This window comes from Bacteroides cutis, assembly GCF_900241005.1.
Taxonomy (GTDB): Bacteria; Bacteroidota; Bacteroidia; order Bacteroidales; family Bacteroidaceae; genus Bacteroides; species Bacteroides cutis.
In genome coordinates this window covers 576,714-634,384 of record NZ_OEST01000002.1, presented here as the reverse complement: position 1 = coordinate 634,384, position 57,671 = coordinate 576,714, and the positions used below count along the sequence as shown (strand labels likewise).

Annotated in this window: 59 protein-coding genes, 1 tRNA gene and 1 riboswitch (2 of these 61 cut by a window edge); of the genes, 27 read left to right on the top strand and 33 right to left on the bottom strand. The window is 39.9% G+C overall.

What is annotated here, in order from left to right; all coding sequences use genetic code 11:
- Positions 1-159, bottom strand: the start of a protein-coding gene (locus C1A09_RS06820) for an MATE family efflux transporter (protein WP_101542901.1). Its footprint begins 1,194 nt before the window's first position; 159 of the gene's 1,353 nt are visible here — the first part of the coding sequence; its start codon is at positions 157-159; the stop codon falls past the left edge of the window.
- Positions 160-276: 117 nt separating this feature from the next.
- Between C1A09_RS06820 and C1A09_RS06815 the strand changes: the two genes are divergently transcribed.
- From C1A09_RS06815 to C1A09_RS06805, 3 genes are all read left to right on the top strand, one after another.
- Positions 277-924 carry an HAD family hydrolase gene (locus tag C1A09_RS06815; protein WP_101543004.1) on the top strand — a complete coding sequence of 216 codons (648 nt, stop codon included), beginning with the start codon at positions 277-279 and terminating at the stop codon, positions 922-924.
- 82 nt (positions 925-1,006) lie between these two features.
- Positions 1,007-1,828 carry a 3-methyl-2-oxobutanoate hydroxymethyltransferase gene (gene panB, locus C1A09_RS06810; RefSeq protein WP_101542900.1) on the top strand — a complete coding sequence of 274 codons (822 nt, stop codon included), beginning with the start codon at positions 1,007-1,009 and terminating at the stop codon, positions 1,826-1,828.
- Positions 1,809-2,786 (top strand): MFS transporter, encoded by a 978-nt coding sequence (locus C1A09_RS06805; RefSeq protein WP_101542899.1) that lies wholly within the window; start codon positions 1,809-1,811, stop codon positions 2,784-2,786. Before panB ends, C1A09_RS06805 begins: the two co-directional genes overlap by 20 nt.
- Before the next feature lie 2 nt (positions 2,787-2,788).
- Here the strand turns inward: C1A09_RS06805 and C1A09_RS06800 are convergent, their stop codons facing one another.
- Together C1A09_RS06800 and C1A09_RS06795 are read right to left on the bottom strand one after the other, a co-directional pair.
- The gene (locus C1A09_RS06800; RefSeq protein WP_101542898.1) at positions 2,789-3,154 is read right to left on the bottom strand and encodes a diacylglycerol kinase family protein; all 366 of its coding nucleotides are present in this window, start codon (positions 3,152-3,154) and stop codon (positions 2,789-2,791) included.
- A 36-nt stretch (positions 3,155-3,190) separates the two neighbouring features.
- Entirely contained in the window at positions 3,191-5,410 is a 2,220-nt protein-coding gene (locus C1A09_RS06795) for a RelA/SpoT family protein (protein WP_101542897.1), read from the bottom strand.
- A gap of 105 nt (positions 5,411-5,515) precedes the next feature.
- On the opposite strand from C1A09_RS06795, the gene C1A09_RS06790 reads away from it, so the two are divergent.
- Both C1A09_RS06790 and purT read left to right on the top strand, forming a co-directional pair.
- The gene (locus C1A09_RS06790; protein WP_101542896.1) at positions 5,516-7,033 is read left to right on the top strand and encodes a DUF4301 family protein; all 1,518 of its coding nucleotides are present in this window, start codon (positions 5,516-5,518) and stop codon (positions 7,031-7,033) included.
- A 180-nt stretch (positions 7,034-7,213) separates the two neighbouring features.
- The gene (gene purT, locus C1A09_RS06785) at positions 7,214-8,380 is read left to right on the top strand and encodes a formate-dependent phosphoribosylglycinamide formyltransferase (protein ID WP_101542895.1); all 1,167 of its coding nucleotides are present in this window, start codon (positions 7,214-7,216) and stop codon (positions 8,378-8,380) included.
- 94 nt (positions 8,381-8,474) lie between these two features.
- Here purT and C1A09_RS06780 read toward each other — a convergent pair whose 3' ends face one another.
- On the bottom strand, positions 8,475-8,960 hold the full coding sequence (locus C1A09_RS06780; protein WP_101542894.1) for a PepSY-like domain-containing protein: 486 nt from the start codon (positions 8,958-8,960) through the stop codon (positions 8,475-8,477).
- Positions 8,961-9,031: 71 nt separating this feature from the next.
- Positions 9,032-9,862, bottom strand: a complete 831-nt coding sequence (gene ispE / locus C1A09_RS06775) for a 4-(cytidine 5'-diphospho)-2-C-methyl-D-erythritol kinase (RefSeq protein WP_101542893.1) — start codon at positions 9,860-9,862, stop codon at positions 9,032-9,034.
- A gap of 206 nt (positions 9,863-10,068) precedes the next feature.
- On the opposite strand from ispE, the gene dnaB reads away from it, so the two are divergent.
- On the top strand, positions 10,069-11,643 hold the full coding sequence (gene dnaB, locus C1A09_RS06770) for a replicative DNA helicase (protein ID WP_101542892.1): 1,575 nt from the start codon (positions 10,069-10,071) through the stop codon (positions 11,641-11,643).
- 102 nt (positions 11,644-11,745) lie between these two features.
- Here the strand turns inward: dnaB and C1A09_RS06765 are convergent.
- Positions 11,746-11,819: transfer RNA gene (locus tag C1A09_RS06765), tRNA-Arg, on the bottom strand.
- A 329-nt stretch (positions 11,820-12,148) separates the two neighbouring features.
- Between C1A09_RS06765 and C1A09_RS06760 the strand changes: the two genes are divergently transcribed.
- Complete coding sequence (locus C1A09_RS06760; RefSeq protein WP_101542891.1) at positions 12,149-12,862, top strand: tetratricopeptide repeat protein; 714 nt, start codon at positions 12,149-12,151, stop codon at positions 12,860-12,862.
- Between the two features lie 71 nt (positions 12,863-12,933).
- Here the strand turns inward: C1A09_RS06760 and C1A09_RS06755 are convergent, their stop codons facing one another.
- From C1A09_RS06755 to C1A09_RS06745, 3 genes are read right to left on the bottom strand one after another with little or no spacing between them, the layout of a single operon-like run.
- Positions 12,934-14,943 carry an alpha amylase C-terminal domain-containing protein gene (locus C1A09_RS06755; protein WP_180949188.1) on the bottom strand — a complete coding sequence of 670 codons (2,010 nt, stop codon included), beginning with the start codon at positions 14,941-14,943 and terminating at the stop codon, positions 12,934-12,936.
- A 30-nt stretch (positions 14,944-14,973) separates the two neighbouring features.
- Positions 14,974-15,420 (bottom strand): NanQ anomerase/TabA/YiaL family protein, encoded by a 447-nt coding sequence (locus C1A09_RS06750; RefSeq protein ID WP_101542889.1) that lies wholly within the window; start codon positions 15,418-15,420, stop codon positions 14,974-14,976.
- A 35-nt stretch (positions 15,421-15,455) separates the two neighbouring features.
- Positions 15,456-16,121, bottom strand: a complete 666-nt coding sequence (locus C1A09_RS06745; RefSeq protein ID WP_101542888.1) for a DUF2461 domain-containing protein — start codon at positions 16,119-16,121, stop codon at positions 15,456-15,458.
- A 297-nt stretch (positions 16,122-16,418) separates the two neighbouring features.
- Here C1A09_RS06745 and C1A09_RS06740 point away from each other — a divergent pair, with 297 nt between their 5' ends.
- The gene (locus tag C1A09_RS06740) at positions 16,419-16,655 is read left to right on the top strand and encodes a DUF6965 family protein (protein ID WP_101542887.1); all 237 of its coding nucleotides are present in this window, start codon (positions 16,419-16,421) and stop codon (positions 16,653-16,655) included.
- 93 nt (positions 16,656-16,748) lie between these two features.
- On the opposite strand, the gene C1A09_RS06735 is transcribed toward C1A09_RS06740, so the two are convergent.
- The 17 genes from C1A09_RS06735 to fabD all read right to left on the bottom strand — a co-directional run bounded on the left by C1A09_RS06735 (position 16,749) and on the right by fabD (position 32,824).
- A complete protein-coding gene (locus tag C1A09_RS06735; RefSeq protein ID WP_101542886.1) occupies positions 16,749-18,446 on the bottom strand; it encodes an alpha-amylase family protein in 1,698 nt (565 codons plus the stop codon).
- A gap of 30 nt (positions 18,447-18,476) precedes the next feature.
- The gene (locus C1A09_RS06730) at positions 18,477-19,286 is read right to left on the bottom strand and encodes a patatin-like phospholipase family protein (protein WP_101543003.1); all 810 of its coding nucleotides are present in this window, start codon (positions 19,284-19,286) and stop codon (positions 18,477-18,479) included.
- Positions 19,287-19,460: 174 nt separating this feature from the next.
- Positions 19,461-20,993, bottom strand: a complete 1,533-nt coding sequence (locus C1A09_RS06725) for a 4Fe-4S dicluster domain-containing protein (RefSeq protein ID WP_101542885.1) — start codon at positions 20,991-20,993, stop codon at positions 19,461-19,463.
- Positions 20,994-21,026: 33 nt separating this feature from the next.
- Entirely contained in the window at positions 21,027-22,040 is a 1,014-nt protein-coding gene (locus C1A09_RS06720) for a DUF362 domain-containing protein (RefSeq protein WP_281258223.1), read from the bottom strand.
- Positions 21,994-22,389, bottom strand: coding sequence for a phosphoribosyltransferase (locus C1A09_RS06715; protein WP_101542883.1), 396 nt, complete (start codon positions 22,387-22,389; stop codon positions 21,994-21,996). The genes C1A09_RS06720 and C1A09_RS06715 overlap by 47 nt, the downstream gene beginning before the upstream one ends.
- Before the next feature lie 24 nt (positions 22,390-22,413).
- Entirely contained in the window at positions 22,414-22,923 is a 510-nt protein-coding gene (locus C1A09_RS06710; RefSeq protein WP_101542882.1) for an ECF transporter S component, read from the bottom strand.
- A 150-nt stretch (positions 22,924-23,073) separates the two neighbouring features.
- Entirely contained in the window at positions 23,074-24,195 is a 1,122-nt protein-coding gene (locus tag C1A09_RS06705; protein ID WP_101542881.1) for a DUF362 domain-containing protein, read from the bottom strand.
- A gap of 111 nt (positions 24,196-24,306) precedes the next feature.
- A complete protein-coding gene (thiD, locus tag C1A09_RS06700; protein ID WP_101542880.1) occupies positions 24,307-25,104 on the bottom strand; it encodes a bifunctional hydroxymethylpyrimidine kinase/phosphomethylpyrimidine kinase in 798 nt (265 codons plus the stop codon).
- 31 nt (positions 25,105-25,135) lie between these two features.
- Complete coding sequence (locus C1A09_RS06695; RefSeq protein ID WP_101542879.1) at positions 25,136-25,729, bottom strand: thiamine phosphate synthase; 594 nt, start codon at positions 25,727-25,729, stop codon at positions 25,136-25,138.
- A gap of 39 nt (positions 25,730-25,768) precedes the next feature.
- Positions 25,769-26,464 carry a HesA/MoeB/ThiF family protein gene (locus C1A09_RS06690; RefSeq protein ID WP_101543002.1) on the bottom strand — a complete coding sequence of 232 codons (696 nt, stop codon included), beginning with the start codon at positions 26,462-26,464 and terminating at the stop codon, positions 25,769-25,771.
- Between the two features lie 7 nt (positions 26,465-26,471).
- Positions 26,472-27,608 carry a 2-iminoacetate synthase ThiH gene (gene thiH, locus C1A09_RS06685; RefSeq protein WP_101542878.1) on the bottom strand — a complete coding sequence of 379 codons (1,137 nt, stop codon included), beginning with the start codon at positions 27,606-27,608 and terminating at the stop codon, positions 26,472-26,474.
- A 72-nt stretch (positions 27,609-27,680) separates the two neighbouring features.
- On the bottom strand, positions 27,681-29,372 hold the full coding sequence (gene thiC, locus C1A09_RS06680; protein WP_101542877.1) for a phosphomethylpyrimidine synthase ThiC: 1,692 nt from the start codon (positions 29,370-29,372) through the stop codon (positions 27,681-27,683).
- 42 nt (positions 29,373-29,414) lie between these two features.
- Complete coding sequence (locus C1A09_RS06675; RefSeq protein WP_101542876.1) at positions 29,415-30,191, bottom strand: thiazole synthase; 777 nt, start codon at positions 30,189-30,191, stop codon at positions 29,415-29,417.
- Between the two features lie 15 nt (positions 30,192-30,206).
- A complete protein-coding gene (locus C1A09_RS06670) occupies positions 30,207-30,848 on the bottom strand; it encodes a thiamine phosphate synthase (RefSeq protein ID WP_101543000.1) in 642 nt (213 codons plus the stop codon).
- Positions 30,849-30,874: 26 nt separating this feature from the next.
- Positions 30,875-31,072 carry a sulfur carrier protein ThiS gene (gene thiS / locus C1A09_RS06665; RefSeq protein ID WP_101543001.1) on the bottom strand — a complete coding sequence of 66 codons (198 nt, stop codon included), beginning with the start codon at positions 31,070-31,072 and terminating at the stop codon, positions 30,875-30,877.
- Between the two features lie 68 nt (positions 31,073-31,140).
- Positions 31,141-31,232, bottom strand: a riboswitch (TPP riboswitch).
- A gap of 88 nt (positions 31,233-31,320) precedes the next feature.
- The gene (locus C1A09_RS06660) at positions 31,321-31,848 is read right to left on the bottom strand and encodes a HEAT-like fold family protein (protein WP_101542875.1); all 528 of its coding nucleotides are present in this window, start codon (positions 31,846-31,848) and stop codon (positions 31,321-31,323) included.
- 88 nt (positions 31,849-31,936) lie between these two features.
- The gene (gene fabD / locus C1A09_RS06655) at positions 31,937-32,824 is read right to left on the bottom strand and encodes an ACP S-malonyltransferase (RefSeq protein ID WP_101542874.1); all 888 of its coding nucleotides are present in this window, start codon (positions 32,822-32,824) and stop codon (positions 31,937-31,939) included.
- Positions 32,825-33,215: 391 nt separating this feature from the next.
- On the opposite strand from fabD, the gene C1A09_RS06650 reads away from it, so the two are divergent.
- The 10 genes from C1A09_RS06650 (at position 33,216) to C1A09_RS06605 (ending at position 46,228) form a co-directional block, all read left to right on the top strand.
- Positions 33,216-33,947, top strand: a complete 732-nt coding sequence (locus tag C1A09_RS06650) for an NUDIX hydrolase (RefSeq protein ID WP_101542873.1) — start codon at positions 33,216-33,218, stop codon at positions 33,945-33,947.
- A gap of 31 nt (positions 33,948-33,978) precedes the next feature.
- Positions 33,979-35,466, top strand: a complete 1,488-nt coding sequence (locus C1A09_RS06645; protein WP_101542872.1) for a xylulokinase — start codon at positions 33,979-33,981, stop codon at positions 35,464-35,466.
- Positions 35,467-35,492: 26 nt separating this feature from the next.
- Positions 35,493-36,809 (top strand): xylose isomerase, encoded by a 1,317-nt coding sequence (gene xylA, locus C1A09_RS06640; RefSeq protein WP_101542871.1) that lies wholly within the window; start codon positions 35,493-35,495, stop codon positions 36,807-36,809.
- Positions 36,810-36,924: 115 nt separating this feature from the next.
- A complete protein-coding gene (gene xylE / locus C1A09_RS06635; protein WP_101542870.1) occupies positions 36,925-38,400 on the top strand; it encodes a D-xylose transporter XylE in 1,476 nt (491 codons plus the stop codon).
- A gap of 153 nt (positions 38,401-38,553) precedes the next feature.
- A complete protein-coding gene (locus C1A09_RS06630; protein WP_101542869.1) occupies positions 38,554-40,086 on the top strand; it encodes a carbon-nitrogen hydrolase family protein in 1,533 nt (510 codons plus the stop codon).
- Between the two features lie 396 nt (positions 40,087-40,482).
- Positions 40,483-43,971: an isoleucine--tRNA ligase gene (gene ileS, locus C1A09_RS06625; RefSeq protein ID WP_101542868.1), complete on the top strand. Its 3,489-nt coding sequence runs from the start codon at positions 40,483-40,485 to the stop codon at positions 43,969-43,971.
- A 19-nt stretch (positions 43,972-43,990) separates the two neighbouring features.
- Positions 43,991-44,371: a TraR/DksA family transcriptional regulator gene (locus C1A09_RS06620; protein WP_004290962.1), complete on the top strand. Its 381-nt coding sequence runs from the start codon at positions 43,991-43,993 to the stop codon at positions 44,369-44,371.
- Between the two features lie 2 nt (positions 44,372-44,373).
- Positions 44,374-45,048, top strand: a complete 675-nt coding sequence (locus C1A09_RS06615; protein ID WP_101542867.1) for a lipoprotein signal peptidase — start codon at positions 44,374-44,376, stop codon at positions 45,046-45,048.
- Entirely contained in the window at positions 45,045-45,977 is a 933-nt protein-coding gene (locus C1A09_RS06610) for a DUF4296 domain-containing protein (RefSeq protein ID WP_101542866.1), read from the top strand. The genes C1A09_RS06615 and C1A09_RS06610 overlap by 4 nt, the downstream gene beginning before the upstream one ends.
- Positions 45,977-46,228 (top strand): hypothetical protein, encoded by a 252-nt coding sequence (locus tag C1A09_RS06605; RefSeq protein ID WP_101542865.1) that lies wholly within the window; start codon positions 45,977-45,979, stop codon positions 46,226-46,228. Before C1A09_RS06610 ends, C1A09_RS06605 begins: the two co-directional genes overlap by 1 nt.
- Here the strand turns inward: C1A09_RS06605 and C1A09_RS06600 are convergent.
- Positions 46,179-46,940, bottom strand: a complete 762-nt coding sequence (locus tag C1A09_RS06600) for an RNA methyltransferase (protein ID WP_101542864.1) — start codon at positions 46,938-46,940, stop codon at positions 46,179-46,181. The genes C1A09_RS06605 and C1A09_RS06600 overlap by 50 nt on opposite strands.
- A gap of 143 nt (positions 46,941-47,083) precedes the next feature.
- Between C1A09_RS06600 and tamL the strand changes: the two genes are divergently transcribed.
- Positions 47,084-49,396, top strand: coding sequence for a translocation and assembly module lipoprotein TamL (tamL, locus tag C1A09_RS06595; protein WP_101542863.1), 2,313 nt, complete (start codon positions 47,084-47,086; stop codon positions 49,394-49,396).
- A 90-nt stretch (positions 49,397-49,486) separates the two neighbouring features.
- Here tamL and C1A09_RS06590 read toward each other — a convergent pair whose 3' ends face one another.
- The 4 genes from C1A09_RS06590 to C1A09_RS16305 form a co-directional block, all read right to left on the bottom strand.
- Positions 49,487-50,041 (bottom strand): DUF3332 domain-containing protein, encoded by a 555-nt coding sequence (locus tag C1A09_RS06590; protein WP_101542862.1) that lies wholly within the window; start codon positions 50,039-50,041, stop codon positions 49,487-49,489.
- Between the two features lie 138 nt (positions 50,042-50,179).
- On the bottom strand, positions 50,180-50,617 hold the full coding sequence (locus tag C1A09_RS06585) for a DoxX family protein (RefSeq protein WP_101542999.1): 438 nt from the start codon (positions 50,615-50,617) through the stop codon (positions 50,180-50,182).
- 55 nt (positions 50,618-50,672) lie between these two features.
- Positions 50,673-51,959 (bottom strand): NAD(P)/FAD-dependent oxidoreductase, encoded by a 1,287-nt coding sequence (locus tag C1A09_RS06580; protein WP_101542998.1) that lies wholly within the window; start codon positions 51,957-51,959, stop codon positions 50,673-50,675.
- Positions 51,960-52,445: 486 nt separating this feature from the next.
- Entirely contained in the window at positions 52,446-52,607 is a 162-nt protein-coding gene (locus C1A09_RS16305) for a hypothetical protein (protein WP_180949186.1), read from the bottom strand.
- A 450-nt stretch (positions 52,608-53,057) separates the two neighbouring features.
- On the opposite strand from C1A09_RS16305, the gene C1A09_RS06565 reads away from it, so the two are divergent.
- The 8 genes from C1A09_RS06565 to C1A09_RS06530 are packed head-to-tail and all read left to right on the top strand — an operon-like array spanning position 53,058 to position 56,482.
- On the top strand, positions 53,058-53,393 hold the full coding sequence (locus C1A09_RS06565; protein ID WP_005809162.1) for a hypothetical protein: 336 nt from the start codon (positions 53,058-53,060) through the stop codon (positions 53,391-53,393).
- Positions 53,394-53,400: 7 nt separating this feature from the next.
- Positions 53,401-53,616, top strand: coding sequence for a hypothetical protein (locus C1A09_RS06560; protein ID WP_005809164.1), 216 nt, complete (start codon positions 53,401-53,403; stop codon positions 53,614-53,616).
- A gap of 16 nt (positions 53,617-53,632) precedes the next feature.
- Positions 53,633-54,061: a PcfK-like family protein gene (locus C1A09_RS06555; protein ID WP_005809166.1), complete on the top strand. Its 429-nt coding sequence runs from the start codon at positions 53,633-53,635 to the stop codon at positions 54,059-54,061.
- Positions 54,058-55,341: a PcfJ domain-containing protein gene (locus tag C1A09_RS06550; RefSeq protein ID WP_036872219.1), complete on the top strand. Its 1,284-nt coding sequence runs from the start codon at positions 54,058-54,060 to the stop codon at positions 55,339-55,341. The genes C1A09_RS06555 and C1A09_RS06550 overlap by 4 nt, the downstream gene beginning before the upstream one ends.
- Before the next feature lie 24 nt (positions 55,342-55,365).
- Positions 55,366-55,623, top strand: coding sequence for a DUF8466 domain-containing protein (locus C1A09_RS06545; RefSeq protein WP_005809172.1), 258 nt, complete (start codon positions 55,366-55,368; stop codon positions 55,621-55,623).
- Between the two features lie 21 nt (positions 55,624-55,644).
- Positions 55,645-55,875 carry a DUF3873 domain-containing protein gene (locus tag C1A09_RS06540; RefSeq protein ID WP_005809176.1) on the top strand — a complete coding sequence of 77 codons (231 nt, stop codon included), beginning with the start codon at positions 55,645-55,647 and terminating at the stop codon, positions 55,873-55,875.
- Complete coding sequence (locus tag C1A09_RS06535) at positions 55,815-56,120, top strand: DUF6956 domain-containing protein (RefSeq protein WP_080594362.1); 306 nt, start codon at positions 55,815-55,817, stop codon at positions 56,118-56,120. Before C1A09_RS06540 ends, C1A09_RS06535 begins: the two co-directional genes overlap by 61 nt.
- A 53-nt stretch (positions 56,121-56,173) precedes the next feature.
- Positions 56,174-56,482: a hypothetical protein gene (locus tag C1A09_RS06530; RefSeq protein ID WP_008645427.1), complete on the top strand. Its 309-nt coding sequence runs from the start codon at positions 56,174-56,176 to the stop codon at positions 56,480-56,482.
- A gap of 102 nt (positions 56,483-56,584) precedes the next feature.
- Here the strand turns inward: C1A09_RS06530 and metK are convergent, their stop codons facing one another.
- Together metK and C1A09_RS06520 are read right to left on the bottom strand one after the other, a co-directional pair.
- Positions 56,585-57,643 (bottom strand): methionine adenosyltransferase, encoded by a 1,059-nt coding sequence (gene metK, locus C1A09_RS06525; RefSeq protein ID WP_005809183.1) that lies wholly within the window; start codon positions 57,641-57,643, stop codon positions 56,585-56,587.
- Positions 57,630-57,671 carry the 3' end of a hypothetical protein gene (locus C1A09_RS06520; protein WP_005809185.1) on the bottom strand. 750 nt of this gene lie beyond the right edge of the window, so the window shows 42 of its 792 coding nt (coding positions 751-792); its start codon lies beyond the right edge, outside the window; its stop codon occupies positions 57,630-57,632. Before C1A09_RS06520 ends, metK begins: the two co-directional genes overlap by 14 nt.

Sequence of the window (57,671 nt, the reverse complement as noted above, 5' to 3'; positions counted from 1 at the left end):
AAGTCCGGCAATACCCATGGCACCTACGCCATGACCAATGAAAATACTATCGATAATATTATACAAAGAAGTTATAGTCATACCTATAATAGCAGGTATGGAGTACTGCAAAAGTAATTTACCAATACGCTCGGTTCCTAAAATATGCGGGTTATTCATTGATATGAGTCAATTAGAGACTACAAAGATATGAAAAATTTGTTTGGTTCGAGGATAATTCAGACCTTTGTCCCCGGTATAGTAATGATATTAACAGATTTAGGTAAAAGAATGTTTATGGAGACAATGGAAACAATATCTGTCTTATTTGATTTTGACGGAGTAGTAGTGGATACAGAGACGCAATACAGTATCTTCTGGCACAAGATAGGGGTCAATTATTTAGGTATGGAAGAATTGGAAAACCGTGTGAAAGGGCAGACTTTGACGTATATCTACGATACTTTTTTTTCCGGCATGACGAAGGAGCAGGCTGAAATCACCGGACTTCTGAATAGTTTTGAGGAAAAAATGACATTTGATTTTATTCCCGGTGTACTCGATTTCATTTCTGACCTTCATCGTCATAGTGTAAAGACGGCGGTAGTGACCAGCTCAAACGAAATTAAGATGGCAGCTGTATATCGTGTCCATCCTGAAATAAAGACGCTTTTCGACCGTATTCTCACTGCTGAGATGTTTGTTGCTTCCAAACCTGCACCCGATTGTTTCTTGCTCGGCATGGAGATTTTTGGTACTACTCTTGAAAATACATATGTATTCGAAGATTCTTTTAATGGTTTGAAGGCTGGAATGGCGTCTGGAGCCAATGTAATTGGACTTGCAACTACTAATAGTTATATGGATATAGCTCCTTTGTGCCATCATGTTTTGGAAGATTTCCAGGGGTTCACATACGATAAAATGCTCCAAGTGCACAAATAATAGGAAAAAGCACTACCTTTGCGGCAGTGAATTAAAATCTTATTTTCTGTATTGCACGTAAACTAAAAACATATAATAAATTATGGCTGGATATATTTCGGATGATACCCGTAAAGTGACTACACATCGCCTCGTAGAAATGAAACAAAGAGGTGAAAAAATATCGATGTTAACTTCATACGATTACACCATGGCGCAGATTGTAGATGGTGCTGGTATGGATGTAATCCTTGTTGGTGATTCTGCTTCCAATGTGATGGCGGGAAATGTGACTACGTTACCTATCACTCTTGATCAGATGATTTATCATGCTAAATCTGTTGTGCGTGGAGTGAAGCGTGCGATGGTAGTAGTAGATATGCCTTTTGGCTCTTATCAGGGAAATGAAATGGAAGGTTTGGCTTCTGCCATTCGCATAATGAAGGAGAGTCATGCGGATGCATTGAAGATGGAAGGCGGGGAAGAAATTATAGGTACGGTAAAGCGCATTCTTAGTGCCGGCATTCCTGTAATGGGACATTTGGGATTAATGCCGCAATCCATTAATAAATATGGGACTTATACAGTTCGTGCCAAGGATGATTCCGAAGCCGAGAAGTTGATACATGATGCTCATTTGCTGGAAGAAGCCGGATGTTTTGCAATCGTATTGGAAAAAATTCCCGCAGTATTGGCCGAGCGTGTGGCGAACGAATTGACTATTCCTATTATTGGTATCGGTGCCGGTGGAGGTGTAGATGGTCAAGTATTGGTTATTCAAGATATGTTGGGTATGAATAATGGTTTTCGTCCGCGTTTCTTGCGTCGTTATGCTGATCTTCATACAATAATGACTGATGCAATCAGCCATTATATATCCGATGTGAAGAACTTAGATTTCCCGAATGAAAAGGAACAGTACTAATGGACTTATGACGCTCAATTTCTGGCGGATATGTGTAGCAAACCTATTGCTGTTCACGTCTGTTTACATGCTGTTTCCGCTGCTACCTTTTATTATGGGAGTGCAGTTGGATATTTCCATTCCGCAAACGGGAGGTATGTTCATTATGTTTGCAGTGGCAATGTTGATGGTTGGGCCGTTTCATGCTTATCTGGGTGATACCTATAAAAGAAAGCATGTACTTCTGTATTCTACTCTTATTATGTTGGCGTCAATGTTGGGATATGCGTTCGTTGATAGTTATATAAAACTTTTGATGCTTGCAGCTGTTCAGGGAGCCTCTTTCGGACTTGCTACAACGGCAGGTATTACGGTGGCTATTGATATCACTACTTCTGCTCGTCGTAGTTCCGGAAATATGGTATATGCATGGGCGGCGCGGTTGGGTATGCTGATTGGTGCCGGGTTGGGTGTATTGTTATTCCGTTTTTATGGCTTTCCGATGGTAGTTTATGGGGCGGTAATAGTGGGAATGTTCAGCGTATTTTTTGCATCAAGGGTCTATGTCGCTTTTCGGGCGCCTATTGGTATGTCGTTTTGCAATCTTGATCGCTTTTTATTACCACGTGCATGGTTGCCTGCGATAAACATGATGCTTATTGCATTTATACCGGGTATATTATTGCCGTTGCTGTTTGTGGGAGAGTATATATCACTTTTGACATTGGTTGTTTTAGCATTCCTGACAATCCCTTCTATAAAAATGTTTGTCAAGTTTTCTCATCATTGCCAACGCGGTACGGCTAATACAACTTGCCATTTAGCGATGGAAATGGGAGTATTGGCTGGTCTTGTAGTAGCTTGTCATAAGATGGATATAGCTTTGTTACATCATGTTGCTTTTGTAGCTACTATCCTTGCTTTGTTATTCTTTGTTTTGTTGACTTATCCTTATTACAAGAGGAAACGGATCAGATGATTTTATAAATTTATAAAGTACGGTATAAATATAATAAGTCCTATGATTGCCGCTGTGGTAGCACATATCAATACTGCTCCAGCGGCAATATCTTTAACTTGTCCAGCAATAGGATGTTGTTCAGGAGATACCAAGTCCACTAATCTTTCAATAGCTGTATTGAATAACTCTGCGGTAATTACAATGCCGATACACAGAGCGATAATGATCCATTCCATTTGTGTGATATCTAGAATAAGTCCCGCAATAATTACTATCGCCGAGGTAATGAGATGGAAGCTTAAATTTTGTTCTTTCCCTACGCAACTTCTAATACCTTTCCAGGCATAACCGAAACTTCGTAATTGTTTTTTTAAATTATACTTCATAATTAGTCGTAGAACTTTATAAATAGAAATTATCACTTAATTTCTTGAAATTTGCTTCACTCCTTTTACCGTTCTTATCTTTTTGATAAGTGTTTCAAGTCTTCCCGTATCACCAACTAACACAGTCAAAGTGCCAGAGAATAAACCATCATGCGAATCAATTCCGATACTTCGCAGGGTAATGGCTGTTTCTTTTGAAATAATAGATGTGATATTGGTAACAATACCGATATCGTCGTGTCCTACAATACGTAAAGTAATGGGGTATTGTGCTCCTTGCGATTTTCCTGCCCAACGGGCTTTCACAATACGATATCCGAAACGTTGATGCAGATCACTTGCATTAGGGCAATCTTTGCGATGTATCTTGATACCTCCACTTACAGTGACGAAACCGAAGACCTCATCTCCATAAATAGGATGACAACAACGGGCAAGAGTGAAATCCAATCCTTTCAGATTCTGATCAATGACAAGTACATCTTCTTTGGCTGATGTCTCTTCCGGTAAAACCGGTTGTAAATTGTACCCTTCTGCACTACGATAAATAATATCGTCACGTGTATCGTTTTCCCGTCTTTGCTGCTCAATGTATTTATCAAGTATGTCATTTACATCAAGAGTCTCGTCAGCTATGCTCTGGTAGAAATCTGTTACCACTTTATATCCGAGACGTTTGATAAGACGCATCATTGTACCTTCATCATATTCGATCTTCCGGTTTTTAAATTTACGTTCCAGTGTTTCTTTGGCAAAGGCATGTTGGCGCGAAACCATTTCTTTCAGCGCTTGTCTTATCTTTGTGCGGGCCTTTGAAGTAGTTACGATATTCAGCCAATCTTGTTTCGGAGTCTGTGTATTGGAAGTCATTATTTCTACCTGATCTCCACTATTCAGTACCTGTTTCAGCTGTACATTTTTTCCATTTACCTTGGCGCCAATACATTTACATCCTAATTTACTATGGATGTGGAAAGCAAAATCCAGTACCGTAGCTCCTTTGCCGAGTTTGAATAAGTCTCCTTTGGGTGTAAAAACGAAAACCTCATCTTCATATAAATCCAATTTAAACTGATCCATAGCTTCCAACCCGTTACTGTCAGAATTTTCCAAAGCTTCCCGTACGGAAGTTAACCATTCGTCCAGTCCGCTTTCACCTTTTACACCTTTATAACGCCAATGGGCTGCTAGACCACGTTCGGCTATGTCGTCCATGCGCTCGGTGCGTATTTGTACCTCCACCCATTTGCCTTCGGGACCCATCACGGTGATATGCAGAGATTCATATCCGTTACTTTTAGGAACAGAGAGCCAGTCGCGTAAGCGTTTTGGATTGGGTTGGTACATGTCTGTCACAATAGAGTATGCCTGCCAACATTCTAACTTTTCTTTCTCTAGTTGGGAATCCAGTATCACACGGATTGCGAATAAGTCGTACACACCTTCAAAAGGGCATTTTTGCTTTTTCATCTTCTGATAGATGGAATGGATGGATTTTGTACGTCCCTTGATGTGAAAAGTCAGTCCTGCTTCTTGCAATTTTTTCTGTACCGGAGCAATGAAAGCTGCGATATATTTGTCACGCGAAGCTTTCGTCTCGTTCAGTTTCTCTTTAATATGATAATATACTTCTTTTTCGGTATATTTCAAAGAAAGATCCTCAAGTTCAGATTTTAGTTTATACAAACCGAGTTTATGGGCGAGGGGAGCATAGAGATAAGCCGCTTCATTAGCGACTTGTCGACGTGCTTCGTCATCTTCACAATCTTTAATTTGCCGCATAATGTTTACACGGTCGGCAATCATAATGAGAATAACCCGCATATCTTCGGCAAAAGAAAGTAACAGATTACGGAAATTCTCGGATTCGATAGTCGGGCTTTTAGAGTAAAGTTCATTGACACGAATTAATCCTCGAATGATGCCTGCTACATCTTCACCATAAATATGTTCTACTTCTTCAGTAGTACAAGTGCCGCAACGCACGGAGTCATGAAGCATAAGTCCAAGAATGGACGCACGTTTCATTCCGATTTCTTCCGCTACGATAACTGCGGTCTGCATATCTTTTATTACTGGGTTCAGACCAAAGGTATCCCGTTGTATGCGGTTGTTTTGTATAGAATTGACAAGATGTGTTTTCAATTTTCTGCAGTCGCCTTTCAGTAACGTTTCTCCGGAAAGCTGCAATAATTTTCGATAGAGAGAAAAGAGTAGGTCCTTTTCTCCGGTAGTGAAAAATTCATCTGTTTCCATAATCGTCCGTATTTTATGCTGTAAAGGTAGTTTTTTTCTTCTTTTTCTTGAGGGCGGTTGTGGTTTTTTTGTATTTTTGGGCATCAATTAATAAAATTAGATATTATGATAACACTCCAAGACAAAGAATTACTTGCCAAAAAGGGGATCAGTGAACAACAGATTGTCGAACAGTTGGCTTGTTTTGAAAAAGGTTTCCCGTATTTGAAGTTATTTGCCGCTGCATCTCTAAAACAAGGTATATTGGCTCCTGATGTTGACGAGCAAAAGAAATATTTGGATGCTTGGGAAGTATATACCCAAACGGATAAAATAGTTGTTAAGTTTGTTCCTGCATCAGGTGCAGCAAGTCGTATGTTCAAGAATATGTTTGAATTTCTTGGAGCTGATTATGATATACCTCAGACTGATTTTGAAAAAAAATTCTTTGAGAAAATCGAGAAATTTGCTTTTTATGATGATTTGAATACAGCGTGTCGTCAGACAACTGGAAAAGATATTCCTATGTTGTTGATTGAAGGTAATTATAAAGCTGTAGTTGCCGCTTTGCTAGAAGCTGCCGGACTGAATTATGGAGCGTTACCGAAAGGGTTGTTGAAATTCCATAAGTATGAAGACGGAAGCCGTACTCCACTGGAGGAACATTTGGTGGAAGGTGCGCTTTATGCTGCCAATAAGAATGGAAAAGTGAATGTTCATTTTACGGTGTCTCCCGAACATCGTGCTTTATTCAAAGCGTTGGTTGATGAGAAGGCTGCTTCTTACGCTAAGAAATATGGCGTAGACTATAATATCAGTTTCTCAGAACAGAAACCCAGTACAGATACGGTTGCTGCCGATATGGAGAACAAACCTTTCCGTGACAATGGTAAGCTCTTGTTCCGCCCGGGTGGGCACGGTGCACTGATTGAGAACTTGAACGACCTTGATGCTGATGTGATTTTCATTAAAAATATAGATAATGTAGTACCTGACAAACTGAAAGGTGATACTGTGCTATATAAAAAACTGATTGCTGGTGTACTTGTTAGTTTGCAGCAACAGGCTTTTGCCTATTTGCAATTATTGGATAGCGGTAAATATACACATGGGCAAATTCTTGAGATTTTGCAGTTCCTGCAAAAGAAGTTATTCTGTAAAAATCCGGAGACAAAGAATTTGGAAGATGCTGAACTGGTGATTTATTTGAAACAGAAGTTGAATCGCCCGATGCGTGTTTGCGGTATGGTGAAGAATGTGGGAGAACCCGGTGGCGGTCCGTTCCTCGCTTACAACAGTGATGGTACCATTTCTCTGCAAATTTTGGAAAGCTCTCAGATTGACATGGATGACGCAGAAAAGAAAGAAATGTTTGAGAAAGGTACGCATTTTAATCCTGTGGATTTGGTTTGTGCGGTACGCGATTATAAAGGACATAAATTTGATCTCGTAAAATATGTAGATAAAGCGACAGGTTTCATATCCTATAAGTCCAAGAATGGTAAAGACTTGAAAGCTCTTGAACTTCCCGGACTTTGGAATGGTGCCATGAGCGATTGGAATACGGTATTTGTAGAAGTTCCTTTGAGTACATTCAATCCGGTTAAGACGGTGAATGATTTGTTGAGAGAACAACATCAATGAGGGACTGGCAGTGAGTTAACTTTATTGTTGGAATGAAGTTAACTGAAGGGGTGCTAATATGTTAATATCATAATTACGGGAAGTTAACTTTATATAGTGGATGAAGTTAACTTCCCGTATTTCTTTTATCTCGTTTTTTCTCCCTATCTTTGCAATAATTTTATAAAAACTGATACTGAAATGAAAAAGATTTTACTTTTAGGTTCCGGTGAATTGGGTAAGGAATTTGTAATTGCTGCCCAACGTAAAGGTCAATACATCATTGCTTGTGACTCATATGCCGGAGCACCCGCCATGCAGGTGGCAGACGAATACGAAGTGTTCAGTATGCTGGATGGCGATGCATTAGAACGTGTGGTTCATAAACATCAGCCGGATATTATTGTACCGGAAATAGAAGCTATCCGTACAGAACGTTTATATGATTTTGAGAAGGAAGGTATTCAGGTAGTTCCCAGTGCGCGGGCCGTTAATTTTACGATGAACCGTAAGGCTATCCGGGATCTTGCTGCTAAAGAGCTGGGGTTGAAAACTGCTAAATATTTCTATGCCCAATCATTGGATGAATTGAAGGCTGCTGCCGAAAAAATTGGTTTTCCTTGTGTGGTAAAACCGTTAATGTCTTCTTCCGGTAAAGGACAGTCGCTTGTGAAGAGTGCCGATGAATTGGAACATGCATGGGAATATGGATGTAATGGTAGTCGTGGTGATATCAAAGAACTTATCATTGAAGAGTTTATCAAGTTTGATAGTGAGATAACTTTGCTCACTGTTACCCAGAAGAATGGTCCTACTCTGTTCTGTCCTCCTATCGGGCATGTACAGAAGGGGGGAGATTATCGAGAGAGTTTTCAACCGGCGCATATCGATCCTGCCCACTTGAAAGAAGCGCAAGAGATGGCGGAAAAAGTGACTCGTGCTTTAACAGGTGCCGGTCTTTGGGGAGTGGAATTCTTTCTCAGTCATGAGAATGGGGTTTATTTCTCCGAATTGTCACCACGTCCGCACGATACAGGTATGGTTACTTTGGCAGGAACACAAAATCTCAATGAGTTTGAACTTCATTTGCGTGCTGTCTTAGGTTTACCTATCCCGGGTATCAAGCAGGAACGTATGGGAGCGAGTGCGGTTATTCTTTCTCCTATTGCCAGTCAGGAACATCCCAACTATCGTGGTTTGGAAGAAGTGACGAAAGAAGAAGATACTTATCTGCGTATATTTGGTAAACCTACTACCCGTTTAAACCGCCGTATGGGAGTTGTACTTTGTTATGCACCATTGGGGGATGATCTTGATGTGTTGCGTGACAAAACTAAAAAGATCGCAGCGAAAGTAGAAGTGTATTAAAGTATACTGAAGAGGGATATATTTATTTCAGGTGCAATTCCATAGAGAAAACAAATAAATTCGTGTTATCTGTGAAATTTGCACCCGAAATGTATTATTCAAACAGTCCGGGGTAGATTTCTCCTCCTAGTTCACTCGTATTTATACTATTTGCCAACTTACCATCCGATGAGTAGAATAATTGGAATTCTTCATCGGAATTATACCCTTCTACTTCTATAAGAATTACAGTGGGATGTTTAGGAAAAGTCACAATTCTTACATCTTTTAGTCTCATAGAAGACCAAGTACTTTTCATAAATGCTTCTGCGACGGGAACAGGGATTTTCTCCAACGATTCAACATCATTTGTAGTCATCACCCATTCTCCGTTAGTATCGAACCACACATCTATTTCATGATGATCCATCACAAAATCTGCGGTATAATATCCGCCAATTTGTTCCCATTCCACATTGGAAACTTTGGGATACATATTTCTAAATGCAGTCTTTACCTTTAGAGGAAGACTATCGGCAAAGGCTGTTGTAGAAAGTACTAACAGTAAACTTGTCAATAAGTAAAATCTATTTTTTTTCATAATCAGGTTGTTTTTAAGTTCTATTAAAACAATGCTGATTATTTTTTGTTTAGTAAGGTTACCTTGTTTTGCTATATAGTCAGTTCTCCTTTATAAAGGAGTGAATTTTTCCCAAAACTTATTTCCGGCAGTAGGGTATCTGGCTTGAACAATCCGTAAACAGAGGAACCGGAACCGCTCATTGATGCATAGACTGCCCCCAGTTTGTACAATTCTTCCTTTATTTCTCTTATAACTGGGAATTGTGGGAAGACACTTTCTTCAAAATCATTGAACATATATTTCCTCCATTCTTCAATGGGTAACTGTACGATTTCTTTTAAAGATATTTGAGGATGACATGGCCTTATTTTTGAAAAGGCATCACGCGTAGAGACAAAGATATCCGGTTTTACCAATAAGAACTTATACTCTCTTAATGACAATGGAATAGGGGAAAATCTATTTCCGATACCTTCGGCATAGGTGGGTTTATTTTTTATGAAGAAAGCGCAATCTGCGCCTAAACGGGCAGCATATTCTTCCAAAACTTCATCGGTAAGGTTCAGGCAAAATTTTTTATTCAGTAATTTCAACATAAAGGCTGCGTCGGCCGATCCTCCACCTAGACCGGCTCCCGATGGAATATGTTTGAACAAGTAAATGTCTACAGGAGGAAGATTAAATTCCTCATCCAGCATTTTATATGCTTTCACTACCAGATTATTCTCAGTTTCTCCGATTATTTCTAAACCGGACTGATGCAGGCGGAATTTTCCTGTTCCTTTGTTCCATACATTCACTTCTAATGCATCTTCGATAGGTAATGGATAAAATATCGTTTCCAGATTGTGATATCCGTCAGAACGTCTCTCTGTGATATTCAGTCCTAAGTTTATTTTAGCATTTGGAAATATAATCATGATATGAATAACAAATTACGAGTTATAAATTGCACTTATGGAGACAAAGTTAATAAATTCTGTTTATAATAGATTGAAAACTTAACCATAGATTGTGATATCCAATGAATAAAATCGTTTATCTTTGTCCTTCCGTTAATGTTAGAAGAGCTTGTGCTCATAATTTCTATTTGATGATTTGTAATTAATAATTTGTGATAAATAAAGTGGTAGAACAAAGAAGAATAACTCGTACTCCCAAAGGAAAAACACCTCAGCCCGTTAATGACTACGGACGTATCCAGCCGCAAGCACCAGAATTGGAAGAAGCTGTACTTGGTGCTTTGATGATTGAGAAAGATGCTTACTCATTGGTAAGTGAAATTCTTCGTCCGGAATCTTTTTATGAACATCGCCATCAATTGATATATGCTGCAATTACCGATTTGGTGGCTAATCAGAAACCGGTAGATATCCTTACTGTAAAAGAACAACTCTCCAAACGTGGAGATTTGGAAGAAGTAGGTGGTCCGTTCTATATCACTCAGTTGAGTAGTAAAGTGGCTTCTTCAGCGCATATTGAGTATCATGCTCGTATTATTGCTCAGAAAGCTTTGGCACGCGAACTGATAACCTTTACCAGTAATATTCAAAGTAAAGCGTTCGATGAGACTTTGGATGTTGATGACTTGATGCAAGAAGCTGAAGGCAAGTTGTTTGAAATCTCGCAGCAGAATATGAAGAAGGATTATACACAGATTAATCCGGTTATCGCTGAAGCTTATGACCTTATTCAAAAGGCGGCTGCCCGTACCGATGGTTTGAGTGGTCTTGAAAGTGGTTATACCAAATTGGATAAAATGACCTCTGGCTGGCAGAAGTCCGATCTTATCATTATCGCTGCTCGTCCTGCTATGGGTAAAACGGCTTTCGTCCTTTCTATGGCTAAAAATATAGCCGTGAATTTTCGTAATCCTGTTGCTTTGTTCTCTCTTGAAATGAGTAACGTGCAGTTGGTGAATCGTCTGATCTCTAATGTATGTGAAATCCCGAGTGAGAAAATCAAGAGTGGACAGCTTGCCGACTACGAATGGCAACAGTTGGACTATAAATTACGTGATCTGCTTGATGCTCCGCTTTATGTTGACGATACTCCTTCGTTGTCGGTCTTTGAACTTCGTACTAAAGCTCGTCGTTTGGTACGCGAACATGGCGTGAAGATTATTATCATTGACTACCTTCAGTTGATGAATGCAAGTGGTATGTCATTTGGTAGCCGCCAGGAAGAGGTAAGTACCATTTCGCGCTCATTGAAGGGATTGGCCAAGGAGTTGAATATACCGATTATTGCCTTGTCACAGTTGAATCGTGGTGTGGAAAACCGTGAGGGTGAGGAGGGTAAACGTCCACAATTGAGTGATCTTCGTGAATCTGGTGCTATTGAGCAAGATGCCGATATGGTTTGTTTTATCCATCGTCCCGAATATTATAAGATTTATACTTCTGCTGATGGTAGCGACTTACGCGGTATGGCAGAAATTATCATAGCCAAGCATCGTAATGGTGCGGTAGGTGATGTTCGTCTCCGGTTTATTGGCCAATATACCCGTTTTGCCAATCCGGAAGACGATATGGTTATTCCTCCTCCTACGGAAGGTGGAGGAGGAGCAACTTTTGGTTCGCGTATGAATGCACCTATTGGCAGTCCTTCTACACCTCCGCCACCAACTGCTGCTGATTTTCCGGCTCAAACAGATAATCCTTTTGGTGGAGTGGGTATGGATGGCCCCTTGCCATTTTAGTGTGAATATCAAACTCGAAATTGGAAAGGTAGTAAGTTGTTGATACCCAGATAAACGACGAAAGGCAAGCAGTCTTTTTATCGACTACTTGCCTTATCGTTGTGATTCCGTTGCGATTCGAACGCAAGACCCACGCCTTAGAAGGGCGTTGCTCTATCCAGCTGAGCTACGGAACCAGCCTTAATTGCGGTGCAAAGGTACGCTTTTTTATGTAAACTGCAAATATTTATATCTAAAAAATATTCTTGTCGGTAGATAAACTGTTTAACTTTTGGGGAATGGAATTGATGGGTGATTGAATGACAAAGTTTTAGATGCCCGAAACGGATGAATAGAATAAGAATATTGAAAATTAAAATTGGTGGAATAATTAAGAATTGTTTGTGTTTACGTAAAATAACACTTGTTACTACTCTCCTAAAAAACTCAAAAAAGGTAAAAAGGTTTTGTTGCTATGCAATAGCCCGCTAACTTTGAAATATCAACTTTTAAAATAAATAAAGCAATGAAAAAATTAATCTTATCTCTTGCACTATGTTGTGCAGCTACTAACTTCTTCGCGCAGAATGCTGACCCTGCTCAATTGGTCAATGAAGGTAAAGCCGCTCTTGAGGCTAAAAATTATCAAGAAGCATACACAAAGTTCAGTACTTATCTTACACAAACTAACAATCAAGATTCTGTTATTGCTTTTAACTGTGGTGTTTGTGCCGATAAAATAAAGAAACCGGCTGAAGCATTAAAATATTTCGATATTGCTGTTCAGAAAAAATATAATTTGGCAAATGCTTATATCGGTAAAGCTGGTGCATTAAAAGATTTGAAGAAAAATGAGGAGTATGTTGCTACTTTGAAAGAAGGATTGGAAGCAAATCCTGGTAATAAGACTTTGACTAAGATGTATGCCACTTATTATGTAAATCAAGGCATTTTGGCGCAAAGATCAAAGAAGGTTAACGAGGCAGAAGAGGCATTCAAACAAGCCCTTACAATTCAACCTGAAAATATTAATGCTTTAAATAGTTTGGGCTCATTGTATTACAGTCAGGGAGCCAATACATTAAAGACTGATGCCGAGAAAGCTAAAGTAGAATTCAAGGAAGCTAAAGAGTATTTGGATAAACTCATCCCTTTGCTTTCAGCTGGCAGTCCGGCTCAAAAGAAAATGATGGATAATGCTAAAACCATGTTGAATTTTATAGATTCTCAGTTGAAATAAGAACTATGAATTAATGTAAAAGAAAGAGGCAGGTGTTTTAAAGATACCTGCCTCTTTCTATTTATACTTAATTATTTTGTCTTTCTCAACACAACTGCTGTACGCGCTGGAATATAAAGTTTCAGCCATTCTTTCTTTTCCTTTTTATACAATGGATCAGAAATGGTGAAATGTTTTATCGTATCGTCAGTAAGTCCGTTACCGCCAAATGAGGGATTGTCTGTATTCAGAATTACTTCGTAACTTCCAGCCGGAACAAGGAAACCATAATCTGTAAAAGATTGCTTTGGATTAAAGTTGAATACAAATACTAAATCTTTACGCATATAGGCAAATACCTGATCGCCGTCGTTATGCCATATTTCCTGAACAGGAGTAGACTGGAAATTCTTAATACTCTTGATAACACTAAGCATAGCAGCATCGAAGTCTCCCATGTAGTGATAAGTCAAGTTCTGATTATCTACTAAATCCCATTGACGACGGGCATATTTACATGACCAACCGTTACCTTCGCGGGGAAAATCGATCCATTCCGGATGTCCAAACTCATTGCCCATGAAGTTTAGGTAACCACCATTGATGGTACTTGCCGTGAGCAATCTGATCATCTTGTGAAGGGCAATACCACGGGTTACGGTATAGTTCTCATCTCCTTTCTGCATATGCCAATACATATCAGCATCGATCAAACGGAAGATAATCGTTTTATCACCTACTAATGCTTGATCATGACTTTCTGCATACGAGATAGTTTTTTCGTCTTGACGACGATTGGTTACTTCCCAGAACATACTGGAGGGTTTCCAATCCTCATCGATCTTTTCCTTAATGGTTTTAATCCAGTAATCTGGAATATTCATTGCCATGCGGTAATCGAAACCATAGCCACCATCTTCATATTTAGCTGCTAAACCGGGCATACCTGATACTTCTTCAGCGATAGTGATAGCTTTAGGGTTGACCTGATGAATTAAACGATTGGCAAGCGTTAAGTAGCAAATGGCATTATCATCCTGATGGCCATTAAAATAATCTCCGTAATTACAGAATGCTTCGCCTAAACCATGACTGTAGTATAACATTGAAGTGACACCATCAAAACGGAAACCATCAAAATGATATTCTTCCATCCAGAACTTGCAGTTGGATAACAAAAAATGAATGACTTCATTCTTTCCGTAGTCAAAACAAAGAGAATCCCATGCCGGATGTTCACGGCGTCCACCTGGATAGAAATATTGATTAGGATCGCCAGCAAAATTACCCAGACCTTCCACTTCATTTTTTACAGCATGTGAATGTACAATATCCATAATAACTGCAATTCCCATTCCATGAGCAGTATCAATTAACTCTTTCAATTCTTCCGGAGTACCGAAACGGGATGATGCTGCAAAGAAACTTGATACGTGATATCCAAAACTACCATAATAAGGATGTTCCTGAATAGCCATAATCTGTATGCAGTTGTATCCGTCTTTAGCAATACGTGGAAGAATTTTTTCTTGAAATTCCTTATAACTGCCTACTTTTTCCTCCTGCTGTGCCATGCCTATATGACATTCATAAATCAACAGCGGATCAGTAGCCGGTTTAAAATTTCGTTTTTTCATTTTGTATGGCTGTTCAGGTGCCCATACTTGTGCACTGAATATTTTCGTTTGCTCATCTTGTACTACCCGGGTAGTCCATGCAGGAATGCGCTCACCACAACCACCATCCCAATGTACCATCAGTTTGTATAAGTCTCCATGTTTTATGGCATCAACTGGAAGTTTAATTTCCCAATTACCATTTACCTTACGTTTAAGACTATATTTCTTCTCTTCTTTCCAGTCGTTAAAAGTTCCAACAAGGAATATCTGACTCGCATTAGGTGCCCATTCACGGAAAATCCAACCATTTTCTGTACGATGCAAACCGAAATAAAGATATCCGGTAGCAAAGTCAGACAACGTTTTCTTTCCCTTGTCAGTCAGTTCAGCCTCTTTATCAAGAGCGTACTGATGACGTCCTTTAATGGCGTCGGCAAAGGGCTCCAACCAAGGATCATTCTTAATCAAATTCAATGTTTCCATAATAGGATGAGTTTTGGGGATTTGATGTATTTATGCTTTAACTTTCACAATAACTTTCTTCACGCCGTCAGGAGTAATACCGGGAGCATGACCGTCTTGTGGAAAGAAAATAGCAAACATTCCAGGTTTAACTTTAATATAACTTTCAGCCAATCCCTCGAAGAAAGTAATATCTTTTTCGGCATTATAAACAGCATCGGCAGGTATGCAGTCCTTAGCTGCGGTATAACCCATAATTTCTGTTCCCGAAAGTGGTATTTGTATGTCGATAAAATCCTTGTGTGTTTCGAGCTTGGCATCTTCTTTGGTTTTTGGCTTAGTCTGAGCTACATTTACCAACAGATCTTTACCTTTTAATTCGGTTTTGCCTATTTCTAATGTATCCAGATCATGTGATTTCAAGAAATCGATGGCTTGTGCGAATAAAGGATTCAAAGAAGCATATTTTTCAATGTTTTCAAGTTTATCTACTACCATAATCAGAATGTTTTAAGTTAGTTATTATTAGGAAATTATTCAAAGTCGTCTATTGTATAATTTACAAAATCAGAAAATCGTTTCATTTGCTTGAAGATTTCATCCGTACGTTCTAGAAAATCCGGTGTAAGGAAAAAAAAGTCAGGCTGATAGCAAGACACAGTGTATTCTTTACATTGTAAGTACTTTAGATATGGATAATCTTTGGGAAATCCTTTTGGAGCAGTCTTTAAGAAATTTTCTCCGATAACCGGAAAATATTGTTTGAAAACCGGATCTTCGACAATGTCACGAAATTCATCTATATTATCATAAACAGCTTGGCGTAATGCCTTCAATATGGGAGGGGGAGGACAATAACTACCTCCTGCTAACAAGCAATTGTCCGGTTGCAGATGAATGTAGTATCCGCAATGATCAGATTTCTTTCCTTTTGCATTGATGTAACCTCCAAAATGTGTTTTATATGGAGTCTTATCTTCAGAGAACCGCGTATCGCGATAAATCCGGTACGTACAGTCTTTTGCTTCTATGCCTCGAATAGTTTCATCAAACAGGGATATACGGGAAATAATTACTGTCAACAAGTTTTCAAACTCATTACGGGCTGTTTCATATAGACCCCGATGCGCATTAAACCATTCACGGTTATTGTTTGCGGACAGTTCTTTTAAGAATTGGAATATAACAGGGATGTTCATATCATATTTTCCTTATTATCTGCCAAATTTACGGATAATATTTCTAACATACTACAAAGAAGGGTAAAAAAAGCATCGGCTCTGGTAAACCGATGCTCCTTACACATTTATCAATCAAACAGACGCTTCTGTTTTTTGATGTACTTACTTATCACAAGCGGGTACGTCTCCTTTAATTAATCTTATATCTAATACTATGAAAAACACAGATATATAACACGGCTTATTCGGATTTTGTTCACTTGGGTAAGGATAACTTTAGCAATTGTTATATCTTTGCAAGAAAATATGTGAAATATGGAAGAGTATAAATATGATGAAGAAAGCGTTAAGATGTTGATTGAATGGGCAAAGACAACGACTTTCCCACAACAGATCGTTTTAAGTGATTCAGAAAATATTATGAATGTAAAACGATATGTCTTTGCTAATTTAAGTGATATAAATGTACATTATCCGGATGAATTTTATAATCCGGCTATTACTCGGTTGTATCGCCTGAAAGAAAAAATGGAGAAAGGAGATAAGATATGATATGATATAATAAAACGAAACGAAGAATGTGATCTCATTACTTGAATGAAGAGAAAATTTTCTTCGTTTCGTTATAACTATTAAGATATAGTTCTATAATTTTATTTTCAGAATTTTTCCGCTATATCCTTCTACTGAAATATCTGTGGCTTTATAAGGTAATAAACTGATGTTTTCACTTTTTCCGGTAAGTAAATCTACCGCTTTATATTGATCCATCTGCGGTATTTGCAGGAAATCAAATGCATGAGAGGGAATATTGATAGCAAGATCTACAGAAATATGATCGAAGTTTACAACGAAAAATAGTAAATCTCTTTCATATTTACGTAAGAATGTATATTGTTTATGTTCATTGAAACGCCAACCATTGGTGTTGGCATACATCAGGTCAAAGAAATCACCTTTTGAAATAGCCTTTTCTTCATTACAAAGAGTCAATATCCGTTGATAGATGCCATATAGGTGTTTTTGATCTTCCGTCAGCATCTTTCCATCGAATTTACCTCCGTTACGCCAGCGGCGGATTGTATCTACACTCCAATAATCAAAAATTGTAGTACGCCCGTCTCTACCGCTGAAACCTTCACTATCCATTCCGAGCTCACCAAATTCTTGACCAAAATAAATCATCATTGGGTTGGTATTCATGCAAGCTGATACAATTAATGCAGGAACAGCTTTACGTGGATTACTGGCAAAAAAGTCGGAGGCAATACGTTGTTCATCATGATTTTCAAGGAAATTCAGCATGCGTTTTTCTATGCCACCTAAACTTTGCCAGGAGCGACTGATGGCGGTTGCCGATTCATCTCCGCAGACTATTGCACGGAGTGTATCATAAAGACCTACCTTATCATATAGATAATCGAACTTACCACGGAACAAATAGTTATTATATTCTCTTGGATTATAAACTTCAGCAATGAATAGGAGAGAAGGGTGTTTGATCTTTACTTGCGGAATGGCCCATTCCCAAAACTCGACAGGAACCATTTCTACCATATCGCAACGAAATCCATCAATATTCTTTTCTGCCCAGAACAGCATAATATCCAACATCTTAGGCCATGTATCCGGAATGGGGTTGAAGTGACAAGTTCCCCCATTTTGGTAATCGACTCCGTAATTTAATTTTATGGTTTCATACCAATCATAAATATTAGGGTAGGCGTCGAAACGATTGTTTCCCGTTGCCTTAGCAGGAAATTCCTTATAAGGTTCAGTAGCAGAAGCTTTCATGTCAAACTGTCCATGTAACTCCGACTGAGGAATATAGTAGAAGTTGTTATACGGGCTAAATGCATAATTTGTATCATCATTAGCACCCAATTGTGATGTACCATCAGGTTGGGTATCTGAGTGATATTGACGGGCTACATGGTTGGGGACAAAATCGATGATAACTTTCAAACCACTACGATGGGTACGTTGTACTAGGTTTTCAAACTCTTTCATCCGTTCCGGAACATCTTTTGCCAAATCCGGGTCTATGTCATAATAATCTTTGATGGCGTATGGTGAACCTGCTTTCCCTTTCACAATAGCCGGATGGTCAGGACAGATATTATATCGGCGATAATCAGTTTGGGTAGCATGTTCAATGATACCTGTATACCAAATGTGAGTGATCCCTAATTTTTTTATTTCATTTAATGCTTTTGTCGTAAAATCGGCCATTTTACCACATCCATTTTCTGCGATACTTCCGTTATTGATACAGTGGTTATTATTGTTCCCGAATAAGCGGGTAAACACTTGATAAATTATTAGTTTGTTTTCGTCATTCATTTCTTTTTTATTTAGAATATAGTTGTTTTTTTATTCTTTCCAGATACTTCCCTTATCTACCAAAAGCCTTTTCAAAACATCATTGGCAGTATTATAACCTTGCATGAAGATTTCTTCTGCCTTTTCTAGTTCCGTATTGCTATAACCTTCCAGATTGTAAGGTTCCACTAATAAATCCGCCTTTTCGCGTTCGGCAAAACTGTTGGAACGGAACATGAAATTATAAGATCGCAAGGCGATACTCACAATATTCATTTTATATTTTGTAGCCATTAGAGGGCTGACATTTACTGCTACTACTTTTTCGCATATACGTCGGATAGTGGTCACCGGTAGGTTCATTAATAGTCCACCATCTACATAATGGGTACCGTCAATATTGACTGGGGCGAACAATACAGGCATACAACAAGATGCCGCTATGCGTTCTGCAATATCGCCTTTGTGAAAATGTACCAGACGTCCATGATCCAGATCTGTAGCAGTGATGATCAGCGGTATTTGTAAATCTTCCATTTTTTTTGCCTTCAGATTGGTTTTAAGAAAGTCGATAAATTCACATAATTCAAATAAACCTACTTTGGGGATAACCAACTTGGTAAGATCCTGGAACTTATGTCCGGAGAAATAATCGAGTACTTTGTGTGGTTCATTACCATCAGCATAAAATACTCCTGCCAATGCACCTGCACTGACACCAGAAAGAATATCAGGCTTGATATCGTGTTCCAGTAAAGCCTGCATAACCCCTAAATGGGCAAATCCTTTTATAAAGCCTCCACTCAAAGCATAACCTACCGGATATTTTTTTGTGAACCAGTTATTAGTTGTTACCTCCATGTCAAAATCTTCCATATTGTTCGGCACGAATTTAGTTATTTTATTGAAGGAAGAAAGGAAAATAGAGGAAAAATGTTCAACGATTGGTCTTATAAAAAAGAATCTACTTTTTCTTTTATAAGAGAAGTAGATCCTTTGTTATATTTTGGATAATAAAATACCCCTTATATGTTTTTAAAAGCCGAAATCATCAACTTTTATTTTTTCTTCTTTTATTTCAGTAAATGGATGAGCTTCCTGTTGTACCTTATTCCCTTCAATATGTACGGCACGGAAGGGACGGGCAGGACATACATATTCGCAACCTCCACAGCCTACACAAATATTCGTATCAACATGTGGAATAGTCAATCCGTCTTTGTAAGGTATCATAGAAAGTGCTTGGGTGGGGCAATGTTCTGAACAGGCACCACAACTAGTACCATCAGTGTATACAATACAATTCTCTTCTGTAAATACTACCTTTCCCATTTGTGTTAAATGCTTTTGTTCGATAGTTAATGGTTTAATAGCACCATTGGGACAAACGTCACCGCAAACCGTACAGTCAAAATTACAAAAACCTTTCTCAAAAAACATAGTAGGTTGCATCATTCCGGCAATACCATATTCCATAAAAGCAGGTTTCAATACATGTGATGGACATTTGCTAATACATAAATGACACGATGTACAATGTGTTTGGAAATGTGTGAGACTAATAGAGCCCGGAGGAATTATAGGTGTCTTACGTTTATCGCTCACTTTGCCGGCAACTGTGGCGAGTACGGATTGTGTTTGTGCCATTACTTTTGGGGCAGTTACTGCGGTGGCCATACCTATGAATAGAAAACGACGTTTTGAAGTGTCAGATGTAACTAACTGTTGGCCTTTTTTCAGTGTAGAAGAAGGCAAGGAGTAGACTAATGCACCTTCTTTACAACTTTCCAAGCAGTCAAAACAATCTACACAGCGTGTATAATCTATTTTTTGATTTTTACTGTCAATACAGGATGCCTTGCATTTAGTACCACAAACCATACAGTGTGTACATTTATTCTCATCTATACGGATTTTGAAAAGCGAGAAACGGCTTACAAATCCCAGTAACGTTCCTACGGGACATATCGTATTACACCACATTCTTCCATGTTTCCAGGCTAAATAACCGATTATAAGGAAAGTAACCAATCCGATAATAAATGAAGAAATACTGAGTAAAGAAGCATCTACTTGATAGAATGTGTAGTTATCAAACCGGGAGAAAATGGACTCCAATAGATTATTACCTATCATATAGACAGGTTTGAATATATTAGTAATAATACGTCCGAATGCGCTGTATGGATCCAACAATCCTAATAACACAGTAAATCCACATAAGAATGAACAAACAGCGATGGTCAATACACTCCATCTTACTATATTCTTTGCCGGAGAAAAACGGAAACGTTTCTTTTTCTTTACAGTCTTTTGGGATATCCAGTTTATTATATCCTGCAAGACCCCCATCGGACAGATCACCGAACAATAAATACGTCCCAACAAAAGTGTTAATACAATTAGTATAACCAATGCAATGAAACTAAATGACATCAATGCCGAAACAAACTGGATATGTGCCAATACATGAAATTTGTTGGGTAGTAATTCTGCAAAGTCCAGAAAATAAAATGTTATCAGCCCAAAGATTAAAACAGATAATACAATTCTTACTTTTTTCAACATAAGCTGCTATCTTTTGAGTATGTACTGTCTTAATTAAATCTTGATACGTTTGATATTGAGCTTATCCAAATTCATTGTACCTACATTCAATGCCTGCCCATTAGCCAGATGTCTTACCTTGTCAAGAGGCATTTCACGAACTTGATTGAAAAATTTGGCTGCAGCCGTGTCTACAGCAACGATGTCTTGAGAGATAAACAAACCTTTAGTCAATACTACATCAGATGCAGAACGTCCACGTGGACCATTGGTTTTCATAATGCGATAAGCATCTACCACATTCAGTACAGCCTTTTTCTGTAATGTACAGATATCGGCAATACACTGTTGCAAATCGTTTTGATGGAAATAACCACGATCCCATACAATACCCATATGGTTTTTCATGGATATAGTCAGATTGGCACCACCGTGATTTTTTAGAATTGGAACATTGATCCACACATCACTATTCAAGATTGCTTCATGTACCTTGGCGCTTTTCATTTTTTTACCTTTAGGTAGAGATACCGCACGGTAATAACTTTCCAGATGTGCAGGCATTACTTTGGCTCCCGCGGCTTTGGCAGCTGCTTCAATACCGCTGTTCTTATAACATTTCTGCCAGTCATCACAGGTATGATCGAATACGGTAACCTCTTTGGCTCCAGCTTGAAAGCATTGCTTTACAATCTCGGCAACTAATTTAGGATTTGTATTTCCTGCCAGTTCCGGTACTTTATCCCAACCGATATTAGGTTTTATTGCTACTTTCTGTCCCGGTTTGATGAAATTTTTCATACCACCCAGTTCGGTAATGGCACGGCGAAACATTACTTCCGGTTCACCCCCCATTACAGCTACGAGGTCTACCTTATTATCACCGGTATTTGTTAGCGTTTGTGTCAGTATATCCATCGCTTCTATGCGTTGTATAGTCATAGCTGCTCCCGTAACTGCCAATGTTTTCAGGAAATCTCTTCTGTCCATATCCTTTTTAACTTTAAATTCTCTTTTTATTCTACAATATCCACGGAAATTTAAAACATGTTTCGTCAAACAAAGCATAGTCTGCCGTTCCATTTACTGCGAATGTTTTAATCATATGAGCATCTTTTAGTAATTCGCACGCTAACCGAATAGTAGAACCAGTCTTTATGCGATCGTCTACCAGTAGTATGTTTTTCCCTCTAAATTCAAAGTCAACGGGTGCCAACAACTGAGGTGCATCATACTTAGGATGTTGATATTCATCCCTTAGGTTGATACGGAGTAGATGTACTTCCTTTTGTAAACGTTGGTTAATGATACCTGCCGGAACGATTCCGCCATTTGCAATTGCCACAATCATATCAAAATCATCGTGAAACTCGATGGTGCGGAAACGTTCCAACACTTCCTCCATTGTCTTAGCCATTGAATTTATGGGTTAAATTATTTTTTAGATTTTAGCTATTACTTTCAGTAATGCATAGCCACCGAACCACTGAATTAACATACCCGGAATACCCATACGGAAATCTTGAACAGCAAGGAAAAAGTCACCACACAAAGCCCATTCAAAAGCAGTACCGATAACCTGATAAGAGAGGACTACTCCCAATAAAGCCAACAGCGAAACACTTTTTACATGACGTGCAGCAAGTGCAGCTGCTCCTGCAAGCAAACCGGACTTTATCAGAATAGCCGGTAACACAGTTACGGCAGGCATTGCAAATAACAGATGATTGATTACCGGAGATAATATGGCAGTCAGCAGACCTACTTGGAAGCCATATTTATAAGCAGCTATCAATGTGAAAAAATAAATAGGCAACAATGTTGGGCCACCTGCCGGTACTAAATGACAAAGTTGCGGTAGGGCAATATTTCCAACAATAAATAAAAGAGCAAATAAATAAGTTCTTACGTTGCCGAAAGGCAAAGAATAAAGTTTAGCAGATGTTTCCATTTGTACAATGATATGAGTTAATTTTTATTCGTTATTTTAATTAGAATACAAAATTAAGGGATGAACGGGCATCTTCTTTACAGATTTGTCTCAAACCCTATAATTTTTGTATCTCGCTACTCAATTATGACTTTATAAACTTTAAAAGGTTTAAATTTTTACCAATTCATATTCCATAGTTCCCAATCCTATCTTTTCAGCATGGCGAAGCCCTGCCAACCAGTCAGTATCGGGATGTATTATATGAAATTTATCACAGCCACGTAGATCCTCATGTTCATGACCTTCACCCAAAACATTATTCCCATGCAAAATAGGAGCTTGGGTAACCATATCTACACATGCCATATCCAAAGCTACCGGGTCTGCTGATGCCAGAATTCCAAGGTCGGGAACGATAGCTGCGTCATTATGGTTCCAGCAATCACACTCTGGAGAAACATTCATGATAAAACTGATATGGAAGTGTGGCTTATCTTTTACTACGGCAAGAGAATATTCGGCAATCTTATAATTCAATCGTTCGGACGTATCCCAATCACTTACTACAGCAGCATCATGTTGGCAGAGGGCTACACATTGACCGCATCCTACACATTTCGCATAGTCTATTTCCGCTTTCCGTTCTGCATTCATATGCACGGCATCATGGGCACAATGCTTTACGCATATATTACAACCGATGCAGTTTCCGGTATCAATCTTAGGTTGGGAGGATGCATGTAACTCCAACTTTCCACCCACGCTGGCACAACCCATTCCAAGATTTTTTAAGGCACCTCCGAAACCGGCTTGTTCATGTCCCTTGAAATGATTCATACTGATAACGACATCGGCATCAGCAATGGCTGCACCGATTTTAGGTGCCGGACAATATTCTCCATTCAAAGGGATCTCACGATACTCAGTTCCTTTTAAACCATCGCCGATAATTACCTGACACTGTGCAGATATGGGATTGAAACCATTTTCCATGGCACTCTGTAAATGGTCTACCGCATTGGAACGACGTCCGCTATAGAGTGTATTACAATCCGTAAGGAACGGCTTGGCTCCGTAGCTACGGAGTAGGTTAGCCATTCGTGCAGCATAGTTGGGACGAATATAAGAGAGATTTCCCGGTTCACCGAAATGAATTTTAATGGCTACAAAGTTGTCCTTTAAAGGGAGTTCACCGATACCTGCACGCTTCAGTAAGCGTTCCATTTTATCCAAAAGATTAGAGGTAGGAGAGGTGCGTAAGTCTGAAAAATATACTTTTGCTTTTTCCATATTATACCTATTTATAGTGATAGCTTCTGCAAAAATAATAGATAAAATTAAATAATAATAGGTATGTAACTAAAAAGCTAATGAATACAGTGGATAAAAATATAAAACAGGTTATTCTTCAAATGTAAAATGTCCTAATGGACCATTTCCTTGGCCGATTTGCAGCTCTTTACCATTACTGATAGCAATATTTATGTAAGTTTTAGCTTGGCGGACAGCCTCTTCAAGTCTTTTGCCTTTGGCAAGAAAAGTAGCGATTGCAGAAGAAAGCGTACATCCTGTTCCATGAAGATTCTGGCTTTCTATTTTTTGATGTTTAAACTGGTGGATATGTCCCTCGTTGTATAGTATATCACACATTTCATTGCCGATTAAATGTCCACCTTTTATTAATACCGAGGTGTGATAGTTATCTGATAATCGGCAAGCTGCGTTTTCCATTGTCTTAATATCCGTGATTGTTTGATTCAACAAGAAACTTGTTTCGTCCAGATTTGGAGTTATTAGAGTACAGAGGGGGAAGAGTTTGTCTTTGATAGTCTGAATGGTCTCTTCTGTCATGAGGCGGCGTCCACTAGTAGAAATCATAACAGGATCATAAATTATAATTTCAGGTTTATACTTTTGTAAACATTGGGAAATGGCATACACTATTGAACTATTGTGTACCATACCTATTTTAATAGTATGAGGGTGTAAGTCATCCATTACAGATTTAATCTGTGCTTTAACTATATCAGCGGGAAGAGGGTATACCGCTTGTACGCCCACTGTGTTTTGTGCAGTTATGGCAGTGATAACGGAAGCTGCATAGCCTTTCAGTGTAGAAATAGTTTTTATGTCGGCTTGTATGCCTGCACCACCTGAACAGTCAGAACCTGCAATGGTAAGTATGATGGGAGGAGTCATCGTTATTATATCAGTTGTGAATTGAATATTATTAATAAGATAGGGAGAGACGTCTGAGATTTTGGAAGTATTTGATAAAATCATTTCCTGTCCTGCTCCAAATATCACCCAATATAGCTACACCTCCAAAACCTAAAGATTGAATCTCTGGAAAATGTTTTGCAGAGATACCTCCCAACGCCACTACCTGAGAATCGATAATTTGAGATTGGCAGGCTTGTAGGAGACTGTCGTGTGTATAGGCGGAAATATAACCTGCTTTGGAAATACTATCGTAAATGGGACTGAGAAAAACATAATTGCAAGTCGATTTACGTTGTACAACCTCGTTTAAAGAATGGCAGGAAGAACTTATATGCCCTGAATAATTCTCGGGAATATGTGGGTTGCGCTTGTTCAAGTGTATACCTTTTAAATGATAATCGGACACCAAGCAAAAATGTTCATGGGTAACGATACGCTCCATGTATTGAGGGGGTAACTTGTTTAAAAGACTTTCAATCTCTACTATCGAAGCATCGGGTTTGCGCAGATGTAAAGTTTGTAATCCAGAATGGAATAGCGCAGTGATAGCTTCAGCTTCTCCTTCGAAAAAACAGGGGGTAGTGATAACTATTAATTTCATATTCTGTAATAGGAGTTATAGTACTTTTATTGGTGAAATTTAAAAGTCAATAATATACGATTGCATGGTTCGTAAATCAATAGTCCATAGTTTACCAGCCAGTAAATTACCGTAACCGCAAATCAGTTTCAGTGTTTCGTTGGCTTCTATGCTCCCGACAATAGCCGGAGTGATTCCGATAACAGATTTATTGGGTGGCGGCATTTGCGATGTTATTGTTTCATCCGGATAGAGATTACGATAAGTTCTGAAAACACTATCCTGACAAAACACGGAGACTTGGCCTTCGAAACCTTGAATAGCTCCATAGACGTATGGCTTATTTGTTTTAGCACAAGAGTCGCTCAATAAGTAGCGAGTTGTAAAATTGTCACATCCATCCACAATGATATCATAGTTCGCAATCAGTAAATCTGCGTTTTCTTCAGTTAGCCGGAAAGGATAAGCTTCTATCTTGATGTCACTATTCAAACCTTGTAGTCTGCGTGTAGCGCATTTTACTTTAGACTGCCCAATCTCATCTTCGATATATAAAACCTGGCGTTGGAGGTTGCTGAGATTGACGGTATCTTCATCTATCAATCCGATGGTTCCTACGCCGGCGCCGGCCAGATATAGTGCGATAGGAGAGCCAAGTCCTCCTATACCTACTATCAAGACACGTGCATTTTGTATCTTCCTTTGTCCTTCTTCACCTATTTCAGGAAGGGTGATTTGTCTGTCGTATCGGTTCATTATTTTATTATTTTCTTGCATATTTCTTTAAATCGAAACTTACATCCCAATCCTTCCAAATCGGTTCACGCCCTAAACGTTTTAATGCGGCATTTACTTCTACAGCTTTACGCTCATCACTCACATGGAATTGTTCGAGGGCCTGTGGATATGTGTAATATCCGCCTGGTTCCGTTTTACTTTCCGCGCTCATGGTCGTTACCCCCAAGGTAGCCATGTGGTCTCTTATCTCAGCCGGTTCACGGGTAGAATAGGAGATATCTACGTCATGGTCAAATATCCGCATGGCAAAGGTCACTTGTGCCAGTTCACGGTCATTCATGACTACATTCGGCTGAAAGCCTCCATTCTCAGAAGGACGCATTCGGGGGAAATTGACACTGTATTTTGTTTTCCAATAATGTTTTTGAAGATAACGCAAATGGTACGCCATCATGCAGATGTCTGTTCTCCATTCTTTTTCCAAACCGATAAGTACTCCCATACCGATGGAATGGACTCCAGCTTGTCCCATACGGTCGAAACCGTTTACACGCCATTCAAATTTCGATTTCATGCCTCGAGGATGATAGATATTATAATTGGCTTTATGGTAAGTTTCCTGAAAGCAGATGACACCGTTCATACCATGTCTTTTTAGTTCGGCATATTCTTCTGCCTTCAAAGGCATTACTTCTATCTTTAAATTACTGAAATAAGGTTTTGCCAAATCAAGGGCGCGAGCAATATAGGGTACCCCTGCTTTTGCCGGGTTTTCTCCGGTAACCAGTAGCAGGTTCTCAAAAGGAGCTAGTTTTTTGATGGCTTTGTACTCGTTTACAATCTCTTCTTCCGTCAGTATGGTACGCGGCATTGGGTTACTGATATGGAAACCACAATATACGCAAGAATTGATACAGGAGTTTGTTATATATAAAGGTACAAACATGGAAATTGTCTTACCGAAACGTTCTTCTGTATATTTTTTACTTAAGCGTGCCATTGTTTCCAAATAGGGGATGGCGGCAGGTGAAATAAGTGCCATAAAATCCTCTACATCACAATATCCTTTGGAAAGAGCACGGCGTACATCTGCATCTGTTTTAGTGTGAATACGTTCCGTTGTCGCTTCCCACGATATTTTTTCTAATTCGTCTGAAAACATATTGTATTATGGTTTAAATTTGAATAATTCTTTTCATTCTTTGTATCTTCTGTAGTGAAAGAAAACTACCATTTACTTACTCTTTTTCATCCTTAAATCTCTACTCAATCGTATTGCACAGAAATTGGGTCCACACATGGTACAATACTCCCCATCTGTATGATGTCCTGCACGGAAATACGTTTGGGCACGTTCTGGATCCAAAGAAAGGTCAAACTGATCTTTCCAACGGAACTCATAACGAGCTTTACTTAATGCATTGTCCCGGATTTGTGCACCTGGATGCCCTTTGGCCAGGTCAGCAGCATGTGCAGCTATCTTATAAGTAATAACTCCTACACGTACATCTTCCTTATCGGGCAGTGCAAGGTGCTCTTTGGGAGTGACGTAACATAGCATTGCAGTACCTAACCAACCTATTTGCGCTGCACCGATGGCTGAAGTGATATGGTCATAACCAGGAGCAATATCCGTAACCAGTGGACCGAGGGTATAGAAAGGGGCATTATGGCATTTCTCTATCTGGCGTTCCATGTTTTCTTTAATCTTGTGCATGGGGACATGTCCCGGACCTTCGATAAAAGCCTGTACATTTTTTACCCATGCGCGCAGTACGAGTTCACCCATCGTATCGAGTTCCGCAAATTGTGCTTCATCATTGGCATCGTATATAGAGCCTGGACGCAATCCGTCTCCCAAAGATACTGCTACATCATATTGTGCCAGTATATCACAAATATCATCAAAATGTTCGTAAAGGAAACTTTCCCGGTCGTGCATCAGGCACCACTTACTCATGATACTTCCACCTCGGCTAACAATTCCACACAGACGTTTATCCGCTAGATGTGCGTTGTGACGACGAATGCCGGCGTGGATGGTGAAGTAATCTACTCCCTGTTCACACTGCTCGATGAGAGTATCCCGGTAAATCTCCCAGGTGAGGTCTTCTACCTTTCCGTTTACCTTCTCCAATGCCTGATAGATAGGTACAGTACCTACGGGAACAGGACAATTACGGATAATCCACTCACGAGTTTCATGAATGTTTTCACCGGTAGAGAGATCCATTAACGTGTCACCACCCCATTTACAACTCCAAAGTGCTTTTTCCACTTCTTCCTCAATGCCCGATGTGGTGGCGGAGTTTCCTATATTCGTATTGATTTTCACAAGAAAACTGCGTCCTATAATCATCGGCTCGGCTTCCGGATGATTGATATTGGCAGGTAGTAAGGCACGTCCTTCTGCTATTTCTCGGCGAACAAATTCGGGTGTGATATACGTTTCTATACCCAGTTCGGCACAGTTCATGTTTTCGCGGATAGCTACGTATTCCATTTCGGGCGTGATAATGCCCTGCTTGGCGTAATACATTTGTGTACAACATTTTCCTTCTTTGGCTCTATATGGTAGGGTAATATGTTCGAAACGGAGGGAGTCGAGACTTTTATCATTACGGCGTATACGTCCGTATTCAGAGGTGATTTCTGGAAGTTGTTCTACATCGCCGCGACTGAGTATCCACGGTTCGCGTAGGCGTGGTAATCCCTTTTTTAAGTCGATATTTATTGCTGGATCACTGAATGGACCGCTGGTATCGTAGATGTAAATATCCGGATTGGGAGTGATTACTTTTTCTTCGTTGACGAATGTTGTACTCGGTATTTGTTCTACCTTACGCATTGCCACGCGAAGTTCCGGATAAATACTGCCCGACAGATACACTTTTTCTGAACGGGGGAATTTTATTTTTTGTTTCATATCAGATACAATTTAAAGTCTTATTTATCAAATAATCGGCTTCTATTTATTCAGGAAAGAAGTCAGCGGCGAACTGGCTTCCGCCACAAAATCAGTAGCCTGCAATCCTAGTCCCGCTTCGTATGCCATGCGTCCTGCTTCTACGGCTTGCTTGAAGGCTTGTGCCATGTTTACCGGTTCTTCAGCCACTGCTATGGCGGTATTTACCAGACAGGCGGAAGCTCCCATTTCCATAGCTTCGGCGGCATGGCTCGGTGCACCGATACCGGCATCCACTACAACAGGAATATTGGCCTGTTCTATGATGATACGCAAAAAATCACGGGTCTGTAATCCTTTATTGGTACCGATGGGGGCTCCCAACGGCATGACGGTAGCCGCACCAGCTTCTTCTAGACGTTTACACAAGGTAGGGTCTGCTTGGCAATAAGGAAGCACTACAAATCCTAGTTTAACCAACTCTTCAGTGGCTTTCAGGGTTTCTACGGAATCGGGAAGTAAGTAACGCGGATCGGGATGTATCTCCAGTTTCAACCAATTGGTACCAAACGCTTCGCGCGCCATCTGGGCGGCAAATACGGCTTCTTCGGCATTACGTACTCCCGAGGTGTTGGGTAGAAGTTGGATATGAGGATGCTTGATATGCATCAACATGTCATCTTCCCGGTTGTCCAGTTCGATACGCTTCATGGCTACCGTCACCATTTCTGTGCCAGATACCAATATCGATTGCTTCATCACTTCATTTGAATTGAATTTTCCGGTTCCTAAGAACAGGCGCGAGCTGAATTCACGTCCCGCAATGATTAATTTTTCCATGTCTGTATAATTCGTTTATTGTCTTGCTTCCTTTTTGATGATTGAAATGATTTTTTTCATTTCTTCTATTGGGTCACTTGCCCGCAAGATGCTACCTGACAGGGCAATTCCATTGATACCTGTGGCCATTATGGCAGGAATGTCCTCGACGGTTATTCCGCCGATGGCAATGATAGGGAGGTTGATAGAGTTTTTTTTCGCTTGTTGTATGATGTTTTTGTATCCTTCCAGTCCCAGTATCGGATTAAGGTTCTTTTTAGTGGTGGTATATCTGAAAGGACCACAACCTATATAATCGGCTCCGGCAGAATAGAGGTTTTTGACGTCTTCGTATGTATTTGCCGTACCACCTATTATATATTTATTTCCGAGAATACGGCGTGCTTCGGCGATAGGCACATCTTTTTTTCCAAGATGTACACCCTCGGCTTGAACTTCTTGTATCAGTTCTACATGGTCATCGATAATGAATGTGGCGTCATAGCTTTCACATAGCTTTTTCGTTTCTATGGCTATGGGGAGAATCTCTTCAATAGGAGTGTCTTTCATGCGTAGTTGGACCCATCGGCATCCACCTTCCAAAGCCATACGTACGGAGTCTAGATATGTATATTGTTCTGTATAATGAGTAATGAACTGTAGGGTTCCGTTTCTCATTTCGTTTTTTTTACTTTTCATATTCCTCATCCTCCACAAACGGCTTTTATGATGACAATGGAAATACCTGCGGACAATACATAGTCTGTCCATTCTGTGCGTGGTATCATACGGTTGTTTACGGCAACTGCAATACCTTGCGCTGGTAAGGAAAGTTCTTCTGTTAGTTGTAAAAGGGTAACAGCGGCTGTTTCCACTTCTTTGTTGTTTATTAATACTTTCATTTTCTGTTTATTGTAAATAATCAATAATGGAAGTAAATACAAAGAAGCGCCGCTAAGGCGGAAATATGAAGAATATAATGTTCAATTCCTACGGCAGTACTAACTGCATCAGGTTCGAGGGTATAATCTCAGCCCGGACCGGGCACCCCTTTGTCTTTACAATGGCAAAGGTAAGGGAAATACAGACATAAAAAACAAAAGAACCGATTTTTTTTATTTATCGAATTACAATTTGTTTCCTGAAACTACTACTTCTTTATTTTCTTAAAAATGTTTCGTATGGCGCTCCTGACACTGCTAGAATAATACTCTGTATCGGTGTTCTCAAGTATAAGTTGCAACTCTTTCAGGAGTTCCGGTTCTAACTTGCAAAGTTTATATGCCATTCGGATGGATAATGCTTGTACACCTATACTTTCTTTGGGCGACAACATGTGGTCTAAGCAATAATTTAGTAAATCGACGGGAATAGGAGTAGGGGCGGGTATATTGTAAAGTATGGATAATAATAAGCGTTTGGAACCCTCGTGCCGACAAACTAATAATCTTTGAAGTATGTCATTGTATAATGGAGCAAACCAGCTGGGGTACAATTCGCTCACTTTCTCACATACCCAGATGGCTCGCCATGAGACGGCTTGCTTTTCATCAGATATCAGTTGATGCATGTCTTTCAGGTATTCCGGTTTATTACAGATTTCATGTACTAATGCATCTATAGATAACTTATTGATGGATACATCCAATGCGTTTCTGAATTTATCTATATTTTTCATGGTTCTCAATCTTTCGGCAGAGATAGGTATAAAAAAAGGCCACTTTCCAAAAGGAAAGCAACCTTCATTATAATGGTATGTTTAAAAGTTATGCAATGCCATGAGCATTTGCTTCGGGAGCAATTTTTTTGATAAGACCTTGAAGCACTGCGCCGGGACCGCATTCTGTGAATTCTGTAGCGCCGTCAGCCACCATGTTCTTCACAGTCTGAGTCCAGCGTACAGAAGCTGTCAACTGGGCAACGAGGTTTTTCTTGATTTCTTCCGGGTCAGTATGGGGCAGTGCATCTACATTCTGATATACAGGACATTGGGGAGCATGAATTTCAGTCGCATTAATGGCTGCTTCCAATTCTATTTTAGCAGGATTCATCAACGGAGAGTGGAAAGCGCCGCCAACCTTCAAAGGTAAAGCACGTTTTGCACCGGCTACTTTCATCAATTCGCAAGCTTTATTGATACCTTCCATTGAACCGGAGATAACAATTTGTCCCGGACAGTTGTAATTGGCGGCTACGCAAACTTCGCCTTCGGTATTTACCTGAGTACAGATTTCCTCCACTTTTTCATCCGGAAGGGCTATGATGGCCGCCATGGTAGAAGGGTGTGCTTCACAAGCTTTCTGCATTGCCATGGCACGGGCATAAACCAACTTCAAGCCGTCTTCGAAACTCAAAGCACCGGCTGCAACCAATGCGGAGAACTCACCCAGTGAATGTCCAGCAGTCATTTCCGGTTTAAAGTCATCGCCCATGCAAAGTGCGGAGATAACGGAATGAAGGAATACGGCAGGTTGAGTAACCTTAGTCTGGCGCAGATCTTCGTCTGTACCGTTGAACATAATATCTGTAATGCGATATCCCAGGATATCATTTGCTTTTTCAAAAAGTTCTTTGGCTAAAGCCGAGTTTTCGTACAAGTCTTTTCCCATGCCTACAAATTGGGCACCTTGACCCGGAAATACAAATGCTTTCATTTTACTTGTTTTTTAGTGTTTAATTAAAAAGTGTCGCAAAGGTAAAGGTTTTTCTGATATTCACCGCACAAATAGAGTTTTTTGTGCAATATAGGGTTGGAGATGCATTAATAATACAATATCCCTACAATCTTTCAGATATAATGGTTGCTTATTGAAATCCTTATAAATAAAGTACTTCATACTTGTTACGTACAATACAATAGCAACCTCTTTTCTATTGCTAAAATACATATTGTATTTTATATGATAACACGTAAATATGATATTGTATTTTATATGATATGTACTTATTTGATAAATAATGTTTTATAACACAATAAAAATATATTTTTATATATTGGTTATTTGAAAAACCTATTTATATTTGTAACGTTTAAATATAGATATTATGCAAAACATGGAACAGATAACACCATTGGCGAACAACCATATATCGGTAGATTGTGTAGTGATTGGTTTTGACGGAGAACAACTCAGAGTTCTGTTGATTAAACGTGTGGGGGAAGAGGAAGGGGAAATATTCCATGATATGAAGTTGCCCGGAAGTTTAATTTATATGGATGAAGATTTAGATGAGGCAGCCAAAAGAGTGTTGAACGAATTGACCGGGCTGAAAAATGTAAATCTCATGCAATTTAAGGCATTCGGTTCTAAAGACCGTACAAAAGATCCTAAAGATGTACATTGGTTGGAGCGTGCCATGCAATCCAAAGTGGAACGTATTGTTACCATAGCTTATTTGTCCTTGGTAAAAATAGACCGAGCATTGAGTCGCGCATTGGATGATTATCAGGCTTGCTGGGTAGCAATGCAGGATATTAAAATCTTGGCGTTCGACCATAATCTGATTATCAAGGAGGCTATGACGTATATACGCCAGTATGTAGAAATCAATCCGTCTTGTTTGTTCGATTTATTACCTCGCAAATTTACGGCGGCCCAGTTGCGTACTCTATATGAATTGCTATACGGGAAACAGATAGATGTGCGCAATTTTCATAAGAAGATAGCTTTAATGGAGTACGTAGTTCCTTTGGAGGAACGCCAACAGGGAGTAGCTCACCGGGCGGCTCGTTATTATCGTTTCGATAAGAAGATATATAATAAGGTACGACGATGAAGAATTTTATAATCAGTAATTTGTAATTAATATGTATTTATTAGGTTATGACATCGGCAGTTCGTCTGTCAAAGCGAGTTTGATAAATGCCGATAGCGGTAAATGTGTTTCTTCTGCTTTCTTTCCTAAGACAGAGGCGGAGATTATAGCTATGAAACCGGGTTGGGCGGAACAAAATCCTGAAAATTGGTGGGATAACCTTAGACTGGCTACACAAGCAGTTTTGAATGATTCAGGTGTAAATGCGGCGGATATAAGGGCAATCGGAATTTCTTATCAAATGCATGGATTGGTATGTGTAGATAAAAATCAACAGGTATTACGTCCTGCCATTATCTGGTGTGATTCGAGAGCTGTTCCTTACGGACAAAAAGCTTTTGAAATGTTGGGAGAGGAGGCTTGCCTTTCCCGTTTGTTGAACTCTCCGGGTAATTTTACTGCTTCTAAACTGGCGTGGATAAAGGAGAACGAACCTGCTATCTACGAAAAAATATACAAAATCATGTTACCGGGCGATTATATCGCCATGAAACTGAGTGGTACTATCTGTACTACAGTTTCCGGATTGTCAGAAGGTATGTTTTGGGATTTCAAGAACGGTCAATTAGCTGGTTTCCTGATGGATTATTATGGTTTCGACAAATCCCTGATAGCAGATATCAAACCTACCTTTTCCGAACAAGGACGTGTAAATGCCATTGCGGCTCAAGAGTTGGGATTGAAAGAAGGTACTCCGATTACTTATCGTGCAGGAGATCAACCCAATAATGCGCTTTCTTTAAATGTGTTTAATCCCGGAGAAATAGCATCAACCGCAGGAACATCAGGGGTTGTTTATGGGGTAAATGGTGGAATAGACTATGATCCGAAATCGCGTGTTAATACATTTGCTCATGTCAACCATACGGTTGAACAAACCCGTTTGGGAGTTCTGCTTTGTATAAATGGTACAGGTATTTTGAATTCTTGGGTGAAGCGTACGGTTGCCCCCGAAGGAATATCATATAATGATATGAATACATTGGCGGCACAAGTTCCTATCGGCAGTGCGGGGATCAGTATTTTACCTTTCGGCAATGGTGCTGAACGTATGTTAGAAAACAAGGAGATAGGTTGCTCCCTTCATGGCGTCAACTTTAACCTGCATGGAAAACAGCACATCATTCGTGCGGCACAGGAAGGTATTGTATTTTCCTTTAAGTATGGTATCGATATTATGGAACAAATGGGCATTCCCGTACAGAAAATTCATGCGGGAAAAGCTAATATGTTTCTGAGTCCGTTGTTCCGTGAAACTTTGGCTGGTGTTACGGGGGCTGTGATTGAGCTTTATGATACTGACGGTTCAGTGGGAGCTGCCAAAGGTGCCGGTATGGGTGCCGGTATCTATAAAGATAATAATGAAGCTTTTGCCACGCTTGAAAAACTGGAGGTAATAGAACCGAAATTGGCTGATTGTGAGGCTTATGCGGATGCTTATGCAAGATGGAAGACTTATTTGGAGTTATCAATTATATAATTAGTTTTTAAATAATATTTAAGATTATGGCAACAAAAGAGTATTTTCCTGGAATAGGAAAGATTAAATTTGAAGGAAAAGAGAGTAAGAACCCGATGGCATTCCGTTACTACGATGCAGAAAAAGTTATCATGGGTAAGAGAATGAAAGATTGGTTGAAGTTTGCAATGGCGTGGTGGCATACACTTTGTGCAGAAGGCGGTGACCAATTCGGTGGCGGTACAAAGAGTTTCCCCTGGAACGACTATACTGATAAAATTCAGGCTGCTAAAAACAAGATGGATGCCGGTTTTGAGTTTATGCAGAAGATGGGGATCGAATACTATTGTTTTCACGATGTAGACCTCTGCACGGAAGCTGATACCATTGAAGAATACGAAGCTAATTTGAAAGAAATCGTAGTTTACGCAAAGCAAAAGCAGGTAGAAACAGGTATCAAATTATTGTGGGGTACTGCCAATGTATTCGGTCATGAACGCTATATGAATGGTGCGGCTACCAACCCAGATTTTGATGTTGTAGCCCGTGCTGCTGTTCAGATTAAGAATGCAATTGATGCTACCATTGAACTAGGTGGCTTAAACTATGTGTTCTGGGGTGGACGCGAAGGTTATATGTCTTTGCTGAACACTGATCAGAAACGTGAGAAAGAACATCTTGCACAAATGCTGACCATTGCCCGTGACTATGCCCGTGCCCGTGGCTTCAAAGGTACATTCTTGGTTGAACCGAAACCGATGGAACCAACCAAACATCAATATGACGTAGATACAGAAACTGTTATCGGTTTTTTGAAAGCTCATGCTTTGGATAAAGACTTTAAAGTAAATATTGAAGTAAATCATGCAACATTAGCCGGTCATACATTTGAACACGAACTGGCAGTGGCTGTCGACAACGGTATGCTGGGTTCTATTGACGCTAATCGTGGTGATTATCAAAACGGTTGGGATACAGACCAATTTCCCATTGATAACTATGAACTGACTCAAGCCATGATGCAGATTATTCGTAACGGTGGTTTGGGCAATGGTGGTACGAATTTTGACGCTAAAACTCGCCGTAATTCTACTGATCTTGAAGATATCTTCATTGCTCACATCGCAGGTATGGATGCTATGGCACGTGCATTGGAAAGTGCGGCCAAGTTGCTGGAAGAATCTCCCTATAAGAAGATGCTGGCAGAACGTTATGCATCCTTTGACAGCGGTAAGGGTAAAGAGTTTGAAGAGGGTAAGTTGACCTTGGAGGATCTTGTTGCTTATGCAAAAGTCAATGGCGAACCGAAACAAATCAGTGGTAAACAAGAATTGTATGAGGCAATTGTGAATATGTATTGCTAAAATTAATAGATAGTTGATAATGGATAATTAATAATTACCATGTGGTTATAATGGTTTAATTATTTAGTCTTTCATTATCAACCGTCAATTGTTAATTGCCAATTAAATCAATATTATGAATTATACAGAAAAAGGTAGCAAAATATATCTCTTTTCTATCGTACTTGTAGCTGTAATCGGTGGTTTGCTTTTCGGTTACGATACGGCTGTTATCTCCGGTGCTGAAAAGGGACTTCAGGCTTTCTTCATCGGAGCGGATTTTGAATATACAGACGCAATACATGGCATCACTTCATCCAGTGCATTGATCGGATGTATTATCGGTAGTGCTGTTTCAGGTTTCTTTGCATCCAGGCTTGGCCGTAAGAAATCTCTTTTTATGGCTGGTATTCTCTTTTTTTTGTCGGCATTAGGTTCATATTGGCCGGAATTCTTATTTTTCGATTATGGTGTTCCGTCTTATTCTCTTTTAATAGCTTTCAATTTCTATCGTGTGTTGGGAGGTATAGGTGTTGGCCTGGCATCAGCCATCTGCCCGATGTACATTGCAGAGATTGCACCGAGTAATATCCGTGGTACATTGGTCTCCTGGAATCAGTTTGCTATCATTTTCGGTCAGTTGGTGGTGTATTTTGTAAATTTCTTGATTTTGGGTAGTCATGTCAATCCTGTTATTGATTTGGTAAATGGAGTAAATCAGATTATGAACCCTGAAGCTGCCGCTTGGACTACTGAAACAGGTTGGCGTCTGATGTTTGTCAGCGAAGCTGTTCCTGCCGGCTTATTTGCATTATTGGTATTATTCGTTCCTGAAACGCCGCGTTATCTTGCTATGTGTGGTAAAGATGAAAAGGCATTGAATGTATTGAGTCGTATCAACGGATTTGCCCAGGGAAAAGTTATTCTGGCTCAGATTAAAGTTACTACTGAAGAGAAGACAGAAAAACTCTTTACTTACGGATGGATGGTTATCTTTATCGGCATTATGTTGAGTGTATTCCAACAAGCTGTCGGTATTAATGCTGTACTTTATTTCGCTCCACGTATTTTCGATACGATGGGTATGGCAACTCCAATGGTACAGACTGTATTTATGGGGATTGTTAATATTCTCTTCACATTGTTGGCTGTTTTCACTGTAGAGAAATGGGGACGTAAGCCGTTACTTATTTCCGGTTCTATCGGTATGGCAATTGGTGCATTCGGTGTGGCTCTTTGCAACATTGTGATAGGATTTCCACCTATTATATCAGTCGTCAGTATTATGATTTATAGCGCTTCTTTCATGTTCAGCTGGGGACCGATTTGCTGGGTGTTGATTGCAGAAATATTCCCGAATACCATTCGTGGTGCGGCAGTAGCTGTAGCAGTTGCTTTCCAATGGATTTTTAATTTCATTGTTTCATCTACTTTCCTACCGATGTACAATATGCGTCTCGGAGAAATGGGTGATAAGTTCGGGCATATGTTTGCTTATGTCTTATATGGTATTATCTGTGTGGTGGCTGCCATTTTCGTTTGGAAACTTGTTCCTGAAACGAAAGGCAAGACATTGGAAGATATGACCAAATTATGGAAGAATAGAAAATAAAAAAACAGATGTTTTATTCTGAAAAAAGGTGTATCTGGATATGTATCGGTTACACCTTTTTCTTTTGAAATAAGAAAATTCAAGTCTTGGAAGACAACATGTAGGTATAAACCGTAACTTTGCGGTGTTTTTTAATCAGGAAGCAAGAAAGTAATGGATGAAATGAAAATTAATAAGGTGCAAATACGTAATCTGCAAATAGAAGATTACGACCAGTTGGCACAATCATTTACGCGCGTCTATTCAGACGGTAGCGATGTGTTTTGGACACACAAACAGATAGAAAAGTTAATTCGTATTTTTCCCGAAGGACAGATTGTAACAGTAGTAGATGAAAAGATTGTTGGTTGCGCACTCTCTATCATTGTGAATTATAATGATGTAAAAAACGATCATACTTATGCGCAGGTAACCGGTAAGGAAACTTTTAATACACATAACCCAAAAGGTAATATATTGTATGGTATTGAGGTTTTTATTCATCCCCAATATCGTGGCTTGCGTTTAGCACGCCGTATGTACGAATACCGTAAGGAACTTTGCGAGACACTAAATCTAAAAGCTATTATGTTTGGCGGACGTATCCCTAATTATTATAAGTACGCTGACCAAATGCGTCCTAAGGAATATATAGATAAGGTAAGACAGAAAGAGATATTCGATCCTGTGTTGACATTCCAGTTGAGTAATGACTTTCACGTACGCAAGGTAATGCGTAATTATCTTCCTAATGACGAAGAATCCAAGCATTATGCTTGCCTGTTGCAATGGGACAATATTTACTATCAAGCACCTACACAAGAATATGTAAATCCTAAAACTACTGTACGTGTGGGATTGGTACAGTGGCAAATGCGTACCTATAAAACACTCGATGACTTATTTGAGCAGGTTGAATTTTTTGTGGATGCAGTGTCGGATTACAAAAGTGACTTCGTGCTTTTCCCCGAATATTTCAATGCTCCGTTGATGGCTAAGTTTAACAATGAAGGCGAATCTCAGGCCATCCGTGGACTGGCGGCTTATACCGAAGAAATTAGAGAACGTTTTGTGAAATTGGCTATCAGTTATAATATCAATATCATTACAGGTAGTATGCCGCTTATCAAAGAAGACGGACTTCTTTATAATGTAGGTTTCCTTTGTCGTCGTGATGGAAGTTATGAAATGTACGAGAAACTACATGTCACTCCTGATGAAATAAAAAGTTGGGGATTGAGTGGTGGCAAGTCTTTACAAACATTCGATACTGATTGTGCTAAAATCGGTGTACTGATCTGTTATGATGTAGAGTTTCCCGAACTCTCCCGTATTATGGCAGATCAAGGCATGCAAATATTGTTCGTACCTTTTCTTACTGATACTCAGAATGCTTACTCTCGTGTGAAGGTTTGTGCTCATGCTCGTGCTATCGAGAATGAATGTTTTGTGGTGATAGCTGGTAGCGTTGGTAATTTGCCGCGTGTACACAATATGGATATCCAGTATGCCCAGTCCGGAGTGTTTACTCCATGTGACTTTGCATTTCCTACAGATGGAAAGCGTGCTGAGGCAACCCCGAATACTGAAATGATTCTTGTTTCTGATGTTGATTTGGATTTGTTGAATGAACTCCATACTTATGGAAGTGTTCGTAATTTGAAAGACAGGAGAGGAGACCTGTATGAAGTGCGAATGAAAAGATAGAGAGTTTTCCTCACTACAGACTACACGGATTATTCAGAAGGATTATTAAGCGTACATGCAGTAAATATCTGGTTGTTTCTTTGGAGGGATCAGTGTCTTTGTTGTCTAACATTAAATCATTCCACCACGAGAAAAGTTTTATTCTTCCATGGAGAAAGTTTTGTTCCTTCATGATGGAACGATTTAACGTTAGGCGTCTTTTTCCTTGGTCATCGGAGAACGGGATGCTGAAAGTAGCGGTGGGAGGACTGAGTATTATAAAAATATTTATTCAAAAATCTCTTTTCTCTAACTTTTTTGTAAATTTGCACCCTTAAAATAAGAAGGATAGCCTTTTATGTGTGAAAAGTATAAGGATTATCTTCAATCGTAAATAGTTAAATCATAAATAAAAAGATGGGTAAGAAGTTTGCCGAATATTCAAAGCTTGACCTTTCGGAAGTAAACAAGGAAGTGTTGAAGAAATGGGACGAAAACCAGATTTTCGCCAAGAGTATGACAGAACGTGAAGGTTGTCCTTCTTTCGTATTTTTCGAAGGACCTCCCTCGGCTAATGGTATGCCGGGTATTCACCATGTAATGGCTCGTTCCATTAAAGATATTTTCTGCCGCTATAAAACCATGAAAGGTTTTCAAGTGAAGCGTAAAGCCGGATGGGATACGCACGGACTTCCTGTGGAACTGGGTGTGGAAAAGGCACTGGGTATCACAAAAGAGGATATTGGTAAGACTATTTCTGTTGCCGAATATAATGCCGCCTGTCGTAAGGACGTCATGAAATTTACCAAAGAATGGGAAGACCTGACGCACAAGATGGGATATTGGGTGGATATGAAGAACCCTTATATTACCTACGATAATCGGTATATCGAGACCTTGTGGTGGCTCCTGAAACAACTCTATAAAAAAGGACTTCTTTATAAAGGATATACCATACAGCCTTATTCTCCGGCTGCAGGTACGGGATTGAGTTCACACGAGCTGAACCAACCCGGCTGTTATCGGGATGTAAAAGATACAACGGTAGTAGGACAATTCAAAATGAAGAACCCGAAGCCTGAAATGGCAGAGTGGGGTACTCCTTATTTTATTGCGTGGACTACTACTCCGTGGACATTGCCCTCAAATACGGCGCTTTGCGTAGGTCCGAAGATTGACTATGTAGCCGTGCAGACTTACAATGGATATACAGGTGAGAAAATGACCGTAGTATTGGCAAAGCCATTGCTCTATACCCACTTCAATAAAAAAGCGGAAGAACTTGCATTAGAGGATTATAAACCCGGCGATAAATTAATACCGTTTAAGGTGGTAGCCGAATATAAAGGTACGGATTTGGTAGGCATGGAATACGAACAACTCATTCCGTGGGTGAAACCTATCAACGTTACCGAAGATGGCAATTGGAGTGTCAGCGATAAAGGTTTCCGTGTAATCCCCGGCGATTATGTGACGACTGAAGACGGTACGGGTATCGTGCATATTGCCCCAACCTTTGGTGCCGACGATGCTAACGTGGCTCGTGCTGCCGGAATACCTTCTTTGTTTATGATTAACAAGAGAGGAGAGACCCGTCCCATGGTAGACCTTACTGGTAAATTCTATTTATTGGATGAGCTGGATGAGGCTTTTGTAAAGGCATGCGTCGATGTAGAAGCTTACCAGGCCTATCAGGGCAAGTGGGTGAAAAACGCTTATGATCCGCAATTTACGATAGACGGAAAGTACGATGAACAGGCTGCACAAGCTGCCGAGTCATTGGATATCGAAATCTGCATGATGATGAAGACCAGTAATCTGGCATTCAAAATAGAGAAGCATGTGCACAATTATCCGCACTGCTGGCGTACAGACAAACCGGTATTATATTACCCGTTGGATAGCTGGTTTATCCGCAGTACCGCTTGCAAGGAGCGCATGATGGAATTGAACAAGACCATCAACTGGAAACCGGAAAGTACCGGTACGGGACGTTTCGGCAAGTGGCTGGAAAATTTGAATGACTGGAACCTGAGCCGCTCTCGTTACTGGGGTACTCCGTTGCCCATCTGGCGTACGGAAGATGGCAGTGAAGAAAAGTGCATCGAATCTGTAGAAGAACTTTATAATGAAATTGAGAAGGCTGTAGCCGCCGGACTGATGAAATCTAATCCTTACAAGGACAATGGCTTCCAACCGGGTGAATATACCGAAAAAAACTATGATAAGATAGACCTTCACCGTCCTTACGTGGATGATATCGTTCTCGTTTCTAAAGACGGACAGCCGATGAAGCGTGAATCGGACTTGATTGACGTATGGTTTGACTCCGGCTCCATGCCCTATGCGCAAATTCACTATCCGTTCGAGAATAAGGAATTGCTGGATAGCCATCAGGTGTATCCTGCCGATTTCATAGCCGAAGGTGTAGACCAGACGCGTGGATGGTTCTTCACGTTGCATGCTATCGCTACGATGGTTTTCGATAGTGTATCCTACAAGGCTGTAATCTCTAACGGTTTGGTGCTCGACAAGAATGGCAACAAGATGTCCAAGCGCCTGGGCAATGCGGTAGACCCTTTCTCTACCATTGAGAAATATGGTTCCGACCCGTTGCGTTGGTATATGATAACCAATTCTTCACCGTGGGATAACTTGAAGTTCGACGTGGACGGCATAGAAGAGGTGCGCCGCAAGTTCTTCGGTACCTTATATAATACGTATTCTTTCTTCTCTCTTTATGCCAATGTGGATGGATTTGAATACAAAGAAGCTGATGTGCCGATGTCGGAACGTCCGGAAATAGACCGTTGGATACTTTCCGTGCTGAATACGTTAGTGAAAGAGGTGGATACTTGCTATAATGAATATGAGCCGACAAAAGCTGGACGTCTTATTTCTGACTTTGTAAACGATAACCTTTCCAACTGGTACGTTCGTCTGAACCGTAAACGTTTCTGGGGTGGTGAATTTACTCAGGACAAGTTGTCTGCCTATCAAACGCTCTATACCTGCTTGGAAACTGTTGCTAAATTGATGTCGCCCATCGCTCCGTTCTATGCGGACAAGCTGTATATGGACTTGATTGCAGCAACAGGTCGTGATAATGTAGTTTCGGTTCATCTTGCCACTTTCCCCGAATATAAGGAGGAAATGATTGACAAGGAACTGGAAGTCCGTATGCAGATGGCGCAAGACGTTACATCTATGGTGTTGGCATTGCGTCGTAAAGTAAACATCAAAGTTCGTCAACCCCTGCAATGTATCATGATACCGGTAGTGGACGAAGAACAGCGTGCTCACATCGAAGCTGTGAAAGCGCTTATCATGAACGAGGTGAACGTGAAGGAAATCAAGTTCGTAGATGGTGCTGCGGGTATATTAGTTAAGAAAGTAAAGTGCGATTTTAAGAAACTTGGCCCAAAATTCGGAAAGCAAATGAAAGCTGTGGCTACTGCTGTAGCGGAAATGTCACAGGAAGCTATTGCTGAATTGGAAAGAAAAGGTTCTTATACATTAAACCTGGATGATATGGAAGCTGTTATAGAAACTTCCGATGTGGAAATATTCAGTGAGGATATTCCGGGATGGTTGGTTGCTAATGAGGGGAAATTGACCGTTGCTTTAGAAGTTACCGTTACTGAAGAGCTTCGTCGTGAAGGTATTGCACGTGAGATGGTAAACCGTATTCAGAATATCCGTAAGTCAAGCGGTTTCGAGATTACGGATAAAATAAAGATTACTTTATCGAAAAATCCGCAAACAGATGATGCGGTAAACGAATATAAAGATTATATTTGTAACCAAGTATTAGGGATCTCATTGACATTGGCAGATAACGTAGAAAATGGTGTGGAATTAGAATTCGACGATTTCAAGTTATATGTAAGTGTTGTAAAAGAATAACTACTAAAAACACATTGTTATGGCAGAAAAAACAAGATATTCGGATGCTGAATTGGAAGAATTCCGCGCCATTATTATGGAAAAGTTAGAGTTGGCTCAACGTGATTATGAATTATTGAAAGCTAGCCTGACAGGTGCAGACGGTAATGATACCGATGATACATCACCAACGTATAAAGTTTTGGAAGAAGGGGCCAATACCTTGTCTAAAGAAGAAACTACACGTTTGGCGCAACGTCAGCTTAAGTTTATTCAGGGGCTTCAGGCTGCATTGGTACGTATTGAGAATAAAACGTATGGTATTTGTCGTGAAACCGGTAAGTTGATTCCTGCTGAACGTTTGCGTGCAGTGCCTCATGCTACTCTAAGCATAGAAGCTAAAAACAACGGCAAGAAATAAGGATGAAGAAATTTTTTACGAAAGGGCGGATTGCTTTACTCGTTATATTTTCGGTGTTGATTGTCGACCAGGTAATTAAAGTGGTTGTCAAGACACAGATGTATTGGCATCAGAGTGAAAATGTTATCAAGTGGATTTATGAGAAATTCGGTATAGTGGATGCGGAACCTCCTACTTGGTTTTATATTTACTTCACCGAAAATAACGGTATGGCTTTTGGCATGGAGATATTCGGAAAATTATTCCTGACTTTATTCCGTATCGTTGCGGTAGCAATAATAGGCTGGTTTCTGTATAAGTTTATAAAGAAAGGTCTGAAAACAGGTTTTATAGTCTGTATTTCTCTTGTTCTGACAGGTGCATTGGGCAATATTATCGATAGTATATTCTATGGTGTGCTATTCAATGAAAGTACCTACTCGCAGTTGGCTACATTTATGCCTGAAGGTGGTGGATATGCTCCATTGTTTTACGGAAAAGTGGTGGATATGTTTTATTTTCCCATCATTGACACAACATGGCCCCAATGGATGCCGTTTGTTGGTGGAAACCATTTCATTTTCTTTAGCCCTATTTTCAATTTTGCTGATGCAGCCATAAGTTGTGGTATTATAGCTTTATTGTTGTTTTACAGTAAATATTTGAATGAGGCCTATCATGTTGTGAGTAAATCATGAAAGGAAAAAAACGATTTCAATGGTGTAGTATAATTCTTTTGGTGTTCTGTTTGACAGCTTGTCAGGTGAAAAGACCGAAGACTGTTTTGTCGGACGCCAAGATGGAAAACGTGCTTTATGACTTCCACATAGCTAAGGCACTAGGGGAGGATATTCCTTATGGTGAGAGTTATAAGCGAGTATTGTACATTGAGTCAGTTTATAAGAAACATGGCATTACTCAGGCTGATTTTGATACTTCGATGGTATGGTATGCTCGTCATCCGGATGTTCTTACCAAAGTTTATGAAAAGGTGAACCAACGGCTGAAAAGTCAGAGGGATGGCATTAATCATCTAATCGCTTTACGTGATAATAAACCCAAAGAATCACTACCCGGTGATAGCATTGACGTGTGGATATGGCAGCATGTTTATGAGTTGACAGGAATGCCTTTGGATAATAAGATTGCTTTTATTCTTCCTGTTGATACTAACTTTAAGGATAGAGATACTTTGAAGTGGACAGTTCGTTTCCGTTTTAATAACGGTAAACCGGATAGTGTGCTTGCTCCGTTGATGGCGATGCAGATCCTTTATGATAAAGATACAATTAATGATTTACTGAAAATAAAAGAACCGATAACAGAAACCCTTACTCTGACTGCCGATACATTTGGAAAGATAAAAGAGGTTCGTGGTTTTATTTATTATCCCATGCAGAAAACCGTTCAATCTTTATTAGTAGACCAAATTTCGTTGATGCGTTATCATGCGACAGATACGTTGTTCAATGTTAAAAAAGATAGTATAGCAGTAGAGAACGCTAAAAAAGATACACTTGCTGAAAAGTCGGTGAAGCCTTTGGAAATAAAAAGCGTGGAGGAAAAGAATATTCGACGGAATGAGTTGCGTCTGCGTCCGCAACTACGTAAAAATACGAGTAAGTAATGAAAAGATATGCTTCCCATTTTATAATTTTCCCAAAGCATGATTGTTTGAAACAACATGTGGTGGAAGTGGAAAATGGGTATGTAGTGAATGTTTTTCCATTGACAGAAGAAATGGAAGATATAGAATGGCTTCCCGGTGCTATTTATCTTGTACAAACAGAAGAAAAATTATCTGCTGTCTATATTTCTAATTTTGATATTACAATGATGCAGCCTGTCTTCGGAACTCGGCGCAAACAACTGCTGTAGCAATCGCAACATTTAATGACTCAGAAGTTTCTCGGTTTGAGGGATAATTAGGGATATACAGTTTCCGGTTGATGAGTCGCTTTATTTCTTTGCTAATACCGTTTCCTTCATTTCCCATCACAATTAAACCGTGTGCGGAAAGGGGTTGAGAGTATATGTTTTCTCCATCTAGAAATGTACCATATACGGGAGTGTCTTTTAATGAACTGATCAGTCCTGGTAGGGACGTATAATATAATTTTACCCGTGCAATACCTCCCATTGTAGCTTGAATGGTTTTAGGATTATAAACATCTACTGTATTAAGAGAACAGAAAATGTGTTCAATTCCAAACCAGTCTGCTAGACGGATAATCGTTCCGAGATTTCCGGGATCTTGCACATCGTCTAATGCCAAGCAGAGAGAATGGTTAATAACTGATACATCAAATATCTCGTCCGGTTGTTCAAATACTCCCAATACTTGTTGAGGAGTTTTTAAAAAGCTGACACGAGATAATTCTTCTTCTGAAACCTCATTCACTTCTTCTATTGGTAATTCCCTGTGAGCTGAAATCCATTCAGCTGTGGCTACCAAAAAACGGCAATTAAAATGTCCCAGTAAATCACCTACTAATTTAGGACCTTCTGCCAGAAATACCTTTTCTGCTTTACGATTTTTCTTCAATTCCAGTGAACGAATATATTTAATACGGTTCTTACTTAGTGCCATAAAAGTAAAATGTTATAGTTTGACAAAAGTACACGATTATTTCTATATAATCAAAAACTCTCCACTCTTCCGGTGTTTTTATTTCGAGAACAGAAAAAATAGGACTATATTTGTAGCAGTTTATGCGCAATCAATCACAGAGTATGAAGAAAGGTTTCCGCTACGTACTATTTGTAACCGTCGTACTTTTATTAGCATCTTGTTCTGCCACGAAATACGTGCCGGAGGGTTCGTATTTGTTGGATGAAGTGCGTATACAGACAGATAATAAGGAAATTAAACCTTCCAGTCTTTCCATGTATGTCCGTCAAAATCCTAATTCCAAATGGTTCAGTTTGATGAAGACTCAGTTGTATGTTTACAACTGGTCGGGAAGTGACTCTACACGTTGGATAAACCGTACTTTGCGTAAGTTAGGAGATGCTCCAGTAATCTATAATGAGGAAGAAACTAATCGTTCCGGTGAGGAAATGAGGAAAGCCGTACAAAACATGGGATATATGGGGGCTACGGTAGAACCTGTGCGGCATATCAAAAAGAAAAAGTTAAAATTGATTTATAGAGTAACGAGTGGGAAACCTTATAAGATACGTTCTATAAGATATGATATCCAAGATGATAAAATCAAGGAATACATGTGTCATGATTCTGCAGCAACATATCTGTCGGAAGGAATGTTTTTTGATGTAAATTTGTTGGATGGAGAACGTCAACGTATTACCGATAATCTTCTGCGTAATGGTTATTATAAATTCAATAAGGAATATATTTCTTATACGGCAGATACAGTCAAAAATACTTATCTGGTAGATCTGACCATGCATTTATTGCCTTATAAACAACGTAATGATGATGTACCCCAAAATCATCGCCAATACTATATTGATAAGGTGAATTTTATAACAGACTACAATGTCTTAGAAGCTTCTGCTTTGAGTAGTATAGAAGTTAATGATTCTGTGCACTATAAAGGGTTTCCTATCTACTACAAAGATAAATTGTATCTACGTCCTAAAGTATTGACCAATAATCTTCGTATTGTACCTGGCAGTTTGTATAATGAGCAAGATGTACAACGTACATATTCTAATTTTGGGCGTTTGCAGGCTTTGAAATATACTAATATCCGTTTTTCTGAAACTCAAATAGGAGATACTTCTAAACTGAATGTGTATGTGATGTTGACAAAAAGCAAGCACAAATCTGTATCATTTGAGTTAGAAGGAACTAACTCTGCAGGTGATCTAGGAGCCGCTGCATCTGTTTCATTCCAAAATCGGAATATGTTCAAGAGTTCGGAAACCTTTATGGTGAAACTGCGTGGGGCTTACGAAGCCGTATCTGGTATACAAGGTGGATATAACCATGAAGACTATACTGAGTTGGGTGCAGAGGCTACCATTAACTTTCCACGTTTTTTATTTCCGTTTTTATCTAATGACTTTAGAAGGAAAATTCGTGCTACTACCGAGTTTGGTGTACAATACAATTATCAGATACGTCCGGAGTTTTCACGTATAGTAGCGTCGGCGAACTGGAGCTATAAGTGGGGATTGCAACGACAACGTGCACAACACCGTATTGATATTCTGGATATAAACTATTTGTACATGCCTTCCATTTCAAATGAGTTTCGTGAGAAATATTTAGAAAATGAACAGAACTATATTCTGAAATATAACTATGATGATCGTTTGATTGTACGTACAGGTTATGGCTTTACGTATAATAGTGCTGGACAAGCATTGATGAATAACACAGTTATCGGTAATTCTTATTCCATCCGTTTTAATTTTGAGTCTGCGGGTAATTTACTTTATGTATTTGCTAAAATGGCGAATATGAAGAAGAACGGTGAAGGAGAGTATTCTCTTTTAAGTATCCCATTCGCACAATACCTCAGAGGTGATTTTGATTTTGCAAAAAATGTAGTTATCGATAATCGTAATTCCATAGCGTTTCATGTAGGAGCGGGCATTGCTATTCCTTACGGTAACGCAACTATTGTTCCGTTTGAAAAGCGTTATTTCTCAGGTGGTGCCAACAGTGTACGTGGATGGTCTGTCCGTGATTTGGGACCGGGTGCTTTTCCTGGGGATAGAAATTTCATGAACCAATCGGGGGACATAAAATTGGATGTAAATGTAGAGTATCGTACGCGTCTGTTTTGGAAATTCAGAGGTGCCGTCTTTGTAGATGCGGGTAATATTTGGACATTGCGTGATTATAAAGATCAGCCGGGTGGTAAATTTAAGTTTAATAAATTTTATAAGCAGATAGCTGTAGCATATGGTTTGGGATTACGTCTGGATCTTGATTTTTTTGTTCTGCGCTTTGACGGTGGTATGAAAGCCATCAATCCAGTTTATGAGACAGGAAAGGATCGTTATCCCATTATTCATCCAAAATTCAGTCGAGATTTTGCTTTCCATTTTGCAGTGGGATATCCGTTCTAAAAAAGTGAGAAATTGATGAAAAATGAAGATTAAAAAATAAAGGCTACGCAATTCATTAGCATTGTGTAGCCTTCAATTTCTAATTTTTATTTATCTTGCGGCATAATAAGTATTAATCATTGTTGCTTGACGTGCAGCAGCTACACCTTGTGCATCCAAAGTAACAGTTAAATCTTCGCCATTGGGTAAAGTTATTTGTGCAGTACCATTATTGTTCATTTGCAGCAACTCAGTACTTATACCATCAGTAACGACATTCCAAGTATTCAAGTTCTTATCATAGATTAATTCCATAGAGACAGTTTCACCTTCTTTAGTAATGGAATAACCATTTTCGAGAGTTTCTACCAAGTAGTTACCGTTCTCGCCTTTCACTTTTTTCACATCACCTACACTTGCCATAGGATTACTTCCACTCCAGAATTCAATAGAGTTGATGACCAAAGCATCAGCCAAATAACATACACCATATACCGGAATGATGTTGAACGCAAGATACACAAGTTCGTTAACGAACTTATTACCAATACCCTGGTTCCAATTTACCAGTTTGCTATGCAATCCGAAAGAACCAATACAAGAACTGAAAAGAAAAGCTCCACAAACCATTACAGTTGCAGCCATTTTCAAATTGAACTTTTTCATAATCACTTTCTTTATTTTACTGTGTTTATTGAGATTAATATCTCATTAGTAGTTTTAAACATTTGCAAATATATATATATTTCTTAAAATGCCTCACAAAGAAAGTACAAAATGTACTATTTGTAAAATAAAAGTAGTTTATTTCTCTCTTTTTGCTAACACAGATTTAGCAATCCAATGATCTACGGCAAATTTACCTGGCCCTATTATGTACATAAGGACAAATGTTACTAAATATATGAAGGCAAGCTCTTTCACCACAAATGGATCATTACCATGAATGACAAAAAATGCTATACACATTGTAAATATCATGGGAAGCATTGCTAATCTATATAAGAATCCTATTATAAATGCCATAGAACAAGCCATTTCTCCAAAAATAGCTAATCCCAAAGACAGGGGACCGCCTATACCCAGTGGATCGGGAAATACAGTGGACAGTTCTTGATAGTTTGACCACTTCTCAATGCCATGGTTCATCAGTAGTACACCAAATATAATTCTGACTATTAATAAGATTAATGATATATAAGTTTCATTCGGTCTGGTAGGAAATAAAAATCGATAAAGCATATTCATTTGTTTTTAAGTTGATATAGTATTATAACAAATTTTTATGAGTAAATGTTTATTCCCGTTTCAGTGGTTTGATGATAATACGTAGGGATGGGTCGTATGTGAAATAACTCCACATCCAGTCTGTGAAGATAAATAGACGGTTTTTCACACCCACGATGCTCATCAGGTGAATAAATAACCATATTATCCATGCTATAAAACCGCCGAAACGTAGTTTCTTAAGCTCTACTACTGCATGATTACGTCCGATGGTTGCCATAGAACCTTTATTATGATACTCGAATGTCCGTAAAGGTAACCCGTCTACTATACGATGTAAATTATATATTAGATTTTTGGCTTGCTGAATAGCGGGTTGTACCACTTGCGGATACCCTTTAGGATATTCAGTAGAGGTCATAAAGGCTGTATCTCCAATAGCAAAAATGTTAGGATAATCATTTAACTGATTGAAACTATTGACTTTTAATCTGTTTCCTAGATCGTAAACTTCAGAAGGTAGTCCTTGGAGACTATTGGCTTTTACGCCAGCTACCCAAAAGACATTCTTAGTTTCTATAGAAGTGTTGTCACCTAACATCAATAGGTTGTTTTCGTAACTGTTGACGCGTACATCAAGCTTGATTTCAACATCCCGTTTTTTCAAATAATCAGTTACGTCTTCTGAGGATCTTTCTGAAAAAGCAGATAGAAGTCGGGAAGCACCATCTATCAGAATAATACGCATTTCGTTGATATTCAAATCGGGATAGTCTTGTGGTAACACAAATTTCTTCATTTCTGCCAAAGCACCTGCTAGTTCGATACCTGTGGCTCCGCCACCTACAATCGCAAATGTCATGAGTCGTTTACGTTCTTCTTCATCGCTAGTATTTTGAGCATGTTCAAAACTCTCTAATATTTGGTTACGATTAAACAAAGCTTCCGAAGTATTTTTTAAAGCCATAGTTCGTTTAGCCATATCATTGTTACCAAAATAATTGGTGTCACATCCAGTAGCAATTACCAGATAATCGTAGGCTAATGTACCGATAGATGTTTCCAACAGGGAATTTTGGGGGATAATGCGTTCTGCTACGCAAATCCGTAGATGAAAATGTTTTCGTCTTTTAAAGATTTTTCGAAAGGGAAAGGAAATAGCACTCGGTTCGATACCTGCTGTAGCTACTTGATAAAGTAAAGGCTGGAAGATATGGTGATTGTTCTTATCTAATAAAACTATTTGAAACTTATTACTTTTTAATTTTCTAGCAAGTTTTAGTCCCCCAAAACCGCCACCGACGATTACTAATCGTTTTCGTCCTTCTTTATCTGGGATATCCATTGCTGTTTTCATATTCAAGTCGTTCATTGTTCATATTAAAGAAACACTGAAAACGAAAGAATGTTCTATTGCAAGATTGTATAATATATAAATATGTAGTTTTGTCTGCCGAAGTTACGAAAATAGTGTATTTTATTGGAAATGAGCATATGTTAATCGCTCATGATAGTAATAGGTTACGATTTAGTTAGTTATCTGCTGCATTATTCTTCTGCGCGTTGCGTAACCTTCAAAGAACTCTTCGTATGCAAAAGTAACAATAAAACGGGAGATTTTGATATGAATCTCCCTGATTTTTTTCTATCTCATACAAGTTTTTCCGTAAAAGCGGCTTTATTCGTCGGCACACCATCGCCCAAAAGGATTTTGAACGAACGTGTGCCGACTACTGCATAAGCGGAGAAAAGAGCTTTGCCTCACGCCTAAACGACAGTTTAGACTGATGAGGCAAGGCCCATTTCTTTTGTGCTTATGCCGAAGAGGTGCTTTTACGGTTTTTCAGATGATTTTTCTTTTTCGCTGTTCTTTTGAGCCGGAAGCGGAAAGCCGTGTATGACCGTTTGCCCATAAATGGAACAAGCCGTCACCCACAGCTGGCAAACCGGGAAGAATGATTTTATCTGCCCGCCCCGACACGTCCGGCCAGACAGATAAAACCATACTTCCTTGCAGGTGGTTTGCCCGGTTTCACGCTACCGACTATGTCCTTTTTTGGGGGGACTTCCTTTTTTCACGGATTTCTCTTTTGAAGTTTTCTGTCTAATCTGCCTCTACTTCCGTTTACCTCCATTTTCGCGCCTTTCAGTGAGTCGCATCAGGCAGTCATTTCCGTTCTGGGCGCAAAGGTAACTCCGGGATTTGACGGGAAAGCAAGGTCAAGCCTCCTGTTTTCGGGAAAAATCTCCAGCCCTTCGGGTAGTATTTTTCCCGAAAAAACTTGCATTCCCTAATCCCTACCTTTTTAAGCACCCGAAACGAAAACGACCGATGCGACAGAAAGACGCATAAAAAAAATGTCGGATAAACGAGAGGCAGATAAGATAGTTTGAAACTCAACTCCCTCAGCTCTTGAATCCGCATTAAAAACAAAAAATCAAAAACAGAACGGATATGGGAACAACAATGGCAACAAAATTCGTGGCTTGGGAAGTGCCAACATTGGAAGCACTAAAAGGCAGTAAGGTTTACATTCTTCGTGAGAAACTGAACAACGGAGGACAGATGAACCGAGAGGAAAAGGATTGGCTTACACGCAACGTGAACAGCAACACCTATTTCAAGAGCGCAATACTCCTGCAAGGCTGGAGGTTTGACTTCTCCGATGTACTCCGCACGTTTATCGTGTGCCAATACGGACATTGGACGGAATACAAGGCAACAGACAAGACCGGACTTCGCAGATACCTATACGGCAGGATAGACAACATTGTAGAACTTGAAAAATAGCGAGGATATGACAGCAACGGCAGACTTCAAACAAGTGGCGCAATACATAGGGCTTGCGATATGCACCCTAATCATGCGCATCGTCCTTTGGGTATCCGGCATCCTTTGGGGCATCGTCAGAGAGATAGTAAACGGAGTGTTCCGAGTGGCGATAGGCATAATCGTGGCTATCCTCTCCACAATCGCCTTATTCGGCTTCATCCTTTGGTTATTCACCCTTTAATCTTACCGACAGCGATATGAAAACGACAGACCATTTCAAGAGAACGATACAGATGTATTTGGAGCAACGTGCAGCGGAAGATGCGCTCTTTGCGAAGAACTACCGCAACCCTGCCAAGAACATAGATGACTGCGTGACCTACATTCTGAACTATGTGCAGAAAAGCGGTTGCAACGGCTTCACGGACGGGGAGATATACGGACAAGCCGTACACTACTATGACGAGAACGAGATAGAGGTGGGCAAGCCTATCCAGTGTCAGATAGCCGTGAACCACGTGGTGGAACTCACCACAGAGGAAAAGGCGGAGGCACGTCAGAAGGCTCTCCGACAATATCAAGAGGAGGAAGTCCGCAAGTTGCAGAACCGCAACAAGCCGAGAACCGCCACCAAAGCGACCACCCAAGAAGTACAACAACCCTCATTATTTGATTTAGGCTTATGAAACCGAGAACACAGATACAGCAGGAAGTCGCACGGCTGAGCAAGCGACTACCGAGATTGACCGCCACGCAAAAGGCATACGCTTTCCGCCATTGCTTCAAGCATTACGCAATCAAGAGAGCGGACGGCACGAACATCTGCACTGAGTGCGGACATTCGTGGAAGAGCGACCACGACCTTGCGGACACCCTTTGCGGATGTACCTGCCCCCATTGCGGTATGTCATTGGAAGCGTTGCGCACCCGAAAGAGCGTTTTCAGCGAAAACGAATACTTCTCCATCGTCACCACCAGCAAGCAATACCAAGTGATACGCTTCTTCTTCGTCAAGTCCCGATACAAGGCAGGGCAGGCAGCCGAGTATTCCATTTATGAAGTGGTGCAGAGGTGGATTTCGCCCGATGGAAAGACAACGACCGTTGCCCGACTGCGTGGAATGTCAATGTTGTATTATGACCAATGGTCTGAATACAGCGACATGGAGGTACGCAAGAACAACAGGCTTCACGCATACGATATAGCACCTATGTGTACCTATCCCCGACAGCGTTTCATCCCCGAACTGAAACGCAACGGCTTCAATGGGGACTATCACAACACACTGCCGTATGACCTTTTCACGGCTATCCTTTCCGACAGCCGAGCCGAAACACTCTTGAAAGCAGGGCAATATGCCATGTTGCGGCATTATATCCGTAGTTCCTTTGATATGGGACGGTATTGGGCATCCGTCAAGATTTGCATCCGCAACGGTTACACCATTTCGGACGGCTCCGTATGGTGCGACACCATTGACCTCCTGCGTCATTTTGGCAAGGACACGAACAGCCCGAAATACGTCTGCCCTGCCGACCTCAAAGCGGAACACGATAAGTTGGTGAGAAAACGCAACCTGCAAAGGGAGCGTGAGCGGACGGAACAGCAACGGCAAAAGGCGATTGAAGACGAGAAGAACTATCTGAAAGCCAAAGGCATCTTCTTCGGACTTGTGTTCTCTGACAGCCTTATCTGCATCAAGGTCATAGAGAGCGTTGAGGAAATGGTAGAGGAAGGACGGATGATGCACCATTGTGTGGGCGGTTATCATAACAAGGCAAACTCCCTTATCCTATCCGCCACCATTGACGGCAAACGGATTGAAACGATAGAAGTGTCACTGAAAACGCTGAAAGTGGTACAGAGCAGAGGGGTATGCAATTCCAATACCGAGTACCATGACCGCATCATCCGGCTTGTGGAGGACAATACCGAACTTATCCGTCAGCGGATGAACGCAGCATAACATTAACCTATAATACAGAACAATATGGAAGTAAGATTTGAAAGTATGGTTTGCTTGTGGGACGATAAAATTCCCACGATGTTCCTTGAGTTTATGAACCTCCTCACTTTTTGTCAAAGTGAGGAGCAGTTAAGGGCAAGTGTCAAGGACTTTGCCGAGAAGCACGAACTTGACAAGTTCTTCCTTTACGGCTTCGGCTCACACCATTTCTACATGCACCAACGCTACACAAGCAATCCCGAAATGGTGATGCAGAACAGAGTTTTGTCAGTACATTTCTAACCATCTAAAAAAACAACGATTATGAGTACACGGATGACCATCAACGGAGTAAGCACCTGCACGAAAGCAGGGACAGAGAAATACGAGAAGTTCCAAACAGGCATCGGCAGACGCAAGCGGACACTTGTGCAATACGACTACCGCCACACGGACGGGGAATTGTTCTCTTGTGTGAAACCCACGTTGGACGAGTGCCGAGCCACACGGGACAAGTGGCTGACGGCAAAAAGAGGAAAGGAGGACAAGCAATGAACGAAGCAGGCTACCAAACGCTGATAGTCAAGTTCGGCAAGCCTATCACGGAATTGGACGGCATCTTTGACGATGCCGAAGCGTGGGGAGTGGAAACCCTTAAAGGGTGGATAGAGGACTATGAGAGCAGTCGGTTTACCGCCATTGACAGCCACACGGCAGTCATAACGAGCGAGTACAATATGGAGTGTGTGAAAACATGGTTGGAACGGAACACACCAATAGCCGAGAAAACAGAATTTTGAGCGTTTAGGCGGTGTCCGCACCGCCCGAACATAACACCCAAAGAAGAATGAATATGATAGCAAAGACGATTTTGGAGCAGATAGGTGGCAGACGCTTTGCCGCCATGACGGGAAGCAAAGACTTCATAGACATGGGCAACGGCTTACGCATGAGCCTTGCGAGGAACAAGACGAGTGCCAACCGCCTTGACATCATCTATGATGCAGGGGCAGACCTCTACAATATGCGCTTCTACCGCAGGACGTTCAGTAAAAAGACATTCGAGTGTAAGACGAAGGACATTGAAACGCACGAGGGGATATATTGCGATATGCTGGAGGAAATGTTCACGATGGTGACGGGGCTTTACACCCGTTTTTGAGAGGTGGGCGGCGAAAGCCGCCCTACTTTCTTTCAGTGAGCATGATGGCGGACAAAGAAAGTAGCAAAGAAACCTCTGTGCCAATCTTCGATAAAACCAGTCTTATAAAGATATGATTTGTTCCCAATTGTAATTAGGATTAGAGAAATGTCCGTATATAGAAGTTGGTTGATATATAGGATTCTTTAATTTTAACAACTCAATTATTGCATTAGGTCTAAAATCGAATTTTGATAGAATAAATTGTTTCAATTTTGTAGAATTGGATTCTTTGTCTGTGGAAACATTTAGCATGGTAGGCTGTTCTTCTCCAAACAAATAAGCCACTGCTATTTTGCATTCTTTTTCTAATCCGTTTGCGACTATGTTTTTTGCAACAAATCGAGCCATGTAAGCAGCACTTCTATCTATTTTGCTCGGATCCTTTCCAGAAAAAGCACCTCCGCCATGTGTTACCAAACCGCCATAAGTGTCTATCATTATTTTACGACCAGTTAATCCTGTATCGTTAACAAACCCACCTTTATAAAATTTTGATTTCCTATTTATCTGAATATCTACATTTATACAATCAATCAGTTGAGTTAAAACCTTCTGTTTTATTTCATTTTCAATGAAATCTGGATGAATATTCTCCTTATGCTGTACATTGATTATCAATTGTTCAAGATTATTTTCGCTAATTGTGACTTGTACTTTCCCATCAGGGAGGAGATAATCTACGCTCTTTCTATACGTATCAATCTCTTTGGCTATTAAATTAGATAAATATACACCATACGGAAGATAATTATATTGATTGTTTATAGCATAACCATACACAATACCTTGGTCGCCAGCTCCACCGTTCATAACAGCATCATTTAGTTGTCTTGATTGTGAAGTCAAAAAGTTCAGTATGTTTAATTTTTCACAATAGCCTATGGATTGATATACATCATTGACAATTTTCTCAATATCAACCCTTTTATTTTGAGTACTAATTTCTCCAGCAACAATTAAATTATTACCACTTCCCAAGCATTCTATTGCTGTATGGGCATTACAATCTTGCATCAAGAAAGCATCCAAAAGAGCATCACTTATTTGGTCGCATATTTTATCGGGATGTCCTTGTAATACACTTTCTGTTGTATATTTGTCTAAATTATCGAATATCATAATTCTGTTTTATACAGCTCCATTCTTC

Bases quoted from the DNA above. Each gene is read 5' to 3' on its own strand.
- thiC (WP_101542877.1), bottom strand. From the start codon at position 29,372: ATGAAACAAAAAATAAAATTCCCCCGTTCAGAAAAAGTGTATCTGTCG.
- C1A09_RS06690 (WP_101543002.1), bottom strand. From the start codon at position 26,464: ATGAACCGATACGACAGACAAATCACCCTTCCTGAAATAGGTGAAGAA.
- C1A09_RS06745 (WP_101542888.1), bottom strand. From the start codon at position 16,121: ATGAACATCCCTGTTATATTCCAATTCTTAAAAGAACTGTCCGCAAAC.
- C1A09_RS06705 (WP_101542881.1), bottom strand. From the start codon at position 24,195: ATGGAAAAAGCAAAAGTATATTTTTCAGACTTACGCACCTCTCCTACC.
- C1A09_RS06560 (WP_005809164.1), top strand. From the start codon at position 53,401: ATGACAGCAACGGCAGACTTCAAACAAGTGGCGCAATACATAGGGCTT.
- C1A09_RS06540 (WP_005809176.1), top strand. From the start codon at position 55,645: ATGAGTACACGGATGACCATCAACGGAGTAAGCACCTGCACGAAAGCA.
- C1A09_RS06755 (WP_180949188.1), bottom strand. From the start codon at position 14,943: ATGGAAACATTGAATTTGATTAAGAATGATCCTTGGTTGGAGCCCTTT.
- C1A09_RS06585 (WP_101542999.1), bottom strand. From the start codon at position 50,617: ATGCTTTATCGATTTTTATTTCCTACCAGACCGAATGAAACTTATATA.
- C1A09_RS06695 (WP_101542879.1), bottom strand. From the start codon at position 25,729: ATGAAATTAATAGTTATCACTACCCCCTGTTTTTTCGAAGGAGAAGCT.
- C1A09_RS06790 (WP_101542896.1), top strand. From the start codon at position 5,516: ATGATAACACTCCAAGACAAAGAATTACTTGCCAAAAAGGGGATCAGT.
- C1A09_RS06615 (WP_101542867.1), top strand. From the start codon at position 44,374: ATGAAGAAATTTTTTACGAAAGGGCGGATTGCTTTACTCGTTATATTT.
- C1A09_RS06720 (WP_281258223.1), bottom strand. From the start codon at position 22,040: ATGCTTTGTTTGACGAAACATGTTTTAAATTTCCGTGGATATTGTAGA.
- thiD (WP_101542880.1), bottom strand. From the start codon at position 25,104: ATGACTCCTCCCATCATACTTACCATTGCAGGTTCTGACTGTTCAGGT.
- C1A09_RS06740 (WP_101542887.1), top strand. From the start codon at position 16,419: ATGGAAGAGTATAAATATGATGAAGAAAGCGTTAAGATGTTGATTGAA.
- C1A09_RS06760 (WP_101542891.1), top strand. From the start codon at position 12,149: ATGAAAAAATTAATCTTATCTCTTGCACTATGTTGTGCAGCTACTAAC.
- purT (WP_101542895.1), top strand. From the start codon at position 7,214: ATGAAAAAGATTTTACTTTTAGGTTCCGGTGAATTGGGTAAGGAATTT.
- C1A09_RS06555 (WP_005809166.1), top strand. From the start codon at position 53,633: ATGAAAACGACAGACCATTTCAAGAGAACGATACAGATGTATTTGGAG.
- C1A09_RS06710 (WP_101542882.1), bottom strand. From the start codon at position 22,923: ATGGAAACATCTGCTAAACTTTATTCTTTGCCTTTCGGCAACGTAAGA.
- panB (WP_101542900.1), top strand. From the start codon at position 1,007: ATGGCTGGATATATTTCGGATGATACCCGTAAAGTGACTACACATCGC.
- C1A09_RS06590 (WP_101542862.1), bottom strand. From the start codon at position 50,041: ATGAAAAAGTTCAATTTGAAAATGGCTGCAACTGTAATGGTTTGTGGA.
- C1A09_RS06800 (WP_101542898.1), bottom strand. From the start codon at position 3,154: ATGAAGTATAATTTAAAAAAACAATTACGAAGTTTCGGTTATGCCTGG.
- thiH (WP_101542878.1), bottom strand. From the start codon at position 27,608: ATGTTTTCAGACGAATTAGAAAAAATATCGTGGGAAGCGACAACGGAA.
- tamL (WP_101542863.1), top strand. From the start codon at position 47,084: ATGAAGAAAGGTTTCCGCTACGTACTATTTGTAACCGTCGTACTTTTA.
- C1A09_RS06565 (WP_005809162.1), top strand. From the start codon at position 53,058: ATGGGAACAACAATGGCAACAAAATTCGTGGCTTGGGAAGTGCCAACA.
- C1A09_RS06650 (WP_101542873.1), top strand. From the start codon at position 33,216: ATGCAAAACATGGAACAGATAACACCATTGGCGAACAACCATATATCG.
- C1A09_RS06670 (WP_101543000.1), bottom strand. From the start codon at position 30,848: ATGAGAAACGGAACCCTACAGTTCATTACTCATTATACAGAACAATAT.
- C1A09_RS06715 (WP_101542883.1), bottom strand. From the start codon at position 22,389: ATGGCTAAGACAATGGAGGAAGTGTTGGAACGTTTCCGCACCATCGAG.
- C1A09_RS06805 (WP_101542899.1), top strand. From the start codon at position 1,809: ATGAAAAGGAACAGTACTAATGGACTTATGACGCTCAATTTCTGGCGG.
- C1A09_RS06730 (WP_101543003.1), bottom strand. From the start codon at position 19,286: ATGGAGGTAACAACTAATAACTGGTTCACAAAAAAATATCCGGTAGGT.
- thiS (WP_101543001.1), bottom strand. From the start codon at position 31,072: ATGAAAGTATTAATAAACAACAAAGAAGTGGAAACAGCCGCTGTTACC.
- C1A09_RS16305 (WP_180949186.1), bottom strand. From the start codon at position 52,607: ATGGTTTTATCTGTCTGGCCGGACGTGTCGGGGCGGGCAGATAAAATC.
- xylA (WP_101542871.1), top strand. From the start codon at position 35,493: ATGGCAACAAAAGAGTATTTTCCTGGAATAGGAAAGATTAAATTTGAA.
- C1A09_RS06750 (WP_101542889.1), bottom strand. From the start codon at position 15,420: ATGGTAGTAGATAAACTTGAAAACATTGAAAAATATGCTTCTTTGAAT.
- xylE (WP_101542870.1), top strand. From the start codon at position 36,925: ATGAATTATACAGAAAAAGGTAGCAAAATATATCTCTTTTCTATCGTA.
- C1A09_RS06580 (WP_101542998.1), bottom strand. From the start codon at position 51,959: ATGAAAACAGCAATGGATATCCCAGATAAAGAAGGACGAAAACGATTA.
- C1A09_RS06605 (WP_101542865.1), top strand. From the start codon at position 45,977: ATGAAAAGATATGCTTCCCATTTTATAATTTTCCCAAAGCATGATTGT.
- C1A09_RS06600 (WP_101542864.1), bottom strand. From the start codon at position 46,940: ATGGCACTAAGTAAGAACCGTATTAAATATATTCGTTCACTGGAATTG.
- C1A09_RS06795 (WP_101542897.1), bottom strand. From the start codon at position 5,410: ATGGAAACAGATGAATTTTTCACTACCGGAGAAAAGGACCTACTCTTT.
- ispE (WP_101542893.1), bottom strand. From the start codon at position 9,862: ATGATTATATTTCCAAATGCTAAAATAAACTTAGGACTGAATATCACA.
- C1A09_RS06530 (WP_008645427.1), top strand. From the start codon at position 56,174: ATGATAGCAAAGACGATTTTGGAGCAGATAGGTGGCAGACGCTTTGCC.
- ileS (WP_101542868.1), top strand. From the start codon at position 40,483: ATGGGTAAGAAGTTTGCCGAATATTCAAAGCTTGACCTTTCGGAAGTA.
- C1A09_RS06660 (WP_101542875.1), bottom strand. From the start codon at position 31,848: ATGAAAAATATAGATAAATTCAGAAACGCATTGGATGTATCCATCAAT.
- C1A09_RS06620 (WP_004290962.1), top strand. From the start codon at position 43,991: ATGGCAGAAAAAACAAGATATTCGGATGCTGAATTGGAAGAATTCCGC.
- C1A09_RS06545 (WP_005809172.1), top strand. From the start codon at position 55,366: ATGGAAGTAAGATTTGAAAGTATGGTTTGCTTGTGGGACGATAAAATT.
- C1A09_RS06815 (WP_101543004.1), top strand. From the start codon at position 277: ATGGAGACAATGGAAACAATATCTGTCTTATTTGATTTTGACGGAGTA.
- C1A09_RS06735 (WP_101542886.1), bottom strand. From the start codon at position 18,446: ATGAATGACGAAAACAAACTAATAATTTATCAAGTGTTTACCCGCTTA.
- metK (WP_005809183.1), bottom strand. From the start codon at position 57,643: ATGATATTCGATAATTTAGACAAATATACAACAGAAAGTGTATTACAA.
- fabD (WP_101542874.1), bottom strand. From the start codon at position 32,824: ATGAAAGCATTTGTATTTCCGGGTCAAGGTGCCCAATTTGTAGGCATG.
- C1A09_RS06610 (WP_101542866.1), top strand. From the start codon at position 45,045: ATGAAAGGAAAAAAACGATTTCAATGGTGTAGTATAATTCTTTTGGTG.
- C1A09_RS06780 (WP_101542894.1), bottom strand. From the start codon at position 8,960: ATGAAAAAAAATAGATTTTACTTATTGACAAGTTTACTGTTAGTACTT.
- C1A09_RS06550 (WP_036872219.1), top strand. From the start codon at position 54,058: ATGAAACCGAGAACACAGATACAGCAGGAAGTCGCACGGCTGAGCAAG.
- C1A09_RS06725 (WP_101542885.1), bottom strand. From the start codon at position 20,993: ATGTTGAAAAAAGTAAGAATTGTATTATCTGTTTTAATCTTTGGGCTG.
- C1A09_RS06675 (WP_101542876.1), bottom strand. From the start codon at position 30,191: ATGGAAAAATTAATCATTGCGGGACGTGAATTCAGCTCGCGCCTGTTC.
- C1A09_RS06630 (WP_101542869.1), top strand. From the start codon at position 38,554: ATGGATGAAATGAAAATTAATAAGGTGCAAATACGTAATCTGCAAATA.
- C1A09_RS06645 (WP_101542872.1), top strand. From the start codon at position 33,979: ATGTATTTATTAGGTTATGACATCGGCAGTTCGTCTGTCAAAGCGAGT.